Consider the following 57,671-nt stretch of genomic DNA (forward strand, 5'->3'; position numbering starts at 1 on the left):
ATAGATCTGGATCGACAGCAGCGACAGCGCGGCGATCGACGCCATCATCAGCCGCGCGGGCTTCCAGCGCCAGCCGAGCACGACGAGCGCCGGCACGGTGCCGATCATCACCGCCTTGTCGTAGTCATTCATGTGTTCGTTGTAATGCACGAACGCATGGCCCGCGCCGACCACGAGTGCCAGGGCGAACAGCCAGTCGATGACCGACAGGCGCGCGAGGAACGGACGGTCGTCGCCCGGCCCGCACGCGCGAACCGCGGCCGGCGCGCGAAGTCGTCGAGGCAGCCGATACAGCGACGCGGCAACGGACATCATGCCGCCGCGGGACGATTGAATGGCTTTCATGAGCGTCACCAGGATGGAACCATCGGATGCAAATAAAAAGAGGCGCCCCGCCCCGGGGGAGACGAGACACCTAAACGATCGCCGCCGGCGCCGCTCGTCTGCCCGCCCCGCGGCACCTGCCGCATGTGACGCCGGTTCGGCGCCGGCGGCTCATTGCTCGACCGCCGGGCTCGCCGGGCTCGCCGGTGCGTCGGCTTCCGGCGGAAAGGCCTCGACATAGGCCGCGACCGCGCGCATGTCCTGTTCGGTCATGTTCGCGCACACCGCCTTCATGATCGCGCCGCGTGGCCGCGTGTCGGTTTCCCGGAAAACCCTCAGCTGCTTCATCACGTAGTCCGCGTGCTGGCCGGCGAGCCGGGGGAACCCGGTCATGCCCTCGCCATGCTGGCCATGACACCCGACACAGGCCGACACGCCCTTGTCCGGCAGTCCCGACACGAAGATCGCCTTGCCCGCGTCGAGCAGCAAGCGATCGCCGACCTCGCCGAGCACCGCCGGCTGGCTCGAGAAATAATCGGCGAGCTGCTCGATCTGCGCATCGGTCAGATGCGTGAAACCCCACATGTAGCGCTTCGCATTCGGATCGGCGCGCGCGTGATGCTTGAAGTCGGTCAACTGATCGACGAGGTATTCCTTGCGTTGCCCGGCGAGCTTCGGAAACATCGGCGATACCGACACACCGGTCGCGCCATGGCAGTTCGAGCACACCTGCAATGCAATGGTCTTGCCCGACACGGCCGGATTGTCGACTTCCCGCGACCGCTCCAGGTCGTGACAACCCGATGCCGCCAGCACCAGCGCAAGCCAAGCGAAATGGGTCACCTTGTTCATGTCAGCGCTCTCCCTGCCGCAATGTCCGTCGCCCCGCCGGGTGTCAGAATGAAGCCAGCCATAGATAGATGAACAGCGTGTCGTTGTCCCTTGCATTGCGTCCGTTGCCGTCGTAGTTGGTCGTCGCGCCGAGGAACTTGGTGAAGTGCGTGTACTGGATACCGATGCGCACGTGCTGATCAGGTATCCAGAATATTTCCGGCGTCCACCCCTGCGTATTCGGATGGAAGTTCGCGCTTGCCGCATAGGCGGCGCTGTCCGCGGTCCCCGTCGTATTGAAGAACGACAGGCTGACGCCGTACTTGGCCTGGTAGATGTACGACGCCTTGAGCCGCAACGAATTCAGGTTCGCCGCCGTGTTGTCGCTCACGACGAAGTTGTTGGGATCGTGAATGTTCTCGCGCACGTAGCGCGCCTGCGCGGTAATCGTGTGCGGCTCCAGCAGGTACTGGTACTGCGTGTCGAAACCGTAGTCGCGATAGCGCGTCACGCCCGTGCCGAAGATCGGGAAACTGTTCGGGTCGTTCGGATAGACGTTGACGCTCAGCCCGAACGCGCCGACCATCAGGCTGTGTGGCCCCCATTCGCGCGTCAGCGCGATGCGCGCATACGGGTTGTAGCCGCGCAGATAGACCTGCGGGTGGTCCGGGTTGCCCGCGTGGTTGCCCTTGCTCAGGAACGACCAGATGCCGTCGGCGGTGCTGTAGGCGGTCAGCTCCGCATAGACCGTCTTGTTCCAGTACAGGTAACCGCCCATGCCGACGACCTGCATCGCGAGCGCGCCCTCGATCACCGGCGTGACCGGAACGCCGGCCACCGGGCTGATCGCCGAGCCGATGTACGGGTAGCTCCAGGCCGGCGCGGTATTGAATACATCCTGCACGGTCGGGTTGTTGTGCAACGTCAGGCCGAGGATCAGATCGTTGGCCGGAGACATGATCCGGTCGACGAAGCGGAAGTCGGTGTTGTCCGATGCCCACCAGCCTTTCCATTTTCCGTTGGCATCCTGATGATCGTAGTTCGCATAGGTGAATTGCGCGAAGCCGCCGAGATGGTCGGTGATCTTCCCGGCGAGGAACACGCTCGCGAAGTCGAAGATCGGCAGGCCGTTCTTCGGCGTGACCGGATTGCCGCTGGCGTCGCTGTTGGCTCGCGTCTTGCTCATGTCGGCGACGGCCATCGCCGCGAGCGGAATCGTGCGCTCGCCCAACGTATAACCGTTCAGCTTGAACATGCGCCCGTACGGCGTCAGTTCGGGAAACTGGCCGCCGGCATGGCACGCGACGCAACTTTGTCCGGTCTGGCGCGCGAAGATCGGCAGCGCGTGCCCGACGGACGCCTGCAGCAGCGCGAGCGCCGCGATCACGATCATCCCGCCGCGATGCGCCCAGCGATGACGCGTGTCATGCCCGACAAGAAACGTTGTCATGGCGGTTTCCCTCCTCACGCCGTGTGGCCCGCGCTGCGCCGGAACGTCGCGCGATGTCTCCATTGTGCGAAGCGTCCGCGAAAACCGGCATGGGGAGACTTCCTCCATACGCGGTCTGATTCCTACTCCATCCATCTCGACGTGCGCGCTCCGCTCAGGGAACGATCCAGCCTCCATCGGCGGCAAGCGTCGCGCGATCCGGCCCGGCGAACCGCGCGATATAGCCGCCCTTCGACGCGAAGCGCTGCCCGGGCGCGAGCGTCAGGCGCGGGTAGTAGCCGGTCAGGATGCGACGTTCGAGCATGTCCTCGATGCGCTCGACGAGATACTCGCCCACGAACGCATCGACCAGATGCTTCAGCGTCTCGGCGAGCAGGCCGCATGCGAGATACGTGTCGGCCTGCACCTGCGGCGCGACCATCGGGATGTGCCGGATCGTGAACCAGCCGAATGCGTAGTCGACGCGCACGCGCCGCCCTTCGGGCAAGTCGAACGGATAGGCGACGCGCGTCACGCCGCGCCAGCGCGTCGGCAGCGGCGTGCTGTCGAGCCCGCCGAGCAGCCCCGACATGAACACCGTGTCCGACGCGGGCGGCACATGCTCGAGCGCCGCGAGGTCGGGCGGCCGCAGCCACAGCACGAGCGCATCGTCGCGCGGCATCCCGTGCAACGCATGTGCGACATCCTCGTGAGGCGCAAGCGCGCGATTCGACACCGCGATGCCGTGCGCCTTCAGCGCGGCGGCCAGCGCCTGTGCGCCCCGCTCGCCGTTGTCGCCCGCGCGATAGACCTGCCGGACCGTCTTCACCGGCCGCGCACCGGCTTCGTCCAGGATGCGCTTCGCGATCAGGTCCGACTCGAGCAGCACGCCGCGCGAGAAGTACACGGAATAGAAATCGTGATCGGTCTCGACCGGCACCTCGACGTTCGGAAACAGGCACGGCACGGCCTGCTGTTCGCAGAAGTCGTGAACGGGCGCCCAGTTCCTGCCGCCGAGCCCCGACACGACGGCCAGCACCGGCTGTCGCGCGAAATACTGCCTGAGCTGCTCATGCCACGTGTCGGGCGGGCCGGTGAGCGACCACACATGAAGCTCCCAGCGCCGATTGACCATGAACATCATTTTTCGCGTCGAGCGCAGCGGCGGCGTCGCGCCGAACGGAAACGCGTTCTTGTCCGCGAAGTAGTGCTGCAGGACGTCGAGCATGCCCGCCCGCTTCACCGGGTCCGCATCGGGCGTGACGATCGTCGCGAAATGCAGCACCGTGTCGGTCACGCCCGACGGCCGGCGGCGATCGAGGCGCTTCAGATAGGCCGTCAGCGCAACCATGTCGGCATCGCCGAGCGCGTACTGCGGCATCAGCCTGCCGAGCGGCTGGCCATCCGGGGCGGTCCCGTCGCGCACGGCCCGCGCGAGCCGTTCCTCCGTGTACGGTTCGCGATCGGTGCGCATGCCGGCAACGTACGGGATGTCGAGATCCTCGGCGGTTTGCGCGCGCGGATGCGCCAGATAGCGCCACGTGATCGGCGGGACCGTGTTGTTGCCTTCCTTCGAACCGAGGCCGCTGCGCCGGTGGCAATTGATGCAGGCGGCCGCCGCGCCGCGCAGGCGCACGCCGTCCGGATGCACGGCTTCGAGCGGCGCGCCCGAACCGAGGATGCCGCGCCGGTAGATCGCCTCGCCCGCGTCCGCCGGCGCGACGGGCACGGGCTCGACCGGCGCGACGGGCTCGGCGGGCGCCACCTCGTCGCAGCGCGCGTAACCGGCGGGCGCGCACAGCGCGGCCAGCAACATCCAGCGCGCCAGCCGGCGGCTCACGGCAAGCGGACGCGCCGCCACGAGGGCGCGCAGCCGCCGCCGGATGCCGTTCATGGCCGTGCCGTCGGCAGGCCGGCACGCGGCGGCGCCGGCGACACGCTCGCATCGATCGCGACCGAACGGCGTCCGCCCGGCGACGCGGGCCGGGTGAAGATCGCATCGTCGAGCGGCGGATTCAGCGACACCTTGTCGATGACCAGCGTGTCCCTGTTCGGGGAAGCCGCCGTATGGCTTTCGATCCTGAGCGGGATCTGCAGGCCGTCGATGGCCTTGAAATCGCTGTAGCTCACTTCGACGGTGACCGGGCCGCGCGGGCCGCGCAACTGACGGTCGAACTTCACGTCCAGGAACGTGCGGCCATCGATCCACACATGGCGAACCGCGCCGGAAGGCAGCGTCACCGCGAGGCGGTATGCATCGTGCCCGCCGATCTGGTCGACCCCTTCCAGCGCCACGCCGACGCCCTTCGCGTCGTGATCGATCAGCGGCCCGTCGATCACCTGCTCGTCACGCGCCGACCTGATCTCGTCGCTCGAATACGGCCGCGGACTCGCGCCCAGCTTCCAGCCTTCCCTGCCGTCGAAGACACGCACACTCTTCTCGTTCAATACCGTCAGCTCGAAGCGCGTCTTGTTCGGCCGCTTCATCGCGAGGACGAACGGCATGTCCCGCACGGGGGCGTTCGCGCTGTCGACATGGCCGAACCAGACCATCGTCCGGACCTTGCGCCATGCGTCGAGCCCGCCCCGCGCGGCGACATTCTTCTCGACGATCTGGTCCGCGGTGAGACCCTGCCCCGGTACTTGCTTGCACGCGCACAAGGCTGCCGCCATGCAGGCGGCGAGCACCCACGATTCGATTCGCTTCATGGCCTCGGTCCTCGCCCGATCGTCCGGCTAGCGGCTCGACACCCTGGCCGCCCCGAGCTGCGGCTTGCCGAACGACGCATCGTCCACCGGCTGATTCACCGCCACGTGATCGATCGTCAACTTGTGCGTGCCCTTCACGCCGGCAACGGCCGTCTCGAGCGTGTGCGGCACGACGATTCCCCCCTCCTTGCGGAAGTCGCGGAAGAACACGGAGACGCCGTGCGTCCTGCCGTCGAGCACGCGCGGCTCGCCGTCGATCTTCAGCTCGAGGAACGTGGCCGCATCGATCCATACGCGACGCTCCGCACGCTCTTTCGTCGTCACTTTCAACACGTAGGCGCGATGTCCTTCCACCGTTTCCGAGCCGATCAGCTGAACCGTGCTGCCCTTGCTCGCGTAATCGACGAGCGGCCCGTCCAGTTCCGCGGACTGCGCCGCCGACTTCGCCTCGGCCGGCGTGTAGGGCTCGACTTCGTCACGGCCGAGAAACGGCCGGACTTTCCAGCCCTGTGTACCGTCATAGACCTGGAACGCCGTCTGCCCGTTGAAGCGGACTTCGAAGCGACTCTTGTGCGGACGCTTCATCGTCATCACGAACGGCAGCGCGGTGTTCTTCTTGCCACCGGCCTCCATCAGCCCCGACATCGTCAGCGTGTTGACCGTGCGCCACGCTTGCAGCCCGCCGCGCGCCGCCACGTTGCGCTCGACGATCTGCGCGGCGCTCGCGTGCCCCGCCGATGCCGCCTTGGCCTGGGCGGTGCCTGCCGCCGAGGCCGCGATCGAGTCGGGCGCCAGCGCAAGCAAACCCGCCAATGAGACCGCCCCCATTGCTACCGAAAGAAACCGGGTCATGAGTCTTCTCCTGTTCCCGTGCCGCGCATCGCGGCCGCATCGTCATTCGACCAGCAGCCCGTCGATATGCAACGATCCGATGATCACGTTCACGCGTTCGCCGACCTTGACGACGTTGCCCTTGTTCGAAAACACCATCCAGTATTCCCGGCCGGCTTCGAGCCGGCCGCTTTGCCGCAACTGGCCAATCTTGTCCATCACCGGCACCTCGAGCAGCGCGTGACTCGTCTGCCCGTACAGATACGGTGTCGCGCTCCTGTCGGCTAGCCGCTTCGCCGCGGCCGGATCGGTCACGCGGTAGCTGAAACGGATCAGGTTGTCCGATGTGATGCGGTGCACCTTCAGGTTGTCGATCCCGCGCGTCACCATGAAGTAGGTCCGCGCCCGCTTCGGCAGGTCGGGCCGATACGGCGAATGCCTGGCGCCGGCCCCCGCAGTCGCCGCCTGCTGGGCCGCGACCGGCCCCGCGAGCGCGGCGGCGGCGGCAACGCAGGCGGCGACTGCGCAAAGCGCCGCCCGCCGGCGCAACAAACGTGAACGGTTCATTGCCTTCTCCATTCAAGGTAGCGTCACCAGCGGGGTGAGCGGCAAGCCACCCACGCCGCCGGTCAGCACCGTGCCGAGCGCCAGCGGATCGATCGGCAGACCGCTCACGAGCCCGGACGGCAGGAACTCGACCGCACCGATGTCGTACTTCCCCTGCTGCGGACGCGTCGTGCCGAAGAAATCATGATTCGGCGCGCCCGCCTGCGTTCCAGCGTTGATCGCGGGCGAACCTGCGCGCAGCGAGTAGTTGCCGAGCAGCACGCCATACCCGGAGCCGCCTGACGCGATCGACATGTTGAACAGCGACAGCGGGCCGTACGACATGTTGATCCACTGATTGCCCTCGTCAGGCACCGCCGACGGCAGCAGGCTGAACAGCGGGTTCGGCAGCACCGTGTCCGAGATGCCGGGCGGCACCGCGAAGCCGTTTCCGCCTCCTTCCGGCGGCACGCGCGCCCCATTGCAGTACTGGCTCACGACCGACGGGTTGGACCCGCTGTTGTTCGCGCCCGGGTAGTCGCCCACGTCGGTCAGGATCGAGTACTGCGGGCTCAGCGTGAGACCCGACTGATGGTTGCCCGGGCCCGTGTCGCCATACGCACCGATGTCCCAATAGACCGCGTTCGGATCGCAATAGCCCGTCGCATGCCCGGCCTGGTTCAACGTCGGGTTCAGCGCAACCGTGTTCTGCAGCCCGGGGATGTTCGGATTCACCCCGGACACCGTGATGAAGAACGTGCGGTTCTGCCAGAACACGTTGTTGGTCAGCACCGGGTTCGAGAACGTCGTGCAGTTCGGCAGACCTGCCGGACACGCGACGCCGGGCGCGGTGAACGCGGCGATGAAGTTCGCCGTATGCCGCGCGGTCTCGAGCCCGGCCGGCTGGTACGTCGACGTCGTGATCGGGTTGCACGTCGTTTGCGCGCCGACCGTGGTGCAGTTCGGCGGCCCGACGTTCGCCTGGCTGGCCGCATCCGTGTTGAACAGCACGCCGGCGGACGCCGTCGCGTCGTTCGACATCACGGTGTTGTTGACGAAACTCACGCGCACCGCGTCCTGCAACGACACGCCGCCTCCGCCCCAGCCCGCGACGTTGTTCGCAATGATGTTGTTGATGACGCGAACCGTGTACCAATTTGCCGCGTTGTTGGGGCTGCGCTCCACGTCCGTGCCGTTCACCTGCTGCAGCCGCAGCCCGCCGCCCTTGCCGCTCTCCGCCGTGTTGCCCATGATCAGGTTGCCGTCGATCACCAGTTGCGGCCCGATGCCGTCGGACAGTTGCGGTGCGCAGTCCACGTCGACCGTCGAGTTTTCGCAGAAGGTGCCGTCCGGCGGCACGCCCTGGGCGATGATGCCGCCGCCGTAGGTGGGCAGTGTCGGGTTGTTGCTCTGGTTGAACAGCACCCAGTTGTGCGAGATGTCGCCGGCGTAGCTGAAGCCGAAGTGCGCGACGCCTCCGCCGTCGCCGCTGCTCATGTTGCCGCACACCCAGTTGTAGTTGAAGTGATAGTTGTCGGCGCCCGAGCAGAACACCACGCCGCCGGCCGACGACGGCGTGCTCGAATTGATTTCGTCGCCGTACGCCGCGTTCGACGTCACCGAGTTGTGATGCACGTTCACGGCCTTGTTGAAGCCGAACGGAAGCTGGGTGATGCCGTCGGCCGCGATCGTGCCGTCCGGTACCTCGACCTGGCCGACCGAGATGCCGCCGGAAAGCGTGCCCGCGTTCGCGAACACACGGTTGTTCGACACCTCCATCAGATGGTTCCAGCCGTGCAGGAAAATCCCGCCGCCGCCTTGCGAGCTGTTCGTGACCGTGATGCCGTCGATGCGCGACGGATTGCACAGGAAGTTGCTCGGGTTATTCCGGCAATCCGGCGGGTTCGGCTGGAACCGCGTCGGGCCCGTGAGCGGCACGCAAATGCCGTTCGCGGTGCAGTTCGGGTCGGGTTGCGGCACGCCGCCCACCAGCACGTCCCGCACGCCCTTGCCGAGCACCGTGATGCCCGCGCCTTCGTACGCGCCCATCAGCGTCGGCTCGAGCAGCATTTCGCCGAGGTTGCCGTTCAGGTTCGCGTCCCACCCCACGGTCGGCTCGAACGGGATCGGGTCCACCTTGCGCTGCATCGCCGTCGGGCACGTGTACGTGCCGGTCGGATCGAACGGGTTCGATGCCGAGATCATCGCGCCGTTCATTGCGACACCGAACAGGCAGTCGACCTTCCTGCGCCACGCGTCCATCTTGCCCGACGGATGCGTGTTCGCGTTGATCACGACCGACGGGGCGCCGACGCCCTGCAGCCGCACCGGCTTCCACATCACGACCATTTCGTTGTAGGTGCCCGGACCGACGATGATCAGGTCGCCCGGGGTCGCGTTGTCGATCGCGGTCTGGATCGCGTCGTTGGTCGCGTTCTCGCCGTTCACGTAGGTCGGCGCCTTGCCGCCCACCGTCACGGTGACCGTATCGATCGTGTTCTTGCCGCTGGCGGTCGTGACGACCAGTTCGCCGCACGACGCCGGCGTCAGCACGCCGCGTTGATCAACGGTGCAGCTCGAGCCGATCAACGGCGTGACGACGACATGGATCTCCGAGTCGCTCCACGACTGCACTGAAGCCACGTGGCCGCCGATCGTGACCTTCCCTTGCGTCGCGCCGAAGCCATAGTGGCGCGTGACGAATTTCTGGTTGAACGGCGCGGCGGTCGCGGCTGGCCCGTTGTACGCGTTGTTCGGCACGACCTGGTCGCCGAGCGCCTTGATCGTCAACTGGTGACCGACCGCGCTGACCCACGGGCCCGCCCCTCCGCCGCTCGCGTCGCCGGTCACGCTGGCGATCGCGGGCGTGCCGTCCGGGTACGCGCAGTCGGGCGGGTTGTAGCCGGAAGCGAACGCCTGCACCGGCACCACCGGCGTGTCCATGTACTGGGTCTGGCCGGGCATGAACGGGATCTCGTAGCAGAACTGGCTGTATGCCGGGTTGAACATCGGATCGCGGATCGTCTTCCCCGGATGCGCCGGGTCGGGCATGTCCGGATCGTTCATGCACGCGACCATCATCGTCGGCGCGTAGCCGGTCGGGTTCGGCGGGTTGACCTGCCACGTCGAATAGTTCAGCCCGTTGAAGATGCCCCACGAATCCGAATACGTACGCGCCACTTCATTGCCGGCGAAGTCCTTCATCGAGATCGGCACGTTCGGCACCGCGAACTTCTCGCCGAACTGCGGCGAGTACGGATCGAACTCGGACGAGAAGTCGTCGAGCATGAAGCCGGTGTAGTGCGCGGCGACATGCGTCGAGCTGAACAGCCAGAACTTCGCGAGCGCCGACATCTCGTTCGTGAGCGTGACTTCCTTGCGGTCGCACAGGTGCCGCGATGCACCCGCGAACGGCGCGACCTCCTTCGAGCCCGGGAACAGGCTGATGTAGTCCGGCACGATACGCAGCGCGCCGACGCACGGCCAGAAGGTCTCGACACTGCCCGTGTCGCCTTCGTGCCGCGGCAGCGAGCCCAGGTCCGTCGTCGGATTCTGCGCATTGTTCGGGTTGAAGGTCGAATTCATCGCTGCCTGGTCGGGCAGGATGAAGATGTTGCCGAGGCCGCCGAACTGCTGCGTCACCGGGGCGATGTAGTTGTCGCCGATCAGGATGTTCTTGTCCTCCTCCTTCACGAGCTCGTAGCCCGGCGGCACCACCACCTCGACGACGTATTTCCCGGTCGGCAGCATCTTGGTGCCGTCGCCCGACGGATTCGCCACGCAGATCGTGCAGTTCGTGCCCGTCGGCAGGCCTGTCGACGGATCGCGCGTCGTCACGCTCGGGAACTGGTACATCCCGTCGTACGGCGCCGGCTGCACCTGGTTGAACGCATGCATGCCGTCATAGCACTTGAACTGCGAATTCGCAGGCAACGCACGATGCGTCGGGTCGAGCCACTGCGGGCTGTTCTTCAACGTATAGAAGAACGGGTCGCTCGCCTCCTGCCCCGGGCAGTTCATGTTCGGAATGCCGTCGGAGCGGAAGCCCTGCGCCCAGTCGTCCCAGCTGCTGGTCTTGGTCGTATCGACGAGCGCGAGCGTCGTCGTGCCGTCCGTCGCCGTGTCCTCCCGGTACAGGTTGACCGTCACGTTCGGAATGTCCGGCGTCCAGCTCGTGTGAATCAGCAGCGCCGGGTCGTCGAACGGCCGCGTCGACGCGTAGATCACCTCGCCCTTGATGCCGCCGTTCTCGGTCGGGCCGTACGGCTTCTTGCCGAACTCGATGAACGAATTCTGGCCGGAGAAGCCCTGCCAGCCTTCGGTCGTCACCCACGGCGGGTCGATCCGCGCGGTCGACGGGTTCGTGCCGGACTGGTCGGTGCAATCCGCGTCGTTGCAATACTTGGCACCCGGCACGCGCAGGTTCGTCGGCAGATGCGCCGTCGACGATTCGACCGTGTTGGCGAAATTCGCCGCGATGTTCGAGTTGCCGCCGCCAGGCGTGCCGTCGACCGGGCCGCCCGCGTCATACACCACGTGCACGCCCGTCTGTTTGTAGCGCGTCGTGTCGGCTTCGGCCACGTACCAGTTGAACAGCGGGAACACTTCGTTGAATCCGGCGAAGCCGTTCAGGTCCGTGTTGTTGAAATTCGAATAGCTCCCGTCGCGGAAACGGATGTTGGTCGGCACGAGCGCGAGCCCGGGCTCGCTGTCCTGCGACACGCCGTCGCCGTTCTGGTCGAAGAAGGACCGCGTATACAGATTCGTATGCCACTGCAGCACGGGGATGTCGCCGAGGTCCTTGGACTGTCCGCCCTTCAACTGTGTCGCCGTCGCCAGCCCGTCGACGATCTGGTCGTTCCACTGATCGAAGACCGTGATGCGGAACGTGCCGTCGGGCAGGCCGCTGATCTTGAACGTGCCGTCGGGATTGCACTTGGTAAAGGCGATGTCCTCCCCGTCGGTGTCGCCGACGCTCACGTAGCACTGCGTGAAGCCGAGCGAATCGCGCGAGCCCGAGCCGTACAGGTTCTCGTTCGGTGGGCGGCTGTAGTGCAGATTCGTGATCCGGCCGGCGAGCGAGTTGTTGCAGGTCGCGCCGGCGCATACCACCGGCAGCCGGTCGTTGATGATCTTCGGATTCGCGAAGCCGATCGACACGTGGAAGCCCGCGGGCCCGAACTCCTGGAAGTACGACGGGCCGCCGACCTTGATGAACGCGTCGTGCGCCTTCTGTCCGTCCAGCGTGTTGGTCTGCAGCCATTCCTCGCCGCGGCCGGTCCGGTCGGCGCCCGGCGTCGCGACGACGCCATAGCGTCCCGGCATCAGGTTCGCGATGACCGCCTGGCCGACCAGCGGCGACAGCGTCTTGCCGTCGGACTCGTACTTCGGGCAGGTCGGGATCATGCCGACGAGGCCGTCGGTCGACGTCGTCGAAATCGGGCAAGCGTTCAGGCCCGTGGCGGGATCGCGGGTGCCCTGCAGCGAATTCGACAGCGGCATGTTGAACATGTCGTAGGTCATCTGCCCGGTGGCGTCGCCGGTGCCGCCGGCATCGTCGAACAGCTTGATCTCGAACCCGCCGAGACCCGGCTCATGCGCGCTGCCGAAGGCGTCGTTGCCGCCGCTCACGTCCACTTCGCCGTTGACGGGCGCGTCGTCCTCGAACACGAATACCGAGATCTTCGCGGTCTGCAATGGCGTCTCCTGCACGAGCACGTTGACGCTCTTCTGGGCCGGCGCGATCGGCGCGCCGCCCATCGTATGACCGCAGGTGCCCGTGCCCGGCGCGAAATCCGCGCCGCCGGGGCCCGACGGGCAATCCTTCGAGATGTCGAACTGACGCTTCGGTCCGTCGGGCTTGTCCGGATCGACGGGCTGCGGGGCGCCTGCGCCATTCGAGAAGCTGTTGCCCGCGTCGCCCGGCAGGATCGAGATGTAGTAGTGCTTGGTCGGATCGAGCGACACCTGGCTCGGGTCGACCGCCACCTGTTGCGCGGCGTTCGTGCGGCACGCACCGTTGCCGATATCGCATACCGTGGGCACGTGCGTGTTGGTGGCAGGATCGAACACCGTCTGCCCCGACTCGCACGCCACCGTGCCGACGCAACCCGCCGCGACCACCGGCATGTAGCTCGTATGGAAGCTGGTGCCGAGACTCGGCACCGGCAGCGGCGGACAGTTCGCGGGGCGCGGCGTCGTGTTCACCTGGCAGGCCGGGTCGATCTGGAACGTGCGGTCTTCCTCGATGATCCAGCGGTAGTCGGTGAGCTGCACGGGCGTCTTGCCCGGTGCCGTGCTCGGCCCGTCCAGCACCTTCACGGCGAGCCCGCTGCCGCCCTTGAACGTGACGGCAACGTTCGCGGCGGCGCTCGCCGTGTTCTGCGAGTTGACCGCCGTATACTTGAAGGTCACGCCCGCGGTCGCGGCGCCGACGGGCGGCGCGCTCGGCGTCACGGAGAACGAACCGTCCGCATTCAGCGTGACGGTGCCGCCGCTGACGCTGCCCGGCACCACTGCCGCGGTGAGCGGCAGGCCGCTCGGGTCCGTGTCGTTGACGAGCACGCCCGGCGCGCCGATCTGCAGCCGCGACGCGATGTTGCTCGTGTAGCTGTCGTCGTGAGCGACCGGCGGCCCGGACAGGCAGCCGGCGGCTTGCGTGCAGGGAGCCAGCGTCACCGTCGCGGTGACCGCGGGATTGCCGTTCGCCTGATACACGAAGCTGTCCGACGTTGCACCGGCATTAGGCACGTAGTTGAACGTGCCGTCCGGGTTCAGCGTCACCGTGCCGTTGGCCGGCTTGGTCACGAGCTGCACGCCATAGACGCCGACGTCATTGGCGATCACCCCTTTCCCGGGGTCCGCCACGGTCAGCGTGTTGCCCGCCACGAGGAAGTACTTGTCGGGATTGGCGACGACGTTCTGGCCGCCTCCGCCAGCCGACGGAAGCGCGCCGTTGTTGATGCTGAGATACGCCTGCATGCCGCCGTCGCGCTGGTTGTTGGTGGACAGGCTCAGTTGCCGGTCGAACACCGGCAGCGCGGGCGCATTCAGGCCCGGCGCGGTCATCATCACGTCGTAAGTCTTGCCGGCCGCCATGAACACGGACGACTGCACGCGCGGATTGCCGGGCAGCGGATTGCCGTCCTCGGCGACGAGCGCGAAGCCGGAGACCTGCGGGGTGCCGGTTTGCGCGCCGACCACCGACGGCACGTGCATCCGCAGGCCCGCGTTGACGAAGCGCAGGAGCACCTGGCCGGTCGACACGGAAGCCGTTGCTGGGAACGACGAGCGCTCCGGATGCGTACGATCGAAAGCGACGCCGTTGATCAGGTAATAACGCGGATCGTAGTTCACGGCCGGCGGATAGCAGGTGCCGAACGATGAGGAGTGCGAATCCCCGCAGCCACCGGAAAGGCCGGACCATACCTTGGTTTCGCTGAAGCCGGTCGTCGCCACGGCCGCGGCGACCGCGGCGTTCTGCACCGGATCGATTTCGCTCAGCACGAGCGGGATGTCGGCATCGTATGGCACGCCCGGATAGGCGACCGGTCGCGACGTTGCGGACGCCGGCGGCGTGCTCACCACCAGCACGCCGTAAAGGCCCATCGGCCCCTGGATCGACGGATGGGAGCCCGATTCGATCAGGTAGGTGCCGGGGCGCAGGTTGTTCCACGTCAACGCCGTCGTCGCGCCGTGCGCCACTTCGGTCGAGAACGACTGAACCCGCGGCCCTTGCGCGGGCGGCGTAAACGTCGCACCGCTGCCGGTGCCGGCGATCGGCCAGGTCGTCGAGGTCTGGGTCGGATGCACGGGGCTCGGGGTCGACGTCGCCGTCTTGCCGAGACCGCCGCCCAGCTGGCCGACGATCACGAGCGACGTCGGCACGGAGGCCGGCAGACTGTTCGTGAGGTTGATCGTCAGCGACGCGCCGGACGGCACGGTGATCACCACCGGCGACCAGCCCGATCCGGCGCCGGGATTGGCCGCCGCACAGGTGGCCGGCGCCACGGCGGCCGCCGAGCACGTGTAGCCCCACATCGGCACGATCTCGCCGTCGGGCATCGTGGCAGTCACTGCCTTCGCCGTCAGGTTCACGGTCTGGGCGAGCGATGCCTCGCTCGCTGCCAGCAGCATCGACGCGGCGAGGCTCGCCTTGGCCAGGCGGAGAAACGTCGCCTTGAACTGGATGAATCGCATTTCCGTTCTCCCCGCCTCTAGTTGCCTTCGTTGATCACGAAGACTTGTGGATCGACGAGCATCATCATCATCATTCCGCCCGGGAAGATGTTGTTCGTGGTGATCTCGCGTTCATTGTGCGAATGCCACATGAATGCAAAGCCCGCTTCGCTTCCCGGCGGATTCGCGATCGTGCCGCTCGGCGGCGTCGTGCCGGTCGGCGAGGTCGCGCGGATCGTCGCATCCGGTCCGAGATAGGGACTGCCGCCATACCACGCACCGTTCGTCAGGATGTGCGAGTCGGGCAGCGTGACCGGTCCGCCGCTGCCGACGTTGCCGAACGGATGCGCTTCGAGCGCCTTGTTGTGGTCCGCGCACCATTCGTAGTAGTTCGGCGCCGTCGGGTCAGCGGTGTAGTAGCCGTTCGCATCGGGAATGCAGACGCTGCCGTCGCCGGGCTTGTGCCCGTAGACGTCCCAGTTGAGCCCCTTGCCGGTCCAGTAGAAGATGCCGTCCAGGGTTTCGCCCGGCGTCGTGGTCGTGGTGAACAGCAGCGGGCCCGCGACCTTGGTCGCGTCCGACTGGGCAAGCAGCAGGTTGCCGTCGCGCGCGAGCACGCGGACGTGGTTGCCGTGCTCGTGGAACGGATGCTGCCATCGGCCCGTACCGATGATCCGCAACAGCACCAGCTCGCCGGGGTGCATGTGCGGATTGCCGTTGTAGGGCTGATGCGGATACTGCATCGCATAGTTCGGATCCATGTCGTCCGGCATCGAACGGCCGTTGATCATGAAGTACGCGGGGTGATAAGGCTCGGTCTCGACGGTCATGCAGCCCGTCGGCAGCGCGCACGTCTTCGCGGCCTCCTGCTCGGCCTGCGTATGGATGCGCGGATCCATTTCGGAGAACTGAAAAAGATACTCACGGTCATAGCAGGCCGAAACATGGTTGTATGCCGCCGCCGCGTTGCGGTAGTCCGGCTGGCCGTCGGGCAGCGTCGCGGCGACTGCGCGGCATCCGGCCGGCACGGCCAGCACGCCCGGCGCCGAGGTCGGCAATACGATGATCGCGCCATAGAGGCCCATCTCGATCTGCAGGTCGCCCCGTGTACCGCTGTAGTAGGCATGCGTGCCGGGCGTCGCCGCGACGAAACTGTAGGTGACCGTGTTGCCGTGCGACGCCTCGCGCGTGAGCAGCCCGGGCACGCCGGTGAGCGCGGCCGGACACGAGCCGTCGGGATTGAGCGCCGCCGCGCACACCTGGAACCCCTGAAACAGGATCGACGTGTTGCCCGCGGCCGCGGGCAGGTTGTTCGTGAGCGTCACCGTGATCACGTCGCCTTGCCGCACGATCAGCGTCGGCCCGGGAATCTGCATGCTCGGGCAGTTCGCCCCCGTGATGCCCGCCGGCGAGAATCCCGCCGGCGCCGTGCGGCAGCCGTAGCCCCACGAATAGACGCTCGTGCCGTCCGGCTGGCTGATGCGGCTCGCTTCCGCGCTCAGGTCGAAATGCGTGCCGGTGATGCCCGGCGCGGCGGCCAGAACCGGCCCGCAGAGCAATGCGGCAAGCATTGCCACGGCGAGCCGTACGAGCCGTCCGGCACCCGTGCACATAGCGGTCCGGATGTCATGAGTGAAGTGGCCCACGATATTTCTCCTAGATGCAGGACTTCGTAGCCGGGTTGAGCGCGGCCGGGCAGATGCGGACCTCCGTCATCAGCCCCCCGAAGTTCTCGGCGTCGTTCGACAGGTGATCGAGATTCGGCGTGTAGAGGTAGTAGACCGACCCCGGCGCGTACTTCGTCGTGTCGCTCGCATCGAGAATCACGTCGATGGATTCGCCGCCGCCGAGCGTGATCGAGTTCGTGTAGTAGGTCATGTCGTTGCCGGCCATGTCGCGCAGCAACCGGGCGTTGACGCCGATCACGTGCATCCTCACGCCCAGCGACGCGAGCGTCTGGAATTCGGTGACGTCGAGATCGGAAATCCTGAGCAGCGCGCGGCCGCCGGCCGGGATATTGATGATGGTCGGCAGCGGCTGGGAAACATGGGCCGTGCCGTCGGCCACCGGGGTCTGCATCGGCCCCTGGGTCACCGTGTCCGGATAGCTGCGCCCGTTCAGCATGAAGTACTTGTCCTTCATGTCGGTGAACGGTTCCGGGTTGAACGTCATCCCCACGAAATGGAAGTTCGGATCGAAGCCGTGGATCTGCACCGGATACTCGACGTCGTATGCAGTCGAACCGTCGCCGTCGTTATACGCGTAGAGCGTCGGCTTGCCGCTCTTGTCATTCACGTGCAGCACGCCGTTCGAAGGCGGCAGCGGCGTCGAGCACAGAATGTCGTTGCCGCAGCGCGTGCGAAGATCGCCTTGCTGCGCGACCAGCGACGCGTACAGCGACTGGCCGGACGGCACCCGGTTCTGGCGCGGCCGCACGAAGATCTGGCCGACCATCCCCATCTGGAGGTGCTCCGGCGGCGTGATGTGGCAGTGCCAGAAGTAGGTGCCGGCGTCGGGCGCGAGATAGTAATAGGTGAAGCTGGCGCCGATGTTGATCGCCACCGACGCATCCGGCACGCCGTCATAGAACGACGACGCGTTCGGATAGCCGTGGAAGTGCACCGTGTGCTGCTCGAACAGGTCGGGGCGCATGATCATGCCGACGTTCGTGAGCGTCAGGAAGAACTCGTCGTCCTCGTCGATCGCCATCTCGGGCGCCGGCATGTTGCCGTTCATCACGCCGATGTCCATGATCGGGCGCGGATCCACATGGCCGGTCAACTGGCCCGGCGGCGACGATTCCGGGTCGGGCACGAGGCCGACCGCGCCGTTGTAGGTCGTGTCGGTTCGCGGATCGCCGACCGTGTTGAACACGGCCGCGAATTCCGTACCGGCGCGGCCGGCCTGGATATCGGCGATGCCGGACAACGGGCCGAAGGCAAACAGGTACGTCTGCGTGCCGTCGGCCATGGTGGCGTACCCGTCGCCGCCCGAGATCTGCTGACACTTGATGGCGCCGTTGACGACACCGGTCGGCGTGGAGTTCGGCCCGGTGAAGGACGGTCCGGTGTAGGCGGGTTCCGCACCGCCGGCCGGCAGCGCCGTCGGATGGGACGGCGTGGTGAACGGACATTGGACGCGAAACGTTTGGGCAAACGAGGGAACGGCGCACATCAGGAGCAACAGTGCCGCCACACTGCTGCAACACGCGCGGGTACTGAACATATGACCTCCATCCAAGGGGTCCGCCAGCGACACGCGCTGGACGTCATGCTCTGCTGCAGACGCGGGCCGCGAAGCTTTCACGGCCCGTACCGGCATTCTGCGGACGCGCGCGCAAGGCCGGGATGGGTCACCCTCCTACTTTTGCATAGGGGGTCCCCGGCGAACGGGGAGCATCATTTGCCGCACGATCGGCGCACACCGCGCGGGCACGCCGGCGGCGCGGCCAGCCGATGATAGAAATGACGGAAACGAGGGTCGGGCGCCGAACGACGCGGCGATCCGGGGAAGGATGGCTGGCGACGCGGTAGACTTCGCTGTGGCGCAACCGCGGCATTCAGGCCCTGGTGGCGGGCTTGCCGGGCTGCAACGGGAACGACGGGCAAAAAAAAGCGCCACGGAGACCGTGGCGCTAAAAAAGTTCTAGCCATTCCGAGGGCCGTGCTAGAACCTGAGAGACTGCGCGAAACACCGTTGCCGGTTAAACTCCTGAAACGATGTTTCGAAAACGTGAGACATTCTTTCCGTTTCCGCCCGACAAGTCAAGCGGTATTTGCACCGGTTTGTTCACTTTCCGGCAAGGCTCATTTGAGCACTTTCCTAATAAACCAAGGGTGAACCCGTAAAATCGCATCGGATGAACGATTCACCCATGGAACATGCATCTTTTGACAATCATCCTACAATACCAACAAAATTGAAATCGAGTTTCGGAAATAGAGAGAATCCCTCGTGTCGACATCTGTAACCCCTCCCGCGCCCCGAGACCGCGAATCGTCGCCGGACGAGATCACCGCGCTCGCGCGCGGCCTCGCCGTGCTGCGCCGCATCGCGGCCGCCGACGCCCCGGTCAGCAACCGCGAGCTGACCGAATTGACGGGCATCCCGAAGCCGACCGTGTCGCGCATCACGGCGACGCTCGTCAGCGCCGGCTTCCTGTTCCAGCTGCCCGACAGCGAGCGCTTCGTGCTGACCGCGTCGGTGCTGGAGCTGAGCCACGGCTTCCTGCGCAACTTCGACATCCGCGCGCGCTCGCGGCCGTTCATGATCGAACTCGCCGAGCGCACGTCGCTGTCGGTGCACCTCGCGGTGCGCGACCGGCTCGACATGGTCGCGATCGACGTGATCCGGCCGCGCTCGGCCGTGCTCGTCACGCGCCTCGAGATCGGCTCGCGGATGGACATCGCGCGCACCGCGGTCGGCCGCGCGTATCTCGCGGCGCTGGAGGACGACGAGCGCCGCGCGCTGCTCGATGCGCTGCGCGCGACGGCCGGCGACGACTGGCCGCACGTATCGGCGCGCCTGACCCCCGGCCTCGACGACGCGATGCGCGCCGGCCACGCGATCGCGATCGGCGAATGGCGCGAAGGGCTGAATGCGGTCGCGGCCGGGTTCGTCGGCCCGTCGGGCCAGCGCTATTCGGTGAACTGCGGCGGCGCATCCAGTCAGTGCCCGCCCGAATGGCTGCAGGAACACGTGGTGCCCGCGCTGCACGAGTGCATCGCGAAAATCACCCGCGAGATCGGCGGCGCGCCGGCCCGGCGCAGCGCCGTGTAATCGATCCGTCATCGCCCCGTCGCGTTCTGTAACGACCGTAACCCGTTGAAAGATAGGCGACTGGACTGTAACGGGGACGGGACGTAGGATCATGCCCATCGTCGCGCCGCATTCGCGGCGCGCACCGCTCTTTTCTTTTTCCGCGCAGACCGGAAGGGCCCGGACCGAGCCGGCCTTCCGGCACCGCATGCCCCTGCGCCGCCCAGGCCCGTTTTCCAGCCCGGTTTCGAGCCCGTTTCCCGGCCTGCCGAGCCGTCTTCCTGACAGAACCCGATGGACAATCAACAAAAGCCCACGCCCCCTTCGAAGGATCCCGCCTCCCCCGCCGCGCGCCGGCCGCGCCGCACGCTGGTGATCGGGACGCTCGCGGTCGTTGTCATCGGCGGCCTGCTGTGGTGGCACCCGTGGAACCGCTCGCAAGCCGACGCGCAGGCGGCGGCCGGCGCGGCCTCCGGCGCGAGCGCAGGCGGCGGCCATCGCGGCCGCGGCGGCCCCGCCGCGATGGCGAACGTTCCGCAACCCGTATCGGTCGCGACCGCGACGCAGGGCGAGATGCCGATCGTGCTGTCCGCGCTCGGCACCGTGACGCCGCTCGCGAGCGTGACGGTCAAGACGCAGCTGTCGGGCTACCTGCAGTCGGTCGCGTTCCAGGAAGGCCAGATCGTCAGGAAGGGCGACCTGCTCGCGCAGATCGACCCGCGCCCGTACCAGGTCGCGCTCGAGAACGCCGAAGGCACGCACGCGCGCGACTCGGCACTGCTCGCGACGGCCCGCCTCGACCTGAAGCGCTACCAGACGCTGCTGTCGCAGGATTCGATCGCGTCGCAGACGGTCGACACCCAGGCGTCGCTCGTCAAGCAATACGAAGGAACGGTGAAGACCGACCAGGCGGCGATCGACTCCGCGAAGCTGAACCTCGCGTACGCGCGCATCACGGCGCCGGTGTCGGGCCGCGTCGGCCTGCGCCAGGTCGACCCCGGCAACTACGTGACGCCGGGCGACACGAACGGGATCGTCGTGATCACGCAGCTGCAGCCGATGAGCGTGATCTTCACGACCTCGGAAGACAACCTGCCGCAGATCGTCAAGCAGGTGAACGCGGGCCGGAAACTGTCGGTCACCGCGTACAACCGCAACAACACGGTGCCGCTCGAGACGGGTTCGCTCGCCACGCTCGACAACCAGATCGACACCAGCACCGGCACGGTCAAGCTGCGCGCGACCTTCGATAACAAGGAAGGGCTGCTGTTCCCGAATCAGTTCGTGAACGCGCGGCTGCTGGTCGACGTGATGCGCGATGCGACGATCGTGCCGACGGCCGCCGTGCTGACGGGCTCGATCGGCCAGTTCGTATACATCGTGAAGCCCGACAACACGGTGACGGTGCGCAAGGTCACGATCGGCCCGGTCGACGGCGAGCGCACGAGCATCGTCAGCGGCGTCGCGCTCGGCGAGCGCGTGGTCACCGACGGCTCCGACCGGCTGCGCGAAGGCGCAAAGATCACGATCCCGGCCGACAAGCCGAAAGGCGCGTCGGGCGCGCACGGCGCCGGCGCGGCGTCCGGCGCATCGGGCGCGGCCGTCCGCCGCGGCGGACACAAGCACGGCGCGTCGCAGGCAGCGGCCCCCGCGGCCCAGTAACGCGCGGGCCGCTCGATGAATCCATCCCGCCTCTTCATTCTCCGGCCGGTCGGCACCGCCCTCCTGATGGCGGCGATCATGCTGGCCGGCCTCGTCGCGCTGCGCTTCCTGCCGCTCGCCGCCCTGCCCGAGGTCGACTACCCGACGATCCAGGTCCAGACCTTCTATCCGGGCGCGAGCCCGGAGGTGATGACGTCGGCGGTCACCGCGCCGCTCGAGCGGCAGTTCGGCCAGATGCCGTCGCTGAACCAGATGTCGTCGCAAAGCTCGGCCGGCGCGTCGGTGATCACGCTGCAGTTCTCGCTCGACCTGCCGCTCGACATCGCCGAACAGGAAGTGCAGGCCGCGATCAACGCGGCCGGCAACCTGCTGCCGTCCGACCTCCCGGCCCCGCCGATCTACGCGAAGGTCAACCCGGCCGACGCGCCGGTGCTGACCCTCGCGATCACGTCGAAGACCCTGCCGCTCACGCAGGTGCAGGACCTGACCGACACGCGTCTCGCGATGAAGATCTCGCAGATCGCGGGCGTCGGCCTCGTCAGCCTGTCGGGCGGCAACCGGCCGGCCGTGCGGATCCAGGCGAACCCGACCGCGCTCGCGCAGTACGGGATGAACCTCGACGACCTGCGCACGACGATCTCGAACCTGAACGTGAACACGCCGAAGGGCAACTTCGACGGCCCGACGCGCGCGTACACGATCAATGCCAACGATCAGCTCACCAGCGCCGATCAATACAACGACGCGGTCGTCGCCTACAAGAGCGGCCGCCCGGTGATGCTGACCGACGTCGCGAAGATCGTCGCCGGCTCCGAGAACACCAAGCTCGGCGCGTGGGTCAATGCGGAGCCCGCGATCATCCTGAACGTGCAGCGCCAGCCGGGCGCGAACGTGATCGCGACCGTCGACGCGATCAAGGCGCAGCTGCCGAAGCTGCAGGAGACGCTGCCCGCCGCGCTCGACGTGCAGATCGTCACCGACCGCACGACGATGATCCGCGCCGCCGTGCGCGACGTGCAGTTCGAGCTGCTGCTCGCGGTCGCGCTGGTCGTGCTGGTGATGTACCTGTTCCTCGCGAACGTCTACGCGACCATCATCCCGAGCCTGTCGGTGCCGCTGTCGCTGATCGGCACGCTCGCGGTGATGTACCTGGCCGGCTTCTCGCTGAACAACCTGTCGCTGATGGCGCTCACCATCGCGACCGGCTTCGTCGTCGACGACGCGATCGTGATGATCGAGAACATCGCGCGCTACGTCGAGGAAGGCGACACGGGCCTCGAGGCCGCGCTGAAGGGCTCGAGACAGATCGGCTTCACGATCATCTCGCTGACGGTGTCGCTGATCGCGGTGCTGATCCCGCTGCTGTTCATGGGCGACGTGGTCGGCCGGCTGTTCCACGAGTTCGCGATCACGCTCGCGGTGACGATCGTGATCTCGGCGATCGTGTCGCTCACGCTCGTGCCGATGATGTGCGCGAAGCTGCTGCGCCATTCGCCGCCGCCGGAGAGCCACCGCTTCGAGGCGCGCGTGCACCGCGCGATCGACCGGGTGATCGCGCGCTACGGGGTCGCGCTCGAATGGGTGCTGAACCGCCAGCGCTCGACGCTCGTCGTCGCGGTGCTGACGCTCGTGCTGACCGGCCTGCTCTACGTGTTCATACCGAAGGGCTTCTTCCCCGCGCAGGATACCGGCGTGATCCAGGCGATCACGCAGGCGCCGCAGTCGATCTCGTACGGCGCGATGGCCGAACGCCAGCAGGCGCTCGCGGCCGAGATCCTGAAGGATCCGAACGTCGCGAGCCTCACGTCGTTCATCGGCGTCGACGGCAGCAACATCACGCTGAACAGCGGCCGGATGCTGATCAACCTGAAGGCACGCGACGCCCGCTCCGAATCGTCCGCGCAGATCATCCGCGACCTGCAGCAGCGCGTCGCGAACGTGACCGGCATCTCGCTGTTCATGCAGTCGGTGCAGGACCTGACGATCGACTCGACCGTGAGCCCGACGCAGTACCAGTTCATGCTGACGAGCCCGAACCCGGACGAGTTCGCGACCTGGGTACCGAAGCTCGTCACGCGGCTGCAGAAGGAGCCGTCGCTCGCCGACGTCGCGACCGACCTGCAGAGCAACGGCCAGTCGGTCTACATCGAGATCGACCGCGCGAGCGCCGCGCGCTTCGGCATCACGCCGGCGACCGTCGACAACGCGCTGTACGACGCGTTCGGCCAGCGCATCGTGTCGACCATCTTCACGCAGTCGAACCAGTATCGCGTGATTCTCGAGTCGGAGCCGAAGGAGCAGCATTACGCCGAATCGCTGAGCGACATCTACCTGCCGTCCGCGGGCGGCGGCCAGGTGCCGCTGTCGTCGATCGCGTCGTTCCACGAGCGGCCGTCGCCGCTGCTCGTCGCGCACCTGTCGCAGTTCCCGTCGACGACGATCTCGTTCAACCTCGCGCCGGGCGCGTCGCTCGGCGAGGCCGTGAAGGCGATCGGCGCCGCCGAGCAGGACATCGGCCTGCCCGGCTCGTTCCAGACGCGCTTCCAGGGCGCCGCGCTCGCGTTCCAGGCGTCGCTGTCGAACCAGCTGTTCCTGATCCTCGCGGCGGTCGTCACGATGTACATCGTGCTCGGCGTGCTGTACGAGAGCTACATCCATCCGATCACGATCCTGTCGACGCTGCCGTCGGCCGGCGTCGGCGCGCTGCTTGCGCTGATGATCACCGGGCACGACCTCGACATCATCGGGATCATCGGGATCGTGCTGCTGATCGGCATCGTGAAGAAGAACGCGATCATGATGATCGACTTCGCGCTCGAAGCCGAGCGGGTCGAAGGCAAGCCGCCGCGCGAGGCGATCTACCAGGCGTGCCTGCTGCGCTTCCGGCCGATCCTGATGACGACGCTCGCCGCGCTGCTCGGCGCGGTGCCGCTGATCGTCGGCGCGGGTGCGGGCTCCGAGCTGCGCCAGCCGCTCGGGATCGCGATCGCGGGCGGCCTGATCGTGTCGCAGGTGCTGACGCTGTTCACGACGCCGGTGATCTACCTCGGCTTCGACAGCCTCGCGCGCCGCGTGCGCGGCTGGTTCGAGCGGCACGGCCCGGCCGCCGGCACGCGCACGGATGCGTAAATGAAACGACCCCCACGCTCACTTCGTTCGCGTGGGGGGGCGCAGCCCCCCCATCTCCCGAAAACGCATCCGTCGGAACACGCGGCGGCCCAGCGAGTGCCGACATGAACCTGTCGCGCCCCTTCATCACCCGCCCCGTCGCGACGACGCTGCTCGCGCTCGGCGTCGCGCTCGCGGGCCTGTTCGCGTTCATCCGGCTGCCGGTGTCGCCGCTGCCGCAGGTCGACTTCCCGACCATCTCGGTGCAGGCGTCGCTGCCCGGCGCGAGCCCCGAGACAGTCGCGACCAGCGTGACGAGCCCGCTCGAGCGGCACCTCGGCTCAATCGCCGACGTCAGCGAAATGACGTCGACCAGCACCGTCGGCAACGCGCGGATCATCCTGCAGTTCGGGCTGAACCGCGACATCGACGGCGCCGCGCGCGACGTGCAGGCCGCGATCAACGCGGCGCGCGCCGACCTGCCCGCGTCGCTCAGGAGCAACCCGACGTATCGCAAGGTCAACCCGGCCGACTCGCCGATCATGATCGTGTCGCTCACGTCGGAAACGTCGTCGCCCGCGAAACTGTACGACGCCGCATCGACGGTGCTGCAGCAGTCGCTGTCGCAGATCGACGGGATCGGCCAGGTGTCGGTGAGCGGCTCCGCGAACCCGGCCGTGCGCGTCGAGCTCGAACCGCATGCGCTGTTCCACTACGGGATCGGCCTCGAGGACGTGCGGGCCGCGCTCGCGTCCGCGAACGCCAACAGCCCGAAGGGCGCGATCGAATTCGGCCCGAAGCACTTCCAGCTCTATACGAACGACCAGGCGTCGCAGGCGTCGCAGTACAGCGACCTGGTCGTGGCCTACCGCAACGGCGCGGCCGTGCGGCTGTCCGACCTGTCCGAGGTCGTGGACGGCGTCGAGGACCTGCGCAACCTCGGTCTGTCGAACGGCAAGCGCGCGGTGCTCGTGATCCTCTACCGCTCGCCCGGCGCGAACATCATCGAGACGATCGACCGCGTGCGCGCGGCGCTGCCGCAGCTCACCGCGTCGCTGCCGGCCGACATCACGGTCACGCCGGTGCTCGACCGTTCGACGACGATCCGCGCGTCGCTGAAGGACACCGAGCACACGCTGCTGATCGCGGTCAGCCTGGTCGTGATGGTCGTGTTCCTGTTCCTGCGCAACTGGCGCGCGACGCTGATCCCGAGCGTCGCGGTGCCGATCTCGATCGTCGGCACGTTCGGCGCGATGTACCTGCTCGGCTTCTCGATCGACAACCTGTCGCTGATGGCGCTGATCGTCGCGACCGGCTTCGTCGTCGACGATGCGATCGTCGTGCTCGAGAACATCACGCGCCACATCGAGAACGGCAAGCCGAGGTTGCAGGCCGCGTTCGACGGCGCGCGCGAGGTCGGCTTCACGGTGCTGTCGATGAGCATCTCGCTCGTCGCGGTGTTCCTGCCGATCCTGCTGATGGGCGGTATCGTCGGGCGCCTGTTCCGCGAGTTCGCGCTGACGCTGTCGCTCGCGATCGGCGTGTCGCTCGCGGTGTCGCTCACCGTCACGCCGATGATGTGCGCGCGGCTGCTGCGCGAAGCGCACGACGTGCAGGAGGAAGGCCGCCTGGGCCGCTTCCTCGAGCGCTTCTTCACGCGGATGCAGCGCGGCTACGAGCGCTCGCTGTCGTGGGCGCTGCGCCGCCCGCTGCTGGTGCTGCTGATCCTGTTCGCGACGATCGGGCTGAACGTCTACCTGTACATCATCGTGCCGAAGGGCTTCTTCCCGCAGCAGGACACCGGGCTGATGATCGGCGGCATCCAGGCCGACCAGTCGACCTCGTTCCAGGCGATGAAGCTGAAGTTCGCCGAGATGATGCGGATCGTGCAGGCGAACCCGAACGTGAAGAGCGTCGCGGGCTTCACCGGCGGCACCCAGACCAACTCGGGCTTCATGTTCGTCACGCTGAAGGACCGCACCGAGCGCAAGCTGTCGGCCGACCAGGTGATCCAGCAGCTGCGCAGGCCGCTGTCGGACGTCGCGGGCGCGCGCACGTTCCTGCAGGCCGCGCAGGACATCCGCGTCGGCGGCCGGCAAAGCAGCGCGCAGTACCAGTTCACGCTGCTCGGCGATTCGAGCGCCGAGCTGTACAAGTGGGCGCCGCTCCTGACCGAGGCGCTGCAAAAGCGCGCCGAGCTGACCGACGTGAACTCCGACCAGCAGCAAGGCGGCCTCGAGGCGATGGTGACGATCGACCGCGCGAGCGCCGCACGGCTCGGCATCAAGCCCGCGCAGATCGACAACACGCTGTACGACGCGTTCGGCCAGCGCCAGGTCTCGACGATCTACAACCCGCTGAACCAGTACCACGTCGTGATGGAAATCGCGCCGAAATACTGGCAGAGCCCCGAGATGCTGAACCAGGTGTGGATCAGCAAGTCGGGCGGCAGCGCGAACGGCTCGCAGACCACCAACGCCGCGGCCGGCACCTTCGTCGCGACCTCGGCCGGCACGTCGAGCGCCGGCACGGCCGCGACGAGCGCCGCGGCGATCGCGTCCGATTCCGCGCGCAACCAGGCGCTGAACTCGATCGCGTCGAGCGGCAAGTCGAGCGCGTCGTCGGGCGCGGCGGTGTCGACGTCGAAGTCGACGATGATTCCGCTGTCCGCGATCGCGACCTTCGGCCCGAGCACGACACCGCTGTCGGTCAACCACCAGGGGCTGTTCGTCGCGACGACGATCTCGTTCAACCTGCCGCCGGGCGTGTCGCTGTCGCAGGCGACCCAGGTGATCTACCAGACGATGGCGCAGATCGGCGTGCCGCCAACGATCGTCGGCAGCTTCCAGGGCACCGCGCAGGCGTTCCAGCAATCGCTGAACAACCAGCCGATCCTGATTCTCGCGGCGCTGCTGGCCGTCTACATCGTGCTCGGGATCCTGTACGAGAGTTACATCCACCCGATCACGATCCTGTCGACGCTGCCGTCGGCCGGCGTCGGCGCCCTGCTCGCGCTGCTGCTGTTCAAGACCGAGTTCAGCATCATTGCGCTGATCGGCGTGATCCTGCTGATCGGTATCGTGAAGAAGAACGCGATCATGATGGTCGACTTCGCGATCGACCAGACGCGCAACGGCAACAAATCGTCGTTCGATGCGATCCACGAGGCGTGCCTGCTGCGCTTCCGGCCGATCATGATGACCACGATGGCGGCACTCCTCGGCGCGCTGCCGCTCGCGTTCGGCCACGGCGACGGCGCCGAGCTGCGCGCGCCGCTCGGGATCGCGATCGCGGGCGGCCTGATCATGTCGCAGGTGCTGACGCTCTATACGACGCCGGTCGTCTATCTGTACATGGACCGGTTCCGCGTGTGGGGCGAAAAGCGCCGCAACCGCCGCGGCAATTCGGGCGGACCGGCGGTGGCCGGGGAGTAAGCGGATCACGAGCAAGCGGCCGCGCCACGCGGCCGCTTGACAGGCTTGCACGCCGGCGGCGATCGGCTATCGTGTGTCCATGCCCACCCTCGCGCCCCGTCCCGGGGATCCGCCATGAACGTCCAGCTGAACCATACGATCGTCTGGTGCCGCGACAAGCACGCATCGAGCCGCTTCCTCACCGAGCTTCTGGAACTGCCGGCGCCGACGCCGTTCGGCGCGATGCTGGTCGTCCAGCTCGACAACGGCGTGTCGCTCGATTTTTATGAAAAAGAGGGAGAGATCACGGCCCAGCACTACGCGTTCCTGACCGACGAGGCCGGCTTCGATCGCGTGTTCGCGCGCATTCGCGCGCGCGGCCTGCCGCACTGGGCCGATCCGGCGAAGCGGCAGCCCGGTGAGATCTACCGCCATGACGGCGGTCGTGGTGTGTATTTCGACGATCCGGACGGCCACTTCCTCGAGGTGATGACGCGGCCGTACGTGCTGAACGGGTAACGAAGCGCGTCGGCCGGTGTTGCACCGGCCGACGCGGCGGCACGGGCAGCGCCCTCGGTCGGACGCCGTCCCGCCCGGACGCCCTCTGACGCCCGCTGACTACGTTACTCGGCGGCGGCAGCCGTCTTGCGCGGACGGCGCGCGCGGGTCGCCGTCTTGCGGGCCGGCTTCTTCGGCTTGGCGCCAGCTGCTGCGTCGGCGGTCGCTTCAACGGTCGATTCGGCGGCCGGTGCAGCTTCGTGCGACGGCTGCGCGGCAGCCGCCGAGGCACCGTACTCGCCGGCCGTCGGCGCCGCGTGCTGCGCCGCGACGTGCCGGTCCTCACCGTGGTCCGCGTCGCGATGCGTCGCTACTGCCTGCTTGCCTTCGGTGTGCTTGCCTTCCGCATGCTTGTCGCCACCGTGCTTCGCACCGCCGTGCGCGGCCTCGTCCGGATTCGCCGCCGTGTGACGGCCGGCACCCTTCGCATCGCCGGCCTGCTTCACGCCGGCCTTTTTCGCGCCGGCCTTCTTCGCTGCGGTCTTGCGCGCGCGCTTGCGGCCGTCCTTTGCGTCACCGTGCGTGTCGGCCGCCTCATTCGCGTCGGCCGTCGCGGCCGGCACGCGTGCCGCTTCGTTCACGACGTCGACGACGTCCGCCTCGTCCGCATCGGCCCGCACGCTTTCGCCGACCGCCGCTTCCGCCTGCTGCCCGCGGCGCCGCGGCTCGCGCTCGGCCGTTGCGGCTTCCCCGTGGCGCCCGCCGTGACCGTGCTGCGCGCCGCCCGTATCGCGCGCCACCGCCACCGGCTCGGCCGCCGCCGCGGACTGGCGCGGCCGCGACACGAACGCGCCGGACTTGTCGTCGCGTCCCACCTCGAGCAGGCCGCGCGCCTGCGCTTCGTCGAGCAGGTTGCCGAACGCGCGGAAACCGTAATACGACTCGTTGAAGTCCGGCTTGCGGCGCTTGATCGCGCTCTTGAGCACCGACGCCCAGATCTTGCCGACGTCGTCGCGCTCCGACGCCAGCGCATCGAACGTCTCGACCGCGAGCGCGATCGCCTCGCTGCGGCGCACTTCCAGTTCCGGCTTGCGCGACGGCTCGTCGGCGCGCTTCGCGCCGCCGTTGCCGGTGCGCTGCTGTTCGCGCTTCGCCAGCGCGCGCTGCTGCTCGCGCACCAGATCGTCGTAGAAGATGAACTCGTCGCAGTTCGCGACCAGCAGGTCCGACGTCGACTTCTTCACGCCGACCCCGATCACCTTCTTCGCGTTCTCGCGCAGCTTCGACACGAGCGGCGAGAAATCCGAGTCGCCGCTGATGATCACGAACGTATCGACGTGCGACTTCGTGTAGCAGAGATCGAGCGCGTCCACGACGAGCCGGATGTCGGCCGAATTCTTGCCCGACTGGCGCACGTGCGGAATCTCGATCAGCTCGAAGCTCGCCTCGTGCATCGAGGCCTTGAAGCCCTTGTAGCGCTCCCAGTCGCAATACGCCTTCTTCACGACGATGCTGCCCTTCAGCAGCAGCCGCTCCAGCACGGGCTTGATGTCGAACTTCTCGTACTTCGCGTCGCGTACGCCGAGCGCGACGTTCTCGAAGTCGCAGAACACGGCCATGCTGACGTTGTCCAGGGGTAATGCCATGTGTACTCCAACCGGTTGGCCGCCGCGTTGTATTGCCTGGCGGCGAAAAATGCATCGCGCACATGATAGCCGGTCGGCGGGGCGATTCCGCGATCCGTGCGCGCGAGCGCGCGGAGACGGGGCGCCGCGCCAGCTGTTTCGGTGCGGTACAGCCCCAATTACCCGAGCGCCGCCGCCCCGATCGACATACACTTGAGTATCGGTCGTCCGTCCCTATCTGGAAGGATGACGCATCGAGCAAGGAGCGGTTTCATGACGACGAAGGTATTGCTGATTGGCGCGACCGGCCGCACCGGCCGGGCCTGCGCGGATCTGCTGCTCGAACAGCCGGAATTCGAGGTGACTGCGCTGGTGCGCCGGCACGGCTATGCGCTGCCGGGCGCGAAGGTCGTCGAGGCCGATCTGACGGGCGATTTCTCGCACGCGTTCCAGGGCATCACGCACGTGATCTACGCGGCCGGCTCGGCGGAATCGGAAGGCGCCGCCGAAGAGGAGCAGATCGACCGCGACGCGGTCGCGCGCACGGCCGAGCATGCGCTCGCCTACAACGTGCAGAAGCTGGTCGTGATCAGTTCGCTGACCGCGTACTGGCCGGAGCGCAGCGGCGACGCGCTGCGCCACTACTCGCAGATGAAGCGCGAAGGTGACGACCGCGTGATCGCGTCGGGCATCGATTACGTGATCCTGCGCCCCGGCCCGCTCGCGGACCGCCCGGGCGTCGGCAAGATCGCGCTGACCGAGGAGCCGCTCGACGCGGCACCGCCGGTGTCGCGCCAGGATGTCGCGTGGGCCGCGATCGAGGCGATCAAGCTCGGCATTTCGCGCAAGGTCATCGGCTTCGTCGGCGGCAGCGTGCCGATCGAACAGGCATTGCGCGCGTAACACCTGCCCGGCTTGCGCGGCCTGCCCGCGCCGCCATGGGGCGGCGCATTTCATCGCGCCTGCGGCCCGCGAGGCGGGCCGCTTGACGGCAGGCTGACCGCCTGCGGGCAACTGCTTACGGCTTCGGATGCGCGTCGGCCCACGCCTTCACCGCGCCGAGCGTGTTCTCGACATGCTTGTCGGGCGACAGGCTCGTATAGTTGTACAACACCTTCCCTTCCGGCGAAATCACGTAGGACACGCGGTTCGCGCGATCGAGCGCGGGCAGCTTCGCATCGTATTCGCGGATGATCTTCGCGTCCGGATCGGCCGCGACCGGGAACTTGCTGCGGCACTCGCTCACGGAGAACTTCGTCAGCGTGTCGATGTTGTCCGCGGATACGCCGATCACCGTCGCGCCGTAAGCCTTGTAACGATCGACCGCATCCGCGAACGCGTGCGCCTCGATGGTGCAGCCCTTCGTGAACGCGGCCGGGTAGAAGTACAGCACGACCGGCCCGCGCTTCAGCGCATCGGCCAGCGAGTACGTGTAAGTCTTGCCGCCCAGCGACGCCTGCGTCGTGAAACCGGGCGCCGCGTCGCCCGGCTTCAGTTCCGCCTGCGCGACCCGCGCATGGCCGGCCACCAGCAGCGCCGCTGCGGCGCCCACCAATAGTTTTCGCTTCATCTGCGTCCTCATTTCTTATAAAGTCAGCCTCGATGTAGGCCGCAGCGACGTTCGCCTGTCGAACGCCGCTGCACACGCCCCGGTCCGGCGGCCGTGCCAGCCGCGGCCGCCCGGTTAAAGATTTCGCGCAGCCTGCCGTTATTCCTTCCGGACAACCAGTTCCAGCCCTTCACGTCAGCGAGACACATGGAAGCCAACAGGAAACAGACGCCACGCAAGGGCTCCTGGCGCAATGCCTTGCATACGCTGCGCCGCTTCGCCTGGTCGGGCGGCGCGCTGATGCCTGCGCGCGCCGGCGCGCCGCGCCGCGACGACACCGTGCGCAACTGGCTGGAACAGACGGTCGGCACGGTGGACTTCCTCGCCCATGTCGACCGCGAGCTGCGTTTCCTGTACGTGTCCGATGCGAGCCTGCGCTTCATCGGTTATCACCGCGACTACCTGCACACGCTGACGCTGCGCGACCTGATCGCGGAACAGGATACCGCGACGCTCGAAGGCCTGCTTGCACGCGCCGCGCGCTCCGGCCAGGTCGAGAAGGCGACGATGTGCATCGTCAAGTCGCTCACCTACCCGCTCGACGTCGAGGTCCGCGCGTTCAAGAGCCGCCACCACGGCGTCGACGGCTTCGCGATCGCGGCATTCGACGTGTCGGCCTGGCGTGCGCTCGAGGCCCGCCTGACCTACGAGATGCACCACGACCCGATGACGGGGCTCGGCAACCTGTCCGCACTCGTGCCGGCGCTGATGCGCGCCCAGCAGGCCGCCGACGAAAGCGGCACCTGTGCCGCCCTGCTGCTGCTCGACCTCGACGACTACCAGCGCATCAACCGCGCGCTCGGCTACGACGCCGGCGACACGCTGCTGCGCGACACCGCGCAGCGGCTGCAGGCGCTCGTCGCGCCCGGCGAGCAGCTCGCGCGTGTCGCGAGCGACAAGTTCGCGGTCGTGCTCACCGCACCGGACCGCGCACACGCGAGCAATGCCGCGGACGCGCTCGCGCGCCGGCTGCAGGCCGCGGTGCGCGAACCTTACGCGTACCAGGGGCAGACCGTCCACCTGTCCGCGAGCATCGGCATCGCCGTGTACCCGGACGAACGGGCTGCGTCCCATCGCGCGCAGCACCACAGCCCGCTGCTGCGCCGCGCCGACCACGCCCTCGCGCAGGCGAAGGCATCGGGCGGCAACGCGCTCGCGTTTCACGCGCCGGTCGACGATCCGGCCGACGCCGAGCGGCTCAAGCTCGAAGCCGACCTGTACGACGGCGTGCGCAACGGCGAGTTCTCGCTCCACTTCCAGCCGATCACGCGCAGCCAGTCGGGGGCGGTGGACGGCGTCGAGGCGCTGATCCGCTGGCGTCATCCGGTGCACGGCCTCGTGCCGCCGGCGACCTTCATTCCGCTCGCCGAATCGATCGGCCTGATCAACTATCTCGGCAACTGGGTGCTCAAGGCCGCGTGCATGCAGCTCGTCGCCTGGGATCGCCAGGGGCTCGCGCTGCAGTACGTGGCGGTCAACGTGTCGCCGCAGCAGTTCCGCGACCCGCGCTTCACGCAGAGCGTGCGCGAGGCGATCGCGCTGACGGGCATCGACCCGCGCCGCATCGTGCTGGAAATCACCGAAAGCCTGCTGATGCACGACCCGGTGCAGGCAAAGGGGCTGCTCGAGGAGCTGACCGAGCTCGGCATCCGCTTCGCGATCGACGATTTCGGCACTGGCTATTCGAGCCTCGCCTACCTGCAGCGCTTCCCGCTCGCGAAGCTGAAGATCGACCGCAGCTTCGTCGAGAACCTGCTGACGTCGCGCAACGACCGCGCGATCGTGTCGGCGGTGGTCGGCCTCGCGCAGACGCTCGATCTCGAGCTCGTCGCGGAAGGCGTCGAGACCGAGGCGCAGCGCGAACTGCTGACCGAGATGGGCTGCAACCACATCCAGGGCTGGCTCGTGTGCCAGGCGCTGCCGTCCGAGGAACTCGCACGGCGCTTCGAGGCGCAGCAGCTGCGCCTGCACGCCGCCTGACGCGCGCGGCGAACCGGATAGATCCGTATGTCAATCACCGCACACCTGCCCCGCACGGCGCTGCTCGACAAGCTGTGGGCCCGGATGAACGAACGGGGCGACTTCCCGCTGCTGTCGGAGTCGCTGCGCGCGACGATGGCCGCGATGAAGAACGACGACCTCGACTTCACCGCGCTCGTGCGCGTCGTGCTGTCGGACTTCGCGCTCACGCAGAAAGTCCTGCGGCTCGCCAATTCCGCGATGTACATGGCGTTCGGCGGCAACATCACGACCGTCACGCGGGCGCTGATGGTGCTCGGCATGGACACGGTCGGCCATCTCGTCGTCGGGCTGAAGCTCGTCGATCACTTCCACCACAGCACGCCGCGCCGCATCGACGCGAAGCTCGAGTTGAACCGCGCGCTGCTGTCCGGCTGCGTCGCCCGCAAGCTCACCGAGCATGCGGAACTGCGCGGCGGCGAGGAAGCCGTCGTCTGCACGCTGATGCGCCAGGTCGGCAAGCTGCTGGTGGTCTGCTATCTCGACAGCGAATGGGACCGGATCCGCCGTCGCGCCGCCGAGCTGGACGGCGACGATGCGGCCGCGTGCATCGACGTGCTCGGCGTCGGCTTCGACGAGATCGGTCTCGAGGCCGCCGCGAGCTGGCGGCTGCCCGACGTGATCCGCGCCGGGATGGCCGACGACGGCCGTACCGCGCATGCCGCGAGCCTCGACGAGGACGAGGACGAGGACGACGCCGACGACGACCGCCAGCGCTCCCGCGACGCGTGCGCCGACGACAGCCCCGGCCGCGTACGCTGGCTGCGCGCGGTGAGCCGCTGCTCGACCGATGTCGCCGGTGCGCTCGCGATGCCCGTGGGCCCGCAGCGCGACGCGCACATCGCGCTGCTCGCGCAGCACTACGGCCAGGAGCTGGACATCGACGCCGACGCGCTGGTGGCGATCGCCGACCGGCTCGCATCCGAGGAAGCGAGCGACACCGTGATGCGCGAGATCGTCGAGCTGCGCGCGAACGCCGACGCGATCGCGCGGGCGCAGCCCGATCCCGAGGCGTGCCTCGAGGCCGGTCTCGCGGACCTGCGCGCGCTGCCGTCCGAGCACGTGCTGACGCCGGTGCTCGCGCTCGCGTCGGAAAGCCTGCTCGCGGGCCTCGCGTTCACGCGCACCGTGATGTTCGTGCGCCGGGAAGACGGCGCGTTCGCCGCGCGTCTCGGCTTCGGCCCGGGCGTCGATGCGGCGCTCGACCGGCTGTGCTTCGACGAGCGCTTCGAGCCGGACGTGTTCCATCTCGCGATCACGAACTCGGTCGGCATCTTCATCGAGCAGGCGCAGGACCCAAAGATGGTGAAGCGCCTGCCCGCGTGGTATCTCGACGCGCTTCCGGACACGCGCGCGTTCGTGCTGCTGCCGGTGCGCGTCGGCGCGAAAACGGTCGGCCTGCTGTACGGCGACTGGGCCGGCGCGCAGCCGGCGCGCAAGATCACCCAGCAGGAGATGAGCGTGCTCAACGAACTCGCGCGCGAACTGGGGCGGTTCTTTCCCGCGTAATCGGCGCGATGCGGGCGGCGCCCCAAAAGCAAACCGGCCGCAAAAGCGGCCGGCTGCAGGTACGACGGATCGAAACGCTTACTTGAGCGTGACCGGCACGCTGAAGTACTTCTTCGCGAGGTTGTCGATCGTGCCGTCGGCCTTCAGTTCCTTCAGCGCCTGATCGAGCGCGGTCTTCAGCGCCGCGTCGTTCTTGCGCAGACCGAAGCCGACGCCCGAACCGAGGATCTCGGCATCGCTGACCGTGCCGCCGGCGAAGCCGAAGCCCTGGCCTTGCGGCTTCGACAGGAAGCCCTTCGAGCCCGCCTCCGAATCCTGGAACGCCGCGTCGAGACGGCCCGACTTCAGGTCGGCGTAGGCCAGGTCCTGCGTCTGGTACGGCACGACTTCGACGCCGGCCGGCGCCCACTTCTTCTTCGCGTACGCTTCCTGGATCGTGCCCTGCAGCACGCCGACGCGCTTGCCCTTCAGTGCTTGCGGGGTCGGCTGCAGGCCGCTGCCCTGCTTCGCGATCAGCTGGTTCGGGATCGTGTAGATCGGATCGGTGAACGCGATCGCGTGCTTGCGCTGATCGGTGATCGTCATGTCCGAGTTGATCGCGTCGAACTTGCGCGCCTGCAGCGCGGGGATCAGGCCGTCGAAGTCGTTCTCGACCCACACGCACTTCGTCTTCAGCTTCGCGCACACCGCGTTGCCGATGTCGATGTCGAAGCCGGTCAGCTTGCCGTCGGGCGTCTTGTATTCGAACGGCGCGTACGAGGCCTCGACGCCGAACCGGATCTCCTTCAGATCCGCTGCCATCGCACCGCCTGCCGCCACGGCCGATGCCGCCACTACCGCGTGCGCGGCCACTTTACGCCAATCCAACTTCATCAGGTGTTCTCCTCGATACTCGAATGTTCCGGAACTACGGGCGCATGCATCATCGCAGGGTCGGATGACGACGCCAATGCCGATGCCGCGCCTTGATGCGGCGCAACAGCCGCAAGGCCGCGATTGTACCAATCCGCGCGGCCCGGCACGGCAAAGCGGCCGCCTGCCCGCGATGCTGCGCTGCGTGCACGATGACGGCCGGGTGAACCGTCGAACTTGCAAGACGATGTCGCAAATACGCAAGCGCGACGCACGGGCCGTCTGCGCGGCATGCGGGCGTCGATCGCAAGAAAGGGAAATGCGGCCGGACGATGCGCGGGCCGCGGCCCCCGCAGCCACGCGCCATCGGCCTTGGATCAGACGAGTGCGGCCAGCGTCTCGCGCGTCGTATCGACCACGAGCAGCCCCGCGCGCAAACCCGGCTTCACGGTCGGATTCGGAAACACGATGCGCTCCTCGTCGTGCTGCACCGTGTAGCGGTAGTCGCCGTCCTGCGCGAGTACCGTGCCGCGCGCGAACGCGGTGAAATTCGCGACGTCGGCCGCGACGAACAGTTCGAGCGCATCGCTCTGCTTCGTGATCTGGTCGATCACGGTGAACACGCGCGGCAACGCGGCGTCGACGTCGCGCGGCGCACCGGACACGAGCTTGCGCACCGCACGGTCCGCCGGCGCGAAGCGCGACAGGTCGTTCTGGCCGAACGGCCGCACCTTGCCGAGTTCGAGCGTGCACGCGAGCGCGCCGCAGTGCTCGGCCGTGTAATGCGAATACGTGTTGCCCTTCGCGGTATGCAGCAGCACGGCCGCGATGCGCGCATCGCCGAGCCATTCGACCATCTTGCGGGCAGGCGGCGTGCCCGTGTGGGGCAGCAGCGCGAACTGTTCGAACACCGATGCGCGGATCGCCGTGTGCATGTCGACGTGCCAGCGCGCGCTGCCTGCCGGCGCGGCCGCGAAGAACGCAGCGGCCGCCGCTTCGAGCTGCACCGCGCGCGGCGCTTCGCGGCTCGCGGGCACTTGTGCGTGACGGCCGCTGAACAGGCGGTTCAGGTCGTCGTCGAGATAGCGTGCGCCCGCGCGCATCGCCGGCACGTTGCCGAGCACGACGAGCAGGCGGCACGCGAGCGGCAGCGTGCCCGCCGCGAGATCGCGCACGAGCATCGACAGCAGCTCGATCGGCGCGGTCTCGTCGCCATGCACGCCGGCCGACACGAGCACGCTCGCACGCGCCGCATCGCCCGCTTCATCCGCTGCCGGCTCGAGCGCGAGCAGCCCGTCGCCGAGCCATTGCCAGCGCACCGCACCGTTCGCGCACGTGCCGACCTTCACGGCCGGCGCGTCGCCCGCGAGCGTGAACGCGAGGAAGTCGTCGAGCAGCGCGGCGGCCGGCACGCGGGACTCAGCGCTGGAAGTCATACAGCGACCCGACGCGCAGGATCTGCGTGAGCTCGTCGAGCGCCGTGCGCGATTCGTCGAGCAGCGTCGGATCGGCGAGGTCTTCCGGTGCGAGACGGTCGCGGTAGTGCTTTTCGATCCATGCGTCGAGCGACGCGAACAGCGTGTCGTTGATCCACACGTTCGACGTGACGGCCGCACGCTCGACGTCGTTCAGCACGACGCGCAGGCGCAGGCAAGCCGGGCCGCCGCCGTTCTTCATGCTTTCGCGCAGGTCGAACACGAGCACGTCGCGGATCGGGCCGTTGCCGGCCGCCAGCTGGTCGAGATAAGCGGCGACGTTCGCGTTCTCGCGGCATTCCTGCGGCACGACGAGCACCTGCGAGCCGTCGGCGCGCGACAGCAGCTGGCTGTTGAACAGGTACGACGTGACCGCATCGTTCACGCTCACGGCCGCATCGGGCACCTCGATCACGTTCAGCCGCGCGCCGCGCGCGTCGAGCGTGGCCGTCAGCGTGTCGTAGATCGCCTGCTTGTTGACGAACGCGCGCTCGTGCGTGAACAGCGTGTCGCGGTTGCCGACCGAGATCACGTCGTTGTGGAACACGCCTGCATCGATCACGTCCGGATCCTGCTGCGCATAGACCGTCGCCGTTTCGGCGAGACCGTGGCGATGCGCGACCGCGCGGCTCGCCTCGAACGTCTGGCGCGCCGGGAAGCGCTTCGGCTCCACGCCGCGGCGGTATTCCGCGCGGCCGTACACGAAGAACTCGACGCCCGGCAGGCCGTATTCGGCGCAAAAGCGCGTGTGGTTGGCCGCGCCCTCGTCGCCGAGTGCCGGCGTGCCCGTCAGCGCCTCGTGCACCGCGAAGTGCGCGGGATCGGCGAACAGCGTCGACAGCGTGCGGCGCGTCGCTTCGTGCTCGATCGCGCGATGCAGCTTGCTGCACAGGTTGGCCGGCGTGAAGTGCACGCGGCCGTCGCTCGTGTCGGCCGACGGGCTGACGGTCGCCGCGTTCGCGGTCCACATCGCCGACGCCGAGCTCGCCGCGGCGAGCAGCTCGGGCGCCTGCTTCGCGGCCTTCGCGATCACGTCCGCGTCCTTGCCGGAGAAGCCGAGCTCGCGCAGCAGGCGCAGCGACGGGCGCTCCTGCGGCGGCAGCACGCCTTGCGCGAAGCCGAGATCCGCGAGCTGCTTCATCTTGCGCAGCCCCTGCTTCGCGGCGGCCTTCGGATTCGCGGCCGACTTCTCGTTGTTGAGCGACGCCACGTTGCCGAACGACAGCCCGGCGTAGTTGTGGGTCGGGCCGACGAGTCCGTCGAAATTGGCTTCTTGTGCGTTCATCGTCGTTCCCTCGATCAGAAATGCAGGCCCGGCGACAGGCTCGCGGGCAAGGTCAGTTGGGTGCTTTCCACCGACGCCATCGGATATGCGCAATAGTCGGCCGCGTAGTACGCGCTCGGCCGATGGTTGCCCGAGCGGCCCGTGCCGCCGAACGGCGCGGCGGACGATGCGCCGTTGGTCGGGCGGTTCCAGTTGACGATCCCCGCACGAATCGTGCGGCGGAAGTGGTCCCATGCGTTGGCGTCATCGGCGAGCAGGCCGGCCGACAGGCCGAACGCCGTGTCGTTCGCGCGCTCGATCGCTTCGTCGAACGTCGCGTAGCGGACGATCTGCGCGAGCGGGCCGAAGTGCTCCTCGTCGGGCAGGTTCGCCACGCCGGTTACGTCGATGATCGACGCGTTCACGAAGCCCAGGCGCGGATCGCGCTGCGTCATCGCGATGATCGGCTTCGCGCCCTGCTCGATCAGGCGCGACTGCGCGTCGACGAGCTTGGCGGCCGCGCGTGCCGAGATCACCGCGCCCATGAACGGCTGCGGATCGGCGTCGAACACGTCGGCCGTGATCTTCGACGTGACGTCGGCGAAGCGTGCGAGGAAGCGGTCGCCGAACGCGCCCTGCGGCACGAAGATGCGGCGTGCGCACGTGCAGCGCTGGCCGGCCGACAGGAACGCCGACTGGATCGTGTGATGCACGGCCGCGTCGACGTCCTCGACTTCGCCGATCACGAGCGGGTTGTTGCCGCCCATCTCGAGCGCGAGCACGATTTCCGGACGGCCGCCGAACTGCTTGTGCAGCAGCGTGCCGGTATCCGAGCTGCCGGTGAAGAACAGCCCGTCGATCTGCCGGTGATTCGCGAGCGCGATGCCCGTGTCCTTCTCGCCCTGCACGAGGTTCAGCACGCCGGCCGGCAGACCGGCTTCCTGCCACACCTCGACCGTCGCGCGCGCAACGCCCGGCGCGAGCTCCGACGGCTTGAACACGACCGTGTTGCCCGCGATCAGCGCCGGCACGATATGACCGTTCGGCAAATGGCCGGGGAAGTTGTACGGACCGAACACCGCGACGACGCCGTGCGGGCGATGGCGCAGCACCGCGACGCCGTCGGCCATGTCCTGGCGCTTCTCGCCGGTGCGTTCCTGGTAGGCCTGGATCGAGATGCCGACCTTCGCGGCCATCGCCGCGACTTCGGTGCGGGCTTCCCACAGCGGCTTGCCGGTCTCGCGGCCGATCGCGGTCGCGATCGCTTCCTTGCGTTCGGTGAGCAGCGCGGCGAAGCGCTTGACGATTTCGCAGCGCGCTTCGAAGTCGAGCGCCGACCAGCCGGCGAACGCGCGGCGCGCGCTTGCGACCGCGCGGTCGACGTCGGCCGCCGACGCGCTTTCGCCCTGCCATGCGATCGCGTCGGTGCCCGGGTTGCGCGAAGCGAAGACGGGGCCCGAGCCTGCGACCCAGGCGCCGTCGATGAAGAGTTCCGTCATGATTCGTTTATCCCTGTTTGACTTTGAGCGGCAGCACGCGGACCGGATCGCCGGCCTTCACGTCGAGCGCGGCGGCATCGTCGGCCGACAGCACGAACGACCCGTTCGCGACCACGCCCGGCGCGACGCCGACGCGGAAATCGTTCAGCGACGTGTTCGACACGAGCGACTTCGGCATATCTTCCCGTGCATCGGGCACACCGATCGCGACCGGCACGACGACGCTCTCGCGCACCGTGCGCAGGTCGTTGATGTGGCATTCGAGCACCGGGCCCGCGTCGAAGATGTCGACGTGGTTCTGGTAGCGCAGCCCTTCGGCCTCGAGCATCTTGCGGGCCGGCAGCGTGTCGCGGTGCGTGAGGCCGACCGCGTCCTGCGCGTCCTGCGGCAGCAGGTCGACGTACACCGGATAGCGCGGCATCAGTTCCGCGAGGAACGACTTGCGGCCGTGCGAGCTGAGGTAGTCCGCCGCGTTGAAATCGATCTGGTAGAAGTGCGAACCGACCGCGCGCCAGAACGGCGACGTGCCATCCTCGTCGAAGTGGCCGCGCAGCTCCGCGCAGATGCGTTCCGGGAAGCGTTCGCGGAACTGCGCGATGAACATGAAGCGCGAGCGCGACAGCAGGCCGCCGACGCCGCCCGTGCGGTAACGCGGGCTCAGGAACAGCGAGCACACTTCCGCGTAGCCCGTCAGGTCGTGCGAGATGTTGAGCGCGGACATCCGCGTCCACACGCCGAGCTCCTGGCTCGCGTGCACGACCGTGCTCACGCGGTAGTTGTAGAACGGCTGTTCGAGGCCGACCTGCGTCTCGATCCCGCACACGCCCGCGATGTCGCCCGTCTTCGATTCTTCCATCACGAAGAAGTAGCCGGCCTCGCCCGGTGCGGCCTCGCCGTCGAGCGTGCGGCGCGTGCGTTCGATGCGCGCGGCGAGCGCGTCGCGATCGGGCTTGAACGTGGTCAGGCCCGGCCCGGTTTCCTTCGCGAGCGACACGAGCGCGTCGACGTCGCCCGTTTGTACGACCCGAACGACGATCATGCTGCGTCTCCCTTCATGTCTTCATCGTCGCGGCGGTGCAGCGGCACGCAGCGCACGACATCACCCTCCTTCACATCGAGCGCCGCGCGCGCGTCGCCGGCGAGCGGCGCGTCGGCCGTATCGCCCGGCAGGTCGGCCAGCACGCAGCGGAACGATTCGCCGCTGCCGGTCGACACCATGTACGCGACGTCGCCCTGCTGATGCGCGGCTTCGCGCACCGTGCGCTCCGCGCCGTGCTTCACGCATGCGGTGCGGTCGACCTGCGCGGTCAGCACGGGGCCCGCGTCGAAGATGTCGACGAAGCGGTCCGGCTCGAAGCCTTCCTCGAGATGGATGTCGTACGCGAGCAGCGCCGTTTCGTTCGGCTCGCCGAGCACGCGCTGCGCGGCTTCCGGCAGCAGCGGCACGTAGAGCGGATACGCCGGCATCACTTCCGCGATGAACGTGCGGCTGCGGCCGCCCGACGCGATGTCGACGTCGGTGAAGTTGCGGCCGAAGAACTTGCGGCCCACCGCTTCCCAGAACGGCGATGCGCCCGTGCTGTCGCTCACGCCGAGCAGCAGCGTGAACACTTCCGGCGTGAAGCGGCGGCGGTTCGCGGCGATGTACATCATCCGCGCACGCGAGATCAGGTGCGCGGCCGCGTCGCCGCGCAGCGACGGATCGACGTAGAAGCCCGCCAGCCGGCTCTTGCCGGTCAGCTCGTGCGACATCGTGAGCGCATGGATCTTGCGGTTCACGTGCAGCTCGCGCGACGCGTGGATCAGTGCATCGTTGCGGAATGCGTAGAACGGTTCCGAGTAGCCGGCCGCGGCCACGATGCTCGCCGTGCCGAGCAGCTTGCCCGTCGACGAATCCTCGAGCACGAAGAGATAGAACTCCTCGCCGGCGAAGTCGACGTCCGCGCGAAACGAATCCTCGGAGAGCGCCACACGCGCTTCGAGCGCCGCGCGATCGTGCGGCAGCGAGTGCAGGACCGGCTGCGCGGTGCGCGCCATGTGCGCGAGCGCATCGAGATCCGTGAGTTTGCCGGGGCGAACAAATAGCATCGTCGTTCCTGTCTGCGATGGGCGCGACGCTCAGCGCGCGGTGGCTTCCTGGGCCGCGAGCACCTGCTCGACTGCCTTCTCGAAGCGCTTCACGCCTTCGTCGAGCAGGTCGAACGGGATCACGAGCGACGGCACGAAGCGCAGCACGTTCGGGCCCGCGATCAGCATGATCAGGCCGTTCTCGGCGGCGGCGGTGACGAAGTCCTTCGCGCGGCCGTCGAATGCGGCGGTGAGTTCCGCGCCGACCAGCAGGCCCTTGCCGCGGATGTCCTTGAAGATGCCGAAGCGTGCGTTGATGCGTTCCAGCGCGCCCTTCAGGCGCACGCTGCGTTCGCGCACGCCTTCGAGCAGCGCCGGGTCGCCGATCAGCTCGACGACCTTGTCCGCGATCGCCGACGCGAGCGGGTTGCCGCCGTACGTCGTGCCGTGCACGCCGACCTTGAAGTGGGCGGCCAGTTCGTTCGTCGTCAGCATCGCGCCGATCGGGAAACCGTTGCCGAGTGCCTTCGCGGTCGTGAGGATGTCCGGCGTGACGCCCGTGTCCATGTATGCGTAGAACTGGCCCGTGCGGCCGACGCCCGTCTGCACTTCGTCGAAGATCAGCACTGCGTCGTTGGCGTCGCACGCTTCGCGCAGTGCCTTCAGGAAGGCCGGATCGGCCGGGATCACGCCGCCTTCGCCCTGCACCGGCTCGACGATCACCGCGCAGGTTTGCGGGCCGATCGCGGCCTTGGCCGCTTCGATGTCGTTGAACGGCAGGTGCTTGATGCCTTCCGGCACCGGGCCGAAGCCTTCCGAGTATTTCGGCTGGCCGCCGACGCTGACCGTGAAGAACGTGCGGCCGTGGAACGACTGGACGAACGACACGATTTCGTATTTGTCGGCGCCGTGGCGGTCGAATGCGACGCGGCGCGCGAGCTTGAGGGCGGCTTCGTTCGCTTCCGCGCCCGAGTTCGCGAAGAACGCGCGGTCGGCGAAGGTCAGCGCTTCGAGGCGCTTCGCGAGGCGCAGCACCGGCTCGTTCGTGTAGCCGTTGCCGATGTGCCAGAGCTTGCGGCCTTGTTCGTCCAGGACCTTCAGCAGTTCCGGGTGGCCGTGGCCGAGCGACGTGACGGCGATGCCGCAGGCGAAATCCACGTATTCGCGGCCGGCCGTGTCCCACACGCGCGAGCCCTCTGCACGGTCCGGCACGAACGGCGCGGGGGAGAATACCGGCACCATCACTTCGTCGAATGTCTGGCGGGTCACGGTCGAGGTCGTCATGGTCGTTCCTTTCGGTTTCGTAAGAGGGTTCAACAGGATCAAGTTTAGGTAAGGGTGACGCAAGCGTCTTGCGGAATTGCGACGGGTTCTATCGGAAGCGGATAGGGCGCTTTATTTTGCCTCTCCCCGGCGGGGGTGGTGGCGTTTTGTGCTCGGTTGGTGTTTTGCGGTTTTTTTGCGGTTCGCTCGCTGTTATCGTGAAGCACCTGTGATCGTGTCGGTCTATTAGCGTCGCCCCTGCGCGGGGCGGCGGTTACTTTTCTTTGTCTTGCCAAAGAAAAGTAACCAAAAGAAAGGCGCCCGGATAACGCATGACTTCCCGGTGCCGTAGTCCACCAAGTGGCCCTCGCCTAAGTGTCCGCGCCAGCCGGGAACCCGGAGTGGTTCGAGCAATGGCTCTGACACCACTCACCACCCCGCGGAGTGGTATACCGCGCGCTAGCTCCGCCCTCGCTTCGCTCGGTCGACAGGTCCACACGCCCCGTTTTGAAAGCTGTCGGTTGATTGGCTTCCACAATTGCGGCGGGTGGCGCATGAATTCAATAAATTGAAATCGTCGTTGTGTTACAGCGGCCCCTCACTGATTTGGGGAACTGATCAGTGGGTGTCCATGTGTGGCGCGGGCGCATGAATGCGGCCGAAGAACCTTGCAGCCGAGCATAGCGAGGATGGAGCTAGCGGGCGGTATACCGCTCTGTTGCGTAGGGAGTGATGTCAGAACCATTGCTCGAACCACTCCGGGTTCCCGACTGGCGCGGACACTTAGGCGGGGGCCACTCCGGTGGCCATGGCACGGGGAAGTCATGCGTTATCCGGGCGCCTTTCTTTTGGTTACTTTTCTTTGGCAAGACAAAGAAAAGTAACCGCCGCCCCGCGCAGGGGCGACGCTAATAGACCGACACGATCACAGGTGCTTCACGACAAATGCAAGCGCACCACAAAAAACAGAATCAATCCTTGCCACCCCGCTCAACAAGCGCGCCCCCGCGAGGCTCCCCCCCACCGCCGGTCTGCTTCTCGAGCCAGGCTCTCCGATCCTCCCGAGGCGTGACCCCGAACCTTTCGCGGTACGCATTGGAAAAGTGCGCAGCAGAAGAAAACCCACAGGCGAGGCTCACCTGAACGACCGACTTGCTGGTCCGCTGCAACTGCGTGCGAGCCTTGAGCAACCGGAGATTGAGGTAATACTTGGAGGGCATCGCCCCGAGATACTGCCGAAAGAGCCGCTCCAGCTGCCGCCGCGACACGCCGACGAGCCCGGCGATCTCATCGGTCGTCAAAGGATCCTCGACATTGGCTTCCATCAAAAGCAACGCATCGTTCAGCCGAGGATGCCGCTCACCGGGCGCGGTCACAAAAGGAATCCGCTGCCGCTCCTCGCCGCTGCGCAGCGTGCCGGCCCCGAGCGCATCGGCAATGCGCTCACCCAAATCCGCCCCGTGTTCCCGGCCGATCATGGCCAGCATGAAATCGACGGTCGCCTGCCCGCCCGCACAGGTCGCCCGATCGCGATCGATCTCGAAGATCTGCTGCGTGACGATCGACCGCTCGAACTGTTCGGCGAACTGCTGATACGTCTCCCAGTTCACGCTCACGCGATATCCGGAAAGCTGCCCGGCCATCGCGAGCCACCACACGCCGTGGTGAATCCCCGTGACGACCGGCGTGCGCTGCCCCACCCGCGCGAGACTCGCGAGAAACAACCGATAGTCGGCAAACTGCTGAAACCGCTCCGACACGACGATCAGCCAGTCGCACGCGATCGCATCGTTGAACGCCGCATCGGCATGCCACTGCGCGCCGCCGGCGAGCGGCACCGGCCGCCCGTCCCACGAACACACCTGCCAGCGATACAGCAAGCGCCCGTCGATCTCGTTCGCGAGATGCAACGCATCGACGATCGGACCCACACCCGACATCGACACGGGCGGCAATGCAACGATCGCCACCTGCGTCGTGCGGGTGGCGCCTGCGGGACGAGACACCGGTACCACGTATGAAACGCCCTGCGCGTTACTTGAGACTGCCCGACAGGAACTGCTTCAGACGCTCGCTCTGCGGACGCACCAGCACCTCCTTCGGATCACCCTCTTCCTCGGTCCGCCCCTGATGCAGGAACATCACATGATTCGACACGTTGCGCGCGAAACCCATCTCGTGCGTGACGACGATCATCGTGCGGCCCTCCTCGGCCAGCTTCTGCATCACCTTCAGCACCTCACCGACGAGCTCCGGGTCGAGCGCCGACGTCGGCTCGTCGAACAGCATCACGTCCGGATGCATCGCCAGCGCCCGCGCGATCGCGACACGCTGCTGCTGGCCACCCGACAGATGCGACGGATACTGCTTCTCGACGCGCGGCGGCAAACCGACCTTCTCCAGGTACTCGCGCGCACGCTCCTCGGCTTCCTTCTTCGAAATGCCGAGCACGTGCACCGGCGCTTCCATCACGTTCTCGAGCACGTTCATGTGCGCCCAGAGGTTGAAGTGCTGGAACACCATCGCGAGCTTGGTGCGGATGCGCTGCAACTGCTTGTGATCGGCCACCTCGAGTGCACCGGCGCGGTCGGTCCTGGTGCGCACGGCCTCGCCGTCGACGACGATCTGCCCCGCATTCGGCCGCTCGAGAAAATTGATGCAGCGCAGGAACGTGCTCTTGCCCGAACCGCTGGCGCCGATGATGCTGATGACGTCGCCGGCCTTCGCGTTCAGCGACACGCCCTTGAGCACCTCGTTGTCGCCATAGCGCTTGTGAATGTCGACCGCGGCAAGCTTGGTGGAAGCGGACGCGCTCGTTTGAGTGATCTCGGCCATCTGGCTCTCCTCGAATGAAATCAATGACGGCCGGCCGCGAGATACGCGAGCCAGTGGCGCTCCGCCCGGCGAAATGCCGCGACGAGTGCGAACGATACCGCAAGATAGATCAGTGCGGCGATCCCGAACGACTGGAACGCCATGTAGGTCGCCGAATTGGCGTCACGCGCGACCTTCAGGATGTCGGGCACGGTCGCCGTGAACGCAACGGTGGTCGCGTGCAGCATCAGGATCACCTCGTTGCTGTACAGCGGCAACGCACGGCGCAGCGCCGACGGCAGGATCACCCGGCGGTACATCGTGAACGGCGACATCCCGTAGGCACGCGCCGCCTCGACCTCGCCGTGCGGAATCGCACGAATCGCACCCGCGAAGATCTCGGTCGTGTACGCGCAGGTGTTCAGCGCGAACGCGAGGATCGCGCAGTTGAAGCCGCTGCGGAAGAACGCGTCGAGCAGCGAGTGCGAGCGCACGAACTCGAGGCTGTACATGCCCGTGTACAGCAACAGCAGCTGCACGTAGAGCGGCGTGCCGCGGAACACGTACGTGTAGAACCGCACCGGCATCGACAGCCACTTCTTCTTCGACACGCGTGCAACCGCGAGCGGCACCGCGCACACGAAGCCGAGCGAAATCGACGCGACGAGCAGCCACAGCGTCACCGCAAGGCCGGAGAGGCGCTGGCCGTCCCAGTAAAGGAACGCCTGGCCGAATTCCTGGAGGATCTCGATCATAGTTCTGCGTGGCGCACGCCCGTGGAATAACGTTTCTCGAGCTGGATCAGCACGAGGTTGGAAACGGTCGTGATCGCGAGGTAGATCAGCGCCGCAACGAGGATGAAGAAGAACATGTTGAACGTGCTCTTGCCGGCGTCCTGCGCCGCCTTCACGACGTCGGCGAGGCCGATGATCGACACCAGCGCGGTCGCCTTCACAAGCACCTGCCAGTTGTTGCCGATGCCCGGCAGCGCGAAGCGCATCATCTGCGGAAACATGATCCGCACGAACACGCGCAGCCCGCTCATCCCGTACGCCGAGCCGGCCTCGAGCTGGCCGCGCGGCACCGACAGGAACGCACCGCGGAACGTCTCGGTGAAGTACGCGCCGTAGATGAAGCCGAGCGTCAGCACGCCGGCGACGAACGGGTCGATGTCGATCTGGTCCCAGCCGACGAGGTCGGTGAACTGGTTCAGCCAGATCTGGATGCTGTAGAACAACAGCAGCATCAGGACGAGATCGGGCACCGAGCGGATCAGCGTCGTATAACCGGTCGCGACCGCTCGCAGCACCCGGTTGTGCGACAGCTTCGCCACCGCGCCGATCAGCCCCAGCGCCACCGCAGCGGCGAGCGACAGCACCGACAGCTCGATGGTCTGCACGGTGCCGGCCCAGAGGACAGGACCAAAGCCGTAAAGGAACACGCGCGTCTCCAGTGTTGATGTGAACACCGGCGCGCATCACTGTCCGGCGCCGGGCTGACGCGGATAGTCGCAAGCGAAATTGTTTGCCTCAAATCACCGTGCGTGTGATTGCTGCGTCGCAGCAATTCGCCCCACCATTTGCAGGCACGGCCTACCGCGCTGTTTCAAAAGGAAAAAAGCCGCTTCCTGACAGTCGGATGACACGCAGGGAAGCGGACTTTTTGCAATTTTCCGGTCGCTTTTTCGATATAGCGCCGCAGGCGGTCTCACCGCCCTTTCAGGATGTCGGAGCGCGAAGTCGTATAGACAAGCCCGTCCGGGCCGAAATGGACGTTGAAGAACGCGTCGGTGTTGACGCCGTCCTCGAGCCAGCGCCAGCTCCATACGGTCTCGGGCTTCAGCGGGTACTGCGCGACGTCGCCGGGCTTGCCGAGCAGGCGCCGCACCTCGTCCTCGGTCATCCCCGGGCGCACCTTCGCGAAGTTCTCGGCGGTCAGCACCTGCGTCGCGCCCGTGTAGTACCCGCCCGGGTCGAGGTCGACGAACCAGGTCTGGTTGCCCATCGGGCCGCGCGGGTATTCGAGGCGCTTCGAGCCGTCGGTGAACGCGCGCTCGGTCTCGGGCTTGCCCATCGTGGCGCGCACGTCGGCTTCGGTCGAGACGCCGGCCTTCAGCCCCTTGAGCAGCAGCGGCGCCGGCTTGATCGCGTTGAAGAAGTCCCTGATACGTTGCACGTCGAGATTGCCTTGCTTGTCGTCGCAGCCGGTCAGCGCCAGCGCGGCGGCCAGCATCGTGACGGGAAGCAGCCGGAAACGGAAAATCATCGGAGGAAATGCGCGTGGAGAAAAACACGCGGCAAGGATACCTGCGCAACGCCAAAAGCGCGAGACGGACCGCGCGGCCCGTCTCGTGATCAATGCGTCGTTTCGGTTTGCACCTCGGCCTCGCGGCCCGCCTGCGGGGCGCGCGGCCCGGCCGGCACCGCCTTGATCCGGCGGCGCGTGCGCACCAGCTCGGCCAGTTGCCACGACCCGAGCGCGAGACAGCCGAACAGCACCTCGCGGCCGCGCTTGACCAGCGCGAGCGACAGCGCCGTCTCGCGATCGACGCCGAACATCTGCGCGAGCAGCACGACGGTCGCCTCCTGCACGCCGAGACCGCCCGGCACCATGAACGCCGCATGCCGCACGGCCTGCGTCATCGCCTCGATCGCGATCGCGCCGCCGATCGAGACCGGATGACCGAGCAGCGCGAGCGCCCAGTAGATTTCGAGCGCGCCGAGCACGTAGCCGGACAGCTGCCAGAAGAACGCACTGAACAGCAGCGGCGTGCGCGACATCAGCGCGTCGATGTCGCCGTCGAGGCGGCGGCCGTCGACGCCCTGCAGCAACCGGTGCGAATCGCCGAGCAGACGCCCCGCGAACCGCTCGATCGCGTGGAAGATCCCGCCGCGCCGCATCAGCACGACGCCGAGCACCGGCAGCGGCAGGGTCAGCAGCAGCGCGAGGCCGATCGTGCCGCCGCCCATGTCGTGCGTCGTCGCGAGCAGCAGCACGAGGCCGAGCGCGGCGAACGCATACTGGACGACGATCGTCACCAGCACCTCGACGATCACCGACGCGGTCACGCGGCTCGCGTCGGGCACCTGCCAGCGCGCCATCCGGATCCCGACCAGCTCGCCGCCGATCCCGACGACCGGCAGCAGCCGGTTCACCGCCTCGCGTACGGTCGCGACCCACCACAGGAACGACAGCGACGCGCGCCGGTCGAGCAGCTGGTGCCACGCGTACGCGTCGAGCAGCAGCGGCAGCGCATGGAACGGCACGAGCCACAGCAGCGCGAAGCCGGCGCGCTCGAGCATCCGCGTCACGTCGCCAATGCCTTCGTGCAGCCCGAGCGCGAGCAGGATCCCGATGCCGATCGGCCAGCCGAGCCATTTGATCCACTTGGTCATGACGGCTGCGCCCCCGCTTCGCGCGATGCGCGCGTGCCGCGCCGCGCCGCGGGCTGGCCGAACACGTCGGCAAAACCGCCGGTCGCGACGCCCGCGGCCTTCAGCGCGGCCGCGACGCGCGGCGACAGCAGCGCGTCGAGTTCGTCGACCGGCCGGTAAGCGGCCATCGTCGGCGTGATCGGCCCGTCGCCGGCTTCCGCCGGATGACAGTAGATCTCGCCGACCCCGGGCGGCAGCGCCGCGAGCGCGTCGAGCAGCACGGCCTCGTCCATCGCGCCCGTATGCTCGATCCCGACCACGTAGTCGTTGTGCGCGAGCCCCGCACGGTCGAGCCGGGCGCGCACCAGCGCGATCCACGGCTTGAGCAGCTCGGGCGCACGCGTTTCGTACGGCAGCCGCACCGCACGCAGCCCGTAGTCGCGACCGATCTCGATGATCATCGACAGCACGGTCGGATGCAGGTGGAAATGCTTGTGCGCGTTCACGTGGTCGAGCGGCAGGCCGCTCGCCGCGAACGCGTCGAACTGCGCGCGGATCTCGCGGCGCAGCTGCGCACGCACGTGCGGCAGGAAGAAGAAGCGGCAGCCATCCTTCGCCATCGCATCGCCGAAGCGCCCGTCGCGGCCGACCAGCGCGGGTATGTCATGCGCGGGCAGCGTGGCCGGCCCGTCCGCGAGGACGAGATGCAGGCCGACCGCGAGCGACGGCAGGCGCCGCGCGCGTTCGATCGCATCCTGCGCCGCGGGCGCACCGACCATCAGGCTCGCGGCGTTCAGCACGCCGTCGCGATGCGCGCGCTCGACCGCCGCGTTGACGCGCGGATGCAGCCCGAAGTCGTCCGCGGTGAAGATCAGCGCCCGCGCCGCCCGCTGCGTCGCCACGAATCAGGCCTCGTGCGCGCGCAGGAAGCGGAAGAACTCGACGCCTTCGCGCAGGCGGCGCTTCATCATGTCCCAGCTCGTCAGCATCTCGCGGACGATCTCCCAGATCTTCGACGGACGGAAGTAGAACTGGCGATAGAACTGCTCGAGATGGTGATAGATCTCGTCGCGCGACAGGTGCGGATAGCCGATCGCCGCGAGCTGCACGCCTTCCTTGCTGACCAGGTTGATGGTCTTGTTCTCTTCCATCCAGCCGTTCTCGACGGCCTGCTTGTAGAGCGTCGTACCCGGATACGGCGCGGCGAGCGACACCTGGATCGTGTGCGGATTGATTTCCTTCGCGTACTCGATCGTCTTCTTGATGGTGTCCTGCGTCTCGCCCGGCAGGCCGAGGATGAAGGTGCCGTGGATCTTGATGCCGAGCTTCTTGCAGTCCGCGCTGAAGCGGCGCGCGAAATCGGTGCGCACGCCCTTCTTGATGTTCACGAGGATCTGGTCGTCGCCGGATTCGAAGCCGACCAGCAGCAGGCGCAGGCCGTTTTCCTTCATGATCTTCAGCGACTTGTACGGCACGTTCGCCTTCGCGTTGCACGACCACGTCATGCCGAGCTTGCCCAGGCCGATGGCGATCGCTTCGGCGCGCGGCAGGTCGTCGGTGAAGGTGTCGTCGTCGAACATCAGCTCCTTCACTTCCGGCATGTTGTCGCGGATCCACTTCGCTTCCGCGAGCACGTTCTCGACCGAGCGCGTGCGGTAGCGATGGCCGCTGACCGTCTGCGGCCACAGGCAGAACGTGCAGCGCGACTTGCAGCCGCGGCCCGTGTAGATCGACACGTACGGGTAGTTCAGGTAGCCGATGAAGTAGTTGTCGATCTTCAGGTCGCGCTTGTAGACGGGCGCGACGAACGGCAGTTCGTCCATGTTCTCGAGGATCGGACGCGCTTCGTTGTGCTCGATCGAGCCGTCCTTCGCGCGCCAGCTCAAGCCCTTGATCTCGGGGAACGGCTTGCCTTCGGCGATTTCCTTGCAGGTGTAGTCGAATTCCTCGCGACACACGAAGTCGATCGCGTCGCTCGCCGTGAGCGAGTTGTGCGGATCGACCATCACCTTCGCGCCCACCATGCCGACCAGCATCGACGGCTTCATCTTCTTCAGATCCTGCGCGAACATCGCGTCGGTCGGGAACGACGGCGTGCTCGTGTGGATGATCACGAGATCGTAGTCGTTGGCGATCTTCAGCGTTTCCTCGACCGACAGGCCGTCGGCCGGCGCGTCGACGACGCGGCTGCCCGGCACGAGCGCGGCCGGCTGCGCGAGCCACGTCGGGTACCAGAAGGAACGGATTTCGCGCTTCGCCTGATAGCGCGAGCCGGCTCCGCCGTCGAAGCCGTCATACGAAGGGGCCTGCAAGAACAGCGTTTTCATGAATGCTCCGGTAGCCTGCATAGTTCGATTCGTTTCAACGATTCAGTCAATCAACCGCGGGCCGCCCTGCCGGCGCCCGCCTCTCTGTCATGTCGCGTCGCGCGGCGTGGCCGCGCGGCGCGTCTCGGCCCTCGGGCCGGATTCGATCGGGACCGGGCGCATCGCCGGTTCCCTTCGGGGAACGTACGTCAGCGGCCGTCCCCGCCCTCCGCGATCACCGTCGCGCGTTCGCCGCCGACGACCGTCATCCGCGCGCCGCGCCACACGACGTGCGTGCCGAACACGGCCGCGAGCCATTCGAGCGCGAGCAGCGTGTCGCGCACCGCGACGAGCGGCAGGTCGCGCCAGAACGCGCGCCAGCCATCCTCGCCGCGCGCGTGCAGCACGAGCCGCCCGAACGCGCCCACCACGGCCGCGCCACCCGCCAGCGTGCCGGCGACGGTGCCGTCGAGACGCAGCGCGAGCGCCGCGCCGATCGCGAGCCACGGCGCGGTAAACGTGATGAACAGGAACGCGAAGCCGGCCGGGTTCAGCGAGCGGATCGTGCGCAGCCAGCGCGTCTCGCGGTGCCAGAGCGGCCCGAACGACGGCTCGATCACGTCGGTCGCGACCTCGACCTCGGACAGCACGGTGCGCCGCCCGAGGCGGCGCGGCAGCTCGGCCAGCCAGAAGTCGTCGGCCAGCTCGTCCTTCAACGCGAGAAAACCGCCGATCCGCTCGAGCGTGTCGCGCGTGAGCGCGAGCGTCGCGCCGAAGCCGAAGCGGCTCGAGCGGCCGAGGTGCGTGATCCGTACCGACGGCGCGAACCAGGCATCGACGAACTGCGCGCCGATCCGCGTCCAGAACCCGCCGACGCTGCGCGCATGATACAGGCACGTGACGACCCCGACCGACGCATCGGCGAGCGGCGCCGTCACGCGCTCCAGATAGTCCGGCTGCACCGCGATGTCGCTGTCCGCGATCACGATGCGGCCGTACTTCGCGCGTTCGGCGAGATTGATCAGGTTGCTGACCTTCAGGTTCTTGCCGTGCACGCGCGCGTCGATCACGAGCGTGATGTCGCATTCCGGATAGTCGGCGCGCAGCCGCTCGACCACGGCGACAGCCGGATCGGATGCCGACGCGACGCCGAACAGCACTTCATGGCGCGGGTGGCGCTGTTCGCAGAACGTCGCGAGGTTCTCGTACAGGTGCGGCTCGGCGCCGCACAGCGGCTTGAGCACGCTGACGGGCTCGAAGCCGTCGCGCGCGGCGGTGCGCGGCGTGCGCGGGCGCGGCGCGAACGCCGCGACGAACGCATAGCCGGCCGCAGCCAGCGTGAACACGGTCAGGAGCCAGTCGAGCAGCGTGACGGTCGGCGTCATGCGCGACGCCCTCCGGCGACGCGGGCGCCCTGCCGACCGATCGAACCGGGTTGAACGTGATTGGGTATTCCGACAGCAACGAACGCGGGCACGACCCGACTCCTTGTTCCAGCAGCGTCTGTGTAATGGGGAGGCACGGCCCATTTCCCCGAAAGCGGCCATGCCCGGCATCGCGTGGCACATCCTCCCGCGATGCCCGGACGGGATGCGGGAAGATGCTAATGGCTGCCATCGGCACAACATGGACAGGCGCCGGATTTTAGCAGCCCGCGCCTCCCCGCGCTTGGCACCACGCGGAACGGACTACTGCGATTTCGGCAAAGCTGTGCGGCCGGGGAACCATTCTGGTGCCATCTCGTTCACGTTAGCGTAAGCACTTTGCAGGCGGATTGCAGTCTTGAAAATCAAACGTTTCGTGGAAATTTGTACGTCGATGCGAAGACATGACCAATCGCAGTAAAGATTGGTAATTATTCGGCGATTAGATTGATTTTTGCAACAATTGCCAGCCCCGCCTTGCGCCCCTGAAAGGCGCATGGGTATCCGCGCGTCGCCAGCGCGTTCCGGAACCCTTTGGCAAAATCGTCGCCATCTGTTGCGCATGCGCATCACCGCGCCCCCCTTCCGAAGGCCACCCGATGATTCCGTTTTCCGTACTCGATCTCGCCCCCATTCCCGTCGGCGCCGACGCCGCGCAGGCGTTCCGCAACACCGTCGATCTCGCACGGCACGCGGAGCGCCTCGGCTACCGACGCTACTGGCTCGCCGAACATCACAACATGCCCGGCATCGCGAGCGCGGCGACCGCCGTCGTGATCGGCCACGTGGCGGGTGCGACGAAGACGATCCGCGTCGGCTCGGGCGGGATCATGCTACCGAACCATGCGCCGCTCGTGATCGCCGAGCAGTTCGGCACGCTCGCGTCGCTGTATCCGGGGCGCATCGATCTCGGGCTCGGCCGCGCGCCCGGCACCGACCAGACCACGTCGCGCGCGCTGCGCCGCGACCTGATCGGCAGCGCCGACTCGTTTCCGGACGACGTCGCCGAGCTGCAGCGCTACTTCGCGGAACCGGTGCCCGGCCAGCGCGTGCGCGCGGTGCCCGGCGCGGGGCTGGACGTGCCCGTGTGGCTGCTCGGTTCGAGCCTCTTCAGCGCGCAGCTCGCCGCGATGCTCGGGCTGCCGTTCGCGTTCGCGTCGCACTTCGCGCCCGACTACCTGATGCGCGCGCTCGAGCTCTATCGCGCGCAGTACCGGCCGTCGGCCGCGTGGCCGAAGCCGCATGCGATGGTCGGCGTCAACGTGTTCGCGGCCGATACCGACGACGAGGCGCGGCACCTCTTCACGTCGCTGCAGCAGCAGTTCATCAACCTGCGCCGCGGCACGCCCGGCAAGCTGCCGCCGCCCGTCGACGCGCTCGAGGCGCTCGAGGCGAGCGAATTCGAACTCGCGAACGTCGCGCATGCACTGTCGTTCGCGGCGGTCGGCTCGCGCGACACGGTACGCGACAAGCTGCGCGACCGGATCGCACAAACCGGCGCGAACGAGGTGATCATCACCGCGCAGATCTACGATCACGCCGCGCGCGTGCGCTCGTTCGAGCTGGCCGCGCAGATCCGCGACGAACTCGCGAACGAAACCCGCTGACCTGGCGCCCGTGCCCGCCCGGGCGGGTGCGCCCGCCTGCGCGTCACTGCGGGTGCACCGCCCCCATCCCGTCGAGCAGCGCCTTGTGGAACGCGTCCGGATCCTGGATCTGCGGCGCGTGCCCGAGCGCCGGGAATTCGACGAGCTGCGCGCCGGGAATCGCCGCCTGCGTGCGTTTCGCGAGTTCCGGGTAACGGCCGAGCTTCGCATGCACGTCCGGCGGCGCCACGTCCTTGCCGATCGCGGTCGTGTCCTTGTCGCCGATCAGCAGCAGCGTCGGCACGCGAATCGCGCCGAGTTCGTAGACCACCGGCTGCGTGAGGATCATGTCGTAGATCAGCGCCGAGTTCCACGCGACCGCGTCGCGGCCCGGGCCGCGATACATGCCGGCGAGCATCTGCACCCAGCGCTCGTAGGACGGCGCCCACTTGCCCGCGTAGTAGGTCGCCTGCTCGTAGCGGCGGATGCCGTCCGCCGTCGTCTTCTGCTCGCGTGCGTACCAGTAGTCGACCGACAGCGGCGGCACGCCGAGCGCTTTCCAGTCCTCGAGGCCGATCGGGTTCACCAGCACGAGCTGCTCGGTCGCCTTCGGGTACATCAGCGCGTAACGCATCGCGAGCATCCCGCCCGTCGAATGGCCGACGATCGTCGCCGATTTCACGCCGACCGACTCGAGCAGCGCATGCGTGTTGCGTGCGAGCTGCTGGAAGCTGTACTGGTAGCGCTCGGGCTTCGACGACTTGCAGAAGCCGATCTGGTCCGGCGCGATCACGCGATAGCCGGCGCGGCTCAGCACGCCGATCGTGTCCTCCCAGGTCGCCGCGCAGAAGTTCTTCCCGTGCAGCAGCACGACGGTGCGGCCGTTCGGGTGCGCCGGCTGCACGTCCATGTACATCATCTCGAGGGTGTCGCGCTGCGAAACGAACGCGTAGCGGTGCACCGGCTCCGGATAGACGAAGCCTTCCAGGCGAGGGCCGTACGCGGGCCCGTCGTTGCCGGCCGGTGCCGGAACGTCGGCCGCTGCCGACGTCGCGCATGCGGCGGCGACGCTCGCGCCGAGCACGGCCGCGCGCGCGAGGGAGAACATCTTGCAATTCGAAGGCATGGCGCTCACGGTAATGGGAAATGCACGCGGTCAGCCGGGCGGCTTCACGCCCCGCGATTCTACGCGGTCGGGCTGACGACGGCGCGCAACACTCGTCGGCCGAGCGACTTCCGCGCACGCGACGAACTCGGGTATCGTGTGACGAGACCCTGAAACGCCTGCAGGCGAACGCTCATGAAAAACGTCCTCAGCATTCAGTCGCACGTCATCTACGGACACGCCGGCAACAGCGCGGCCGTGTTCCCGATGCAGCGCCTCGGCGTCAACGTCTGGCCGCTCAACACCGTCCAGCTGTCGAATCACATGCAGTACGGCCACTGGGCCGGCAGCGCGATCGACGCCGCGAAGATGGAGCAGCTGGTCGACGGCGTCGCCGCGATCGGCGCGCTCAAGCGCTGCGACGCGGTACTGTCCGGCTTCGTCGGCTCGCCGGCGCAGGCGCGCGCGACGGTCGAGATCGTGCGCTCGGTGAAGGCGATGAACCCGAACGCGTGGTACTTCTGCGATCCGGCGATGGGCCAGACGGGCGGCATCCGCCCCGAACCCGGCGTCGAGGAATTCATCGTCGCGGAGATGCCGGCGCTCGCGGACGGCATGTCGCCGAACCACACCGAGCTGCAGAAGCTCGCCGGGCGGCGCATCGAGACCGTCGCCGAAGCCGTCGACGCGTGCCGCGCGCTGATCCGCCGCGGCCCGAAGATCATCCTCGTCAAGCACCTGCACGACCGCAGCAGTCCGGCCGACCGCTTCAACATGCTCGCCGTCACCGAGACCGAAGCGTGGATCGGCCAGCGCCCGCTGTATGCGTTTCCGCGCCATCCGGTCGGCGTCGGCGACCTCACCAGCGCCATTTTCGTCGCGCGCCGGTTGCGCGGCGACTCGGTGCGCGCCGCGTTCGAGCACACGCTCGCGGCCGTGCACGCGGTCGTGAAGGCAACCTACGACGCACGCCGCTACGAGCTCGAACTCGTCGCCGCGCAGGACGAAATCGCGCGCCCGAGCGAATGGTTCGGCGCGTGGGTGACGGACGCCTGACGCCGCTGCATCCGCATCGCGGGCGCGCGTCAAGCGCCATCTGCTGTCCTGCTGTCCTGCTGTCCTGCTTTCCCGCTTTCCCGCTTTCCCGCTTTCCCGCTTTCCCGCTTTCCCGCTGTCCGCTGTCCGCTGTCCGCGTCCCCGCTGCCCGTTGCACCGCGACCGTCGGCCGTTGTCCGTTCAACGCCGCACCTGCAAACGTTTCCGGACTTCACATGAATGACACCGATTTCTCGCTATGCTCGCGGCGGCACGACCCGGCGCAGCCGCATCCTGCGCCGCGGGGCGCGTCCATTTTCCGCATGTCCCGCCAACCGGCTCCCCCCTTTAACGCACGATAACGACCATGACCCGATCGAACCGTCGTGACTTCCTGCGCGTCGCCGCCGGCACCGCCGGCGCAGCCGCGCTGAACCTGTTCCCGCCCGTGATCCGCGATGCGCTCGCCATCCCCGCGAACCGCCGTACCGGCACGATCCGCGATATCGAACACATCGTGATCCTGATGCAGGAGAACCGTTCGTTCGACCATTACTT

The 57,671-nt window shown here is 67.4% G+C and carries 39 protein-coding genes and 1 pseudogene (1 of these 40 running past the window's edge); 11 read left to right on the forward strand and 29 right to left on the reverse strand.

The genetic code is table 11. The features are described 5' to 3' along the window. The 10 genes and pseudogenes from NQV17_RS00005 to NQV17_RS00050 form a co-directional block, all read right to left on the reverse strand. A pseudogene (locus tag NQV17_RS00005) lies at positions 1–312 on the reverse strand (c-type cytochrome biogenesis protein CcsB); the annotation flags it as partial. 183 nt (positions 313–495) lie between these two features. After that, positions 496–1,176, reverse strand: a complete 681-nt coding sequence (locus NQV17_RS00010; RefSeq protein WP_257767669.1) for a cytochrome c — start codon at positions 1,174–1,176, stop codon at positions 496–498. Positions 1,177–1,219: 43 nt separating this feature from the next. Next, complete coding sequence (locus NQV17_RS00015; protein WP_257767671.1) at positions 1,220–2,605, reverse strand: cytochrome C; 1,386 nt, start codon at positions 2,603–2,605, stop codon at positions 1,220–1,222. A 154-nt stretch (positions 2,606–2,759) separates the two neighbouring features. Continuing rightward, positions 2,760–4,478, reverse strand: a complete 1,719-nt coding sequence (locus NQV17_RS00020; protein ID WP_257767673.1) for a c-type cytochrome — start codon at positions 4,476–4,478, stop codon at positions 2,760–2,762. Further along, complete coding sequence (locus NQV17_RS00025; RefSeq protein ID WP_257767675.1) at positions 4,475–5,293, reverse strand: hypothetical protein; 819 nt, start codon at positions 5,291–5,293, stop codon at positions 4,475–4,477. Before NQV17_RS00025 ends, NQV17_RS00020 begins: the two co-directional genes overlap by 4 nt. A 27-nt stretch (positions 5,294–5,320) precedes the next feature. After that, positions 5,321–6,145: an outer membrane lipoprotein-sorting protein gene (locus NQV17_RS00030; RefSeq protein ID WP_374692659.1), complete on the reverse strand. Its 825-nt coding sequence runs from the start codon at positions 6,143–6,145 to the stop codon at positions 5,321–5,323. Between the two features lie 42 nt (positions 6,146–6,187). Beyond that, positions 6,188–6,691 (reverse strand): hypothetical protein, encoded by a 504-nt coding sequence (locus NQV17_RS00035; RefSeq protein WP_257767677.1) that lies wholly within the window; start codon positions 6,689–6,691, stop codon positions 6,188–6,190. 12 nt (positions 6,692–6,703) lie between these two features. Then, a complete protein-coding gene (locus tag NQV17_RS00040) occupies positions 6,704–14,869 on the reverse strand; it encodes an Ig-like domain-containing protein (protein WP_257767678.1) in 8,166 nt (2,721 codons plus the stop codon). Between the two features lie 17 nt (positions 14,870–14,886). After that, positions 14,887–16,461 carry a multicopper oxidase domain-containing protein gene (locus NQV17_RS00045; protein ID WP_374692667.1) on the reverse strand — a complete coding sequence of 525 codons (1,575 nt, stop codon included), beginning with the start codon at positions 16,459–16,461 and terminating at the stop codon, positions 14,887–14,889. A gap of 43 nt (positions 16,462–16,504) precedes the next feature. Beyond that, a complete protein-coding gene (locus NQV17_RS00050; protein WP_257767679.1) occupies positions 16,505–18,073 on the reverse strand; it encodes a multicopper oxidase family protein in 1,569 nt (522 codons plus the stop codon). A gap of 729 nt (positions 18,074–18,802) precedes the next feature. On the opposite strand from NQV17_RS00050, the gene NQV17_RS00055 reads away from it, so the two are divergent. The 5 genes from NQV17_RS00055 to NQV17_RS00075 all read left to right on the forward strand — a co-directional run bounded on the left by NQV17_RS00055 (position 18,803) and on the right by NQV17_RS00075 (position 28,308). After that, positions 18,803–19,627 carry an IclR family transcriptional regulator gene (locus tag NQV17_RS00055; RefSeq protein ID WP_257767680.1) on the forward strand — a complete coding sequence of 275 codons (825 nt, stop codon included), beginning with the start codon at positions 18,803–18,805 and terminating at the stop codon, positions 19,625–19,627. Positions 19,628–19,900: 273 nt separating this feature from the next. Then, positions 19,901–21,268: an MdtA/MuxA family multidrug efflux RND transporter periplasmic adaptor subunit gene (locus tag NQV17_RS00060; RefSeq protein ID WP_257767681.1), complete on the forward strand. Its 1,368-nt coding sequence runs from the start codon at positions 19,901–19,903 to the stop codon at positions 21,266–21,268. A 15-nt stretch (positions 21,269–21,283) separates the two neighbouring features. Beyond that, the gene (locus tag NQV17_RS00065; RefSeq protein WP_257767682.1) at positions 21,284–24,397 is read left to right on the forward strand and encodes an MdtB/MuxB family multidrug efflux RND transporter permease subunit; all 3,114 of its coding nucleotides are present in this window, start codon (positions 21,284–21,286) and stop codon (positions 24,395–24,397) included. Between the two features lie 104 nt (positions 24,398–24,501). Next, positions 24,502–27,810 (forward strand): efflux RND transporter permease subunit, encoded by a 3,309-nt coding sequence (locus NQV17_RS00070; RefSeq protein WP_257767683.1) that lies wholly within the window; start codon positions 24,502–24,504, stop codon positions 27,808–27,810. A gap of 114 nt (positions 27,811–27,924) precedes the next feature. Further along, the gene (locus NQV17_RS00075) at positions 27,925–28,308 is read left to right on the forward strand and encodes a VOC family protein (protein ID WP_374692660.1); all 384 of its coding nucleotides are present in this window, start codon (positions 27,925–27,927) and stop codon (positions 28,306–28,308) included. Positions 28,309–28,412: 104 nt separating this feature from the next. Here NQV17_RS00075 and NQV17_RS00080 read toward each other — a convergent pair whose 3' ends face one another. After that, positions 28,413–29,933, reverse strand: a complete 1,521-nt coding sequence (locus tag NQV17_RS00080) for an NYN domain-containing protein (RefSeq protein WP_257767685.1) — start codon at positions 29,931–29,933, stop codon at positions 28,413–28,415. A 252-nt stretch (positions 29,934–30,185) separates the two neighbouring features. Here NQV17_RS00080 and NQV17_RS00085 point away from each other — a divergent pair, with 252 nt between their 5' ends. Continuing rightward, positions 30,186–30,815: an NAD(P)H-binding protein gene (locus NQV17_RS00085; RefSeq protein ID WP_257767687.1), complete on the forward strand. Its 630-nt coding sequence runs from the start codon at positions 30,186–30,188 to the stop codon at positions 30,813–30,815. 115 nt (positions 30,816–30,930) lie between these two features. Here NQV17_RS00085 and NQV17_RS00090 read toward each other — a convergent pair whose 3' ends face one another. Then, a complete protein-coding gene (locus tag NQV17_RS00090) occupies positions 30,931–31,482 on the reverse strand; it encodes a peroxiredoxin (protein ID WP_257767689.1) in 552 nt (183 codons plus the stop codon). 279 nt (positions 31,483–31,761) lie between these two features. Here NQV17_RS00090 and cdpA point away from each other — a divergent pair, with 279 nt between their 5' ends. Next, positions 31,762–33,501 carry a cyclic di-GMP phosphodiesterase CdpA gene (gene cdpA, locus NQV17_RS00095; RefSeq protein ID WP_257768791.1) on the forward strand — a complete coding sequence of 580 codons (1,740 nt, stop codon included), beginning with the start codon at positions 31,762–31,764 and terminating at the stop codon, positions 33,499–33,501. 27 nt (positions 33,502–33,528) lie between these two features. Further along, on the forward strand, positions 33,529–35,049 hold the full coding sequence (locus NQV17_RS00100; protein ID WP_257767691.1) for an HDOD domain-containing protein: 1,521 nt from the start codon (positions 33,529–33,531) through the stop codon (positions 35,047–35,049). A gap of 78 nt (positions 35,050–35,127) precedes the next feature. Here the strand turns inward: NQV17_RS00100 and NQV17_RS00105 are convergent, their stop codons facing one another. The 16 genes from NQV17_RS00105 to hpnI form a co-directional block, all read right to left on the reverse strand. Beyond that, a complete protein-coding gene (locus NQV17_RS00105; RefSeq protein ID WP_257767693.1) occupies positions 35,128–35,922 on the reverse strand; it encodes an ABC transporter substrate-binding protein in 795 nt (264 codons plus the stop codon). Between the two features lie 356 nt (positions 35,923–36,278). After that, positions 36,279–37,337 carry a succinylglutamate desuccinylase gene (astE, locus tag NQV17_RS00110; protein ID WP_257767695.1) on the reverse strand — a complete coding sequence of 353 codons (1,059 nt, stop codon included), beginning with the start codon at positions 37,335–37,337 and terminating at the stop codon, positions 36,279–36,281. Next, on the reverse strand, positions 37,321–38,661 hold the full coding sequence (gene astB, locus NQV17_RS00115; protein ID WP_257767696.1) for an N-succinylarginine dihydrolase: 1,341 nt from the start codon (positions 38,659–38,661) through the stop codon (positions 37,321–37,323). Before astB ends, astE begins: the two co-directional genes overlap by 17 nt. A 14-nt stretch (positions 38,662–38,675) precedes the next feature. Further along, entirely contained in the window at positions 38,676–40,139 is a 1,464-nt protein-coding gene (gene astD / locus NQV17_RS00120) for a succinylglutamate-semialdehyde dehydrogenase (protein ID WP_257767697.1), read from the reverse strand. Positions 40,140–40,146: 7 nt separating this feature from the next. Beyond that, complete coding sequence (gene astA / locus NQV17_RS00125) at positions 40,147–41,178, reverse strand: arginine N-succinyltransferase (RefSeq protein WP_257767698.1); 1,032 nt, start codon at positions 41,176–41,178, stop codon at positions 40,147–40,149. Further along, positions 41,175–42,227, reverse strand: coding sequence for an arginine/ornithine succinyltransferase subunit alpha (gene aruF, locus NQV17_RS00130; RefSeq protein WP_257767699.1), 1,053 nt, complete (start codon positions 42,225–42,227; stop codon positions 41,175–41,177). Before aruF ends, astA begins: the two co-directional genes overlap by 4 nt. Positions 42,228–42,257: 30 nt before the next feature. Next, on the reverse strand, positions 42,258–43,490 hold the full coding sequence (locus NQV17_RS00135) for an aspartate aminotransferase family protein (protein ID WP_044849125.1): 1,233 nt from the start codon (positions 43,488–43,490) through the stop codon (positions 42,258–42,260). A gap of 950 nt (positions 43,491–44,440) precedes the next feature. Then, complete coding sequence (locus NQV17_RS00140) at positions 44,441–45,484, reverse strand: GlxA family transcriptional regulator (RefSeq protein WP_044849124.1); 1,044 nt, start codon at positions 45,482–45,484, stop codon at positions 44,441–44,443. Between the two features lie 19 nt (positions 45,485–45,503). After that, positions 45,504–46,304 carry an ABC transporter ATP-binding protein gene (locus NQV17_RS00145; RefSeq protein ID WP_257767700.1) on the reverse strand — a complete coding sequence of 267 codons (801 nt, stop codon included), beginning with the start codon at positions 46,302–46,304 and terminating at the stop codon, positions 45,504–45,506. Positions 46,305–46,324: 20 nt separating this feature from the next. Beyond that, the gene (locus NQV17_RS00150; RefSeq protein ID WP_044849122.1) at positions 46,325–47,038 is read right to left on the reverse strand and encodes an ABC transporter permease; all 714 of its coding nucleotides are present in this window, start codon (positions 47,036–47,038) and stop codon (positions 46,325–46,327) included. Beyond that, on the reverse strand, positions 47,035–47,724 hold the full coding sequence (locus NQV17_RS00155) for an ABC transporter permease (protein ID WP_044849121.1): 690 nt from the start codon (positions 47,722–47,724) through the stop codon (positions 47,035–47,037). The genes NQV17_RS00150 and NQV17_RS00155 overlap by 4 nt, the downstream gene beginning before the upstream one ends. 266 nt (positions 47,725–47,990) lie before the next feature. Continuing rightward, a complete protein-coding gene (locus tag NQV17_RS00160; protein WP_044849120.1) occupies positions 47,991–48,548 on the reverse strand; it encodes a lipoprotein in 558 nt (185 codons plus the stop codon). Positions 48,549–48,637: 89 nt separating this feature from the next. Then, positions 48,638–49,678 (reverse strand): lysylphosphatidylglycerol synthase domain-containing protein, encoded by a 1,041-nt coding sequence (locus NQV17_RS00165; protein WP_257767714.1) that lies wholly within the window; start codon positions 49,676–49,678, stop codon positions 48,638–48,640. Continuing rightward, complete coding sequence (gene hpnK, locus NQV17_RS00170) at positions 49,675–50,559, reverse strand: hopanoid biosynthesis-associated protein HpnK (RefSeq protein WP_257767716.1); 885 nt, start codon at positions 50,557–50,559, stop codon at positions 49,675–49,677. Before hpnK ends, NQV17_RS00165 begins: the two co-directional genes overlap by 4 nt. Positions 50,560–50,562: 3 nt before the next feature. After that, positions 50,563–52,005 (reverse strand): hopanoid biosynthesis associated radical SAM protein HpnJ, encoded by a 1,443-nt coding sequence (gene hpnJ / locus NQV17_RS00175; protein ID WP_308234889.1) that lies wholly within the window; start codon positions 52,003–52,005, stop codon positions 50,563–50,565. Between the two features lie 167 nt (positions 52,006–52,172). Then, on the reverse strand, positions 52,173–53,348 hold the full coding sequence (gene hpnI, locus NQV17_RS00180; RefSeq protein ID WP_257767719.1) for a bacteriohopanetetrol glucosamine biosynthesis glycosyltransferase HpnI: 1,176 nt from the start codon (positions 53,346–53,348) through the stop codon (positions 52,173–52,175). Between the two features lie 638 nt (positions 53,349–53,986). Here hpnI and NQV17_RS00185 point away from each other — a divergent pair. After that, positions 53,987–54,994 (forward strand): LLM class flavin-dependent oxidoreductase, encoded by a 1,008-nt coding sequence (locus NQV17_RS00185; protein WP_257767721.1) that lies wholly within the window; start codon positions 53,987–53,989, stop codon positions 54,992–54,994. Between the two features lie 43 nt (positions 54,995–55,037). On the opposite strand, the gene NQV17_RS00190 is transcribed toward NQV17_RS00185, so the two are convergent. After that, positions 55,038–56,099, reverse strand: coding sequence for an alpha/beta fold hydrolase (locus NQV17_RS00190; RefSeq protein ID WP_257767723.1), 1,062 nt, complete (start codon positions 56,097–56,099; stop codon positions 55,038–55,040). A 174-nt stretch (positions 56,100–56,273) separates the two neighbouring features. On the opposite strand from NQV17_RS00190, the gene pdxY reads away from it, so the two are divergent. Together pdxY and NQV17_RS00200 are read left to right on the forward strand one after the other, a co-directional pair. Continuing rightward, positions 56,274–57,134, forward strand: a complete 861-nt coding sequence (gene pdxY / locus NQV17_RS00195; RefSeq protein WP_044849114.1) for a pyridoxal kinase PdxY — start codon at positions 56,274–56,276, stop codon at positions 57,132–57,134. Positions 57,135–57,480: 346 nt separating this feature from the next. After that, positions 57,481–57,671, forward strand: the start of a protein-coding gene (locus tag NQV17_RS00200) for a phosphocholine-specific phospholipase C (RefSeq protein ID WP_257767726.1). Its footprint extends 1,954 nt past the window's final position; 191 of the gene's 2,145 nt are visible here — the first part of the coding sequence; its start codon is at positions 57,481–57,483; the stop codon falls past the right edge of the window.

It is taken from the genome of Burkholderia sp. SCN-KJ (assembly GCF_024656005.1).
GTDB lineage: Bacteria > Pseudomonadota > Gammaproteobacteria > Burkholderiales > Burkholderiaceae > Burkholderia.

Excerpts from the sequence above, each read along its gene's own strand:
- NQV17_RS00010 (WP_257767669.1), bottom strand. The coding sequence starts at position 1,176 with ATGAACAAGGTGACCCATTTCGCTTGGCTTGCGCTGGTGCTGGCGGCA.
- NQV17_RS00015 (WP_257767671.1), bottom strand. The coding sequence starts at position 2,605 with ATGACAACGTTTCTTGTCGGGCATGACACGCGTCATCGCTGGGCGCAT.
- NQV17_RS00020 (WP_257767673.1), bottom strand. The coding sequence starts at position 4,478 with ATGAACGGCATCCGGCGGCGGCTGCGCGCCCTCGTGGCGGCGCGTCCG.
- NQV17_RS00025 (WP_257767675.1), bottom strand. The coding sequence starts at position 5,293 with ATGAAGCGAATCGAATCGTGGGTGCTCGCCGCCTGCATGGCGGCAGCC.
- NQV17_RS00030 (WP_374692659.1), bottom strand. The coding sequence starts at position 6,145 with ATGACCCGGTTTCTTTCGGTAGCAATGGGGGCGGTCTCATTGGCGGGT.
- NQV17_RS00035 (WP_257767677.1), bottom strand. The coding sequence starts at position 6,691 with ATGAACCGTTCACGTTTGTTGCGCCGGCGGGCGGCGCTTTGCGCAGTC.
- NQV17_RS00040 (WP_257767678.1), bottom strand. The coding sequence starts at position 14,869 with ATGCGATTCATCCAGTTCAAGGCGACGTTTCTCCGCCTGGCCAAGGCG.
- NQV17_RS00045 (WP_374692667.1), bottom strand. The coding sequence starts at position 16,461 with ATGTGCACGGGTGCCGGACGGCTCGTACGGCTCGCCGTGGCAATGCTT.
- NQV17_RS00050 (WP_257767679.1), bottom strand. The coding sequence starts at position 18,073 with ATGTTCAGTACCCGCGCGTGTTGCAGCAGTGTGGCGGCACTGTTGCTC.
- NQV17_RS00060 (WP_257767681.1), top strand. The coding sequence starts at position 19,901 with ATGGACAATCAACAAAAGCCCACGCCCCCTTCGAAGGATCCCGCCTCC.
- NQV17_RS00065 (WP_257767682.1), top strand. The coding sequence starts at position 21,284 with ATGAATCCATCCCGCCTCTTCATTCTCCGGCCGGTCGGCACCGCCCTC.
- NQV17_RS00070 (WP_257767683.1), top strand. The coding sequence starts at position 24,502 with ATGAACCTGTCGCGCCCCTTCATCACCCGCCCCGTCGCGACGACGCTG.
- NQV17_RS00075 (WP_374692660.1), top strand. The coding sequence starts at position 27,925 with ATGAACGTCCAGCTGAACCATACGATCGTCTGGTGCCGCGACAAGCAC.
- NQV17_RS00080 (WP_257767685.1), bottom strand. The coding sequence starts at position 29,933 with ATGGCATTACCCCTGGACAACGTCAGCATGGCCGTGTTCTGCGACTTC.
- NQV17_RS00085 (WP_257767687.1), top strand. The coding sequence starts at position 30,186 with ATGACGACGAAGGTATTGCTGATTGGCGCGACCGGCCGCACCGGCCGG.
- NQV17_RS00090 (WP_257767689.1), bottom strand. The coding sequence starts at position 31,482 with ATGAAGCGAAAACTATTGGTGGGCGCCGCAGCGGCGCTGCTGGTGGCC.
- cdpA (WP_257768791.1), top strand. The coding sequence starts at position 31,762 with ATGCCTGCGCGCGCCGGCGCGCCGCGCCGCGACGACACCGTGCGCAAC.
- NQV17_RS00100 (WP_257767691.1), top strand. The coding sequence starts at position 33,529 with ATGTCAATCACCGCACACCTGCCCCGCACGGCGCTGCTCGACAAGCTG.
- NQV17_RS00105 (WP_257767693.1), bottom strand. The coding sequence starts at position 35,922 with ATGAAGTTGGATTGGCGTAAAGTGGCCGCGCACGCGGTAGTGGCGGCA.
- astE (WP_257767695.1), bottom strand. The coding sequence starts at position 37,337 with ATGACTTCCAGCGCTGAGTCCCGCGTGCCGGCCGCCGCGCTGCTCGAC.
- astB (WP_257767696.1), bottom strand. The coding sequence starts at position 38,661 with ATGAACGCACAAGAAGCCAATTTCGACGGACTCGTCGGCCCGACCCAC.
- astD (WP_257767697.1), bottom strand. The coding sequence starts at position 40,139 with ATGACGGAACTCTTCATCGACGGCGCCTGGGTCGCAGGCTCGGGCCCC.
- astA (WP_257767698.1), bottom strand. The coding sequence starts at position 41,178 with ATGATCGTCGTTCGGGTCGTACAAACGGGCGACGTCGACGCGCTCGTG.
- aruF (WP_257767699.1), bottom strand. The coding sequence starts at position 42,227 with ATGCTATTTGTTCGCCCCGGCAAACTCACGGATCTCGATGCGCTCGCG.
- NQV17_RS00135 (WP_044849125.1), bottom strand. The coding sequence starts at position 43,490 with ATGACGACCTCGACCGTGACCCGCCAGACATTCGACGAAGTGATGGTG.
- NQV17_RS00145 (WP_257767700.1), bottom strand. The coding sequence starts at position 46,304 with ATGGCCGAGATCACTCAAACGAGCGCGTCCGCTTCCACCAAGCTTGCC.
- NQV17_RS00150 (WP_044849122.1), bottom strand. The coding sequence starts at position 47,038 with ATGATCGAGATCCTCCAGGAATTCGGCCAGGCGTTCCTTTACTGGGAC.
- NQV17_RS00160 (WP_044849120.1), bottom strand. The coding sequence starts at position 48,548 with ATGATTTTCCGTTTCCGGCTGCTTCCCGTCACGATGCTGGCCGCCGCG.
- NQV17_RS00165 (WP_257767714.1), bottom strand. The coding sequence starts at position 49,678 with ATGACCAAGTGGATCAAATGGCTCGGCTGGCCGATCGGCATCGGGATC.
- hpnJ (WP_308234889.1), bottom strand. The coding sequence starts at position 52,005 with ATGCAGGCTACCGGAGCATTCATGAAAACGCTGTTCTTGCAGGCCCCT.
- hpnI (WP_257767719.1), bottom strand. The coding sequence starts at position 53,348 with ATGACGCCGACCGTCACGCTGCTCGACTGGCTCCTGACCGTGTTCACG.
- NQV17_RS00185 (WP_257767721.1), top strand. The coding sequence starts at position 53,987 with ATGATTCCGTTTTCCGTACTCGATCTCGCCCCCATTCCCGTCGGCGCC.
- NQV17_RS00190 (WP_257767723.1), bottom strand. The coding sequence starts at position 56,099 with ATGCCTTCGAATTGCAAGATGTTCTCCCTCGCGCGCGCGGCCGTGCTC.
- pdxY (WP_044849114.1), top strand. The coding sequence starts at position 56,274 with ATGAAAAACGTCCTCAGCATTCAGTCGCACGTCATCTACGGACACGCC.